The sequence below is a fragment of the Streptomyces sp. NPDC094032 genome, from assembly GCF_040303965.1.
Lineage (GTDB): Bacteria > Actinomycetota > Actinomycetes > Streptomycetales > Streptomycetaceae > Streptomyces.
In genome coordinates this window covers 1-54,393 of sequence record NZ_JBEOUE010000032.1, presented here as the reverse complement: position 1 = coordinate 54,393, position 54,393 = coordinate 1, and the positions used below count along the sequence as shown (strand labels likewise).

Genomic DNA, 54,393 nt, shown 5'->3' with positions numbered 1-54,393 from the left:
CGGCCTGCGGATGGGACTGGCGGGCGGTGTCCAGGCGGAAGTCGTGGGGGGCGTGGTTGAGGCACATGCCGGAGCCGATGCAGACGGTGCGGTCGACCTCGACGTGCCAGCGGTCGCCCATCACGCCTCGTAACCGGCGGGCAGGTGGATCATCTTGTGCTCCAGGTACTCCCCCAGGCCCTCGGGGCCGAACTCGCGGCCGACGCCGGAGTTCTTGTAGCCGCCGAAGGGGCCGAGCATGTCGAGGCTGAAGGTGTTGACGTTGAAGGTGCCGGTGCGGACCCGGCGGGCGAAGTCGATGCCGTGCTCGACGTCGCCGGTCCACACGCTGCCGCTGAGGCCGTAGTCGGAGTCGTTCGCGACCCGCAGGGCCTCGTCCTCGTCCCCGTACGGCAGAAGGCAGATGACCGGGCCGAAGATCTCCTCGCGGGCGATCCGCATGGAGTTGTCGACGTCGCCGAAGAGGGTCGGCTCGACGTACCAGCCACGCTCCAGACCGGCCGGACGGCCGCCGCCGGTAAGGACCTTGGCGCCCTCCGCCTGACCGATGGAGATGTAGTCGAGCGAGCGCTGCTGCTGGCGCCGGGCGACGAGCGGGCCGACCTGGGTGGCCGGGTCCAGCGGGTCGCCGACCACGAGCGCGCCGGCCGCCGCGGCGAAGGCCTCGGCGATCTCCTCGTAGCGGGAGCGCGGGGCGAGGATGCGGGTCTGGGCCACGCAGGCCTGCCCGTTGTTCATCCAGGCCGCCGGGACGATCCCGGCCACGGCCGCGTCGAGGTCCGCGTCGGGCAGGATCACGGCGGCGGACTTCCCGCCGAGTTCGAGGGTGACGCGGGTGAGGTTGCGCGAGGCGACCTCCATCACGCGCTTGCCGGCCGCGACGGAGCCGGTGAAGGAGACCTTGTCGACGCCGGGGTGCGCCACCAGGTACTCGCTGACCTCGCGGTCCGCCGGCAGGATCGAGAGGACCCCCTCCGGCAGGCCCGCCTCGGCCGCGATCTCGCCGAGGATGTACGCGTCGAGGGGCGACTCCGGCGAGGGCTTGAGGATCACGGTGCAGCCCGCGAGCAGCGCGGGCCCCAGCTTGGCGGCGGCGGTGAACTGCGGCACGTTCCACGGCACGACCGCCGCCACCACCCCGACCGGCTCGCGCCGCACCAGGAGCGGGCCGAGGACACCGGCGCGCCGCTCCTCGTAGGCGTACGAGCGGGCCACGGTGATCGCCGAGTCCCACACCAGCATCGCGCCGAGCGCCTGGGCGAGGACGGACCAGGAGTACGGGGAGCCGTTCTGCGAGCTGATCGAGCGGGCGATCTCCTCGTGCCGTACCGCGATGGCGTCCTTGATCCGCCCGACGACCTCGATCCGCTCCTCCAGGGTCATCCGCGGCCACGGGCCTTCGTCGAAGGCCCGGCGGGCGGCGGCGACGGCCCGGTCCACGTCGGCCTCGGCGGCGTGCGGGACGCGGCCGATGACCTCCTCGGTGTGGGGCGAGATCACCTCGATGACCTCGCTGCCGAGCGGGTCGGTCAACTCGCCGCCGATGAACAGTTTTCCGTGCTCCACAAGCTCGGTCATGACCGACTGCCTCCCGGATCTGACTGTGTCTCAGAACTGATACCAGTTCTAGTTCTGCTTGGCCAGACTCGGGACGGCGGGCGTGACCGAGGCCGCTGCCCTAGACTTTGAGGAGGAGCGGAAGACCCGCGGCCCGCGCGCGCAGTCCCGGCCGCCGGTGTCACCGCCGCCACGCCCTGGGGAGCCCACCTCCTGAGGAGCACGCCATGCGTATCCCCATGCGCTCGCATCCGCACCACCCGCACCGGGGTCGGCGCCTGACGGCCGTCGCCGTCTCGTCCGTCGCCGCGGTCGCCCTGCTCGCACCGGCCGCCGCCGCGGCGCCCGCGCCGGCCACGGCCCCCGCCGCCACGAGCGCCTCCGTCACGATGAAGGCGCCCGACCCCTTCCTCTTCCAGTACACCTTCAACGGGCACCTGAAGATCGGCGGCGGCAACTTCACCGTCGGCGGCCAGGTCACCCTCCTCGTCAAGCTCAACAACGGCACGGTCATGTTCCGCCAGACGGTCACCGCGCAGACCCACCCGATCACCCCGGGCGGCGCCATCTACGTGGAGACCACGATCAGTTCGCCCTGCGCCCCCGGCAACAACGGCTACGCCCGCGCCTTCGACCACACCACCCAGACGTGGTCGCCACGGCTGCCCGTGCCGGTCTGCCAGCGCATCGACTGACCACCCGCCTCCCCCACTACTTCTGACGCTGCGTCAGTTCTCGTTATAGTGCTGCGACAGCCGTACCGGCACGCGCAGAGACGAGGGCGCTCATGACGCAGGCGACCGACCAGGTGACCGAGCACGGCGGAGGCGTCTGGTCGCTGCGGGTGCCCATCCCGGACAACCCCCTGGGCCACACCCTGGTCCACGTCCTCGACACCGACCGCGGCCCCGTCCTCGTCGACACCGGCTGGGACGACCCCGCGTCCTGGAGCGAACTCACCGGCGGGCTCGGCGTCCTGGGCATCGGCGTCCAGGACGTGCACGGGGTCGTCGTCACCCACCACCACCCCGACCACCACGGCCTGTCCGGCCGGGTCCGGGAGGAGTCCGGGGCGTGGATCGCCATGCACGCCGCCGACATCGCCGTCGTCCGCCGCACCGCCGACTCCGAACCGGGCCGGTGGCTCGACTACCTGGCCCGCAAGCTGGCCGCCGTCGGCGCCCCCGAGGAGCACACCGCCCCGCTGCTCGCCGCCCGCCGGGCCGGCGGCCGGATGCGGACCCTGCCAGGACTCGGCTCGGCCCTGCCCGACCGGGAGATCGTCCCCGGCAAGCTGCTCGACCTGGCCGGGCGCCGCCTGCGCGCGGTCTGGACCCCCGGCCACACCCCCGGCCACGTCTGCCTCCACCTGGAGGAGGCCCACCCGGCGGGGCTGCCCGGCCACGGCCGGCTCTTCTCCGGCGACCACCTGCTGCCCGGGATCAGCCCGCACATCGGCCTGTACGAGGACCCCGACGACGCCACCGGCCCGTCCGGCGACCCCCTCGGCGACTACCTCGACTCCCTCGAACGCATCGGCCGGCTCGGCGTCGCCGAGGTGCTCCCGGCGCACCAGTACGCCTTCACCGACGCAGCCGGCCGGGTCCGCGAGCTCCTCGACCACCACGAGGAACGCCTCGCCGGACTGCTCGCCCTGCTCGCCGTCCCGCTCACCCCCTGGCAGCTCGCCGAACGCATGGAGTGGAACCGCCCCTGGGCACAGATCCCGCACGGCTCCCGCAACATCGCCGTCAGCGAGGCCGAGGCCCACCTCCGCCGCCTGGTGAAACTCGGCCGCGCGGAAGCCGTGCCGGGGACGGAGCCGGTCGCGTACGTGGCGGTGTGACCCGGCACCGGTGTGACGCACGGCGCCCCGGGCCGGTGGGGCGCGGCCGGTAGAGTGGGCGGTCGTCGTCATGCCCGTACAGGGGGAAGCCGGTGGGAATCCGGCACTGACCCGCAGCCGTGAGCCGCCCGTAAAGGCGGCGAGTCGGAATGCCCGGTACGGGACGTGAGCGCCGGCATCGTCGAGGAATACGGTGCCGGAGGCCGGCTCCCCGGGTGCCTGGTGTCCGGTGCCCGCAGGAGAGGGACCCATGATCAGCGTTCGCCGTGTCGCCGCCGCACTCGCGGCCGGTGCCGTGCTCAGCACCACCGCCGCCGGAGTGGCCGCCGCCGCACCGTCGCCGACGCCCTCCCCCGTGAAGATCCCGGCCGGTCTGTACGGCACGGGCGACCCGACCTACGACGGCGTCTGGCGCCAGTCGCTCGCCTTCCTCGCCCAGCGCACCTCCGGCATCCAGCCCGCCGACCAGGCCGTGGACTGGCTGCTCGGCCAGCAGTGCGACTCCGGCGCCTTCGCCTCGTACCGCCCCGACCCGGCGAAGCCCTGCGACGCCAAGACCATGCTCGACAGCAACGCCACCGCCGCCGCCGTGCAGGCGCTCGCCGCGGTCAAGCGCCAGTCCGCCACCCCGGAGAAGGCCGACAAGGCCGCCAAGGCGGGCGCGGCCTGGCTCAAGAGCGTGCAGAACAAGGACGGCGGCTGGAGCTTCACGCCCGGCGGCCCCAGCGACGCCAACTCCACCTCCATCGCCGTCAGCGCCTTCATCGCCGCGGGCGAGCACCCCGGCGGGGTGAAGTCCGCCGACGGCAAGAGCCCGTACGACGCGCTCCTCACCTTCGCGCTGCCCTGCACGGACAAGGACGGCGCGGGCGCCTTCGCGTACCAGCCCGACAAGACCGGCAAGCTGTTCGCCAACGCGGACGCCACCGCCGCCGCCACCCTCGGCGGGCTCGGCAAGGGCATCACCGCCCGCGGCACCCAGCCCGAGCAGCCCCCGGTCTGCACGGACCTGCCGAAGCCGACCGTCGACCGGGCCGCCCTCAACGGCGCCTCCTACCTCGCCGCCCAGCTCGCCAAGACCGGCCACCTCACCGCCCCGCCGATGCCCGGCGCCGCCGAGACCGCCGAGCTCCCCGACTACGGCAACACCGCCGACGCCGTCGTCGCGCTCGCCGCGGCCGGCGCGAAGAAGGAGGCGGCCGGGGCCCTGGCCTGGCTGGAGAAGAACTCCGCCCCGTGGGCCAAGGGGAGCGGCCCCGCCGCCTACGCCCAGCTGGTCTTCGCCGCGCACGCCATGGACACCGACCCGCGCAGCTTCGGCAGCTCCGACCTCCTGGAGCAGCTGAACGCCACCGGCCCCGCCCCCAAGGCGCCCGACAACTCCCAGGCGTCCACCGCCGACGAGGAGGAGTCCGGCTTCGACATCTGGTGGATCATCGGCATCGGCACCGTCGTCGGCGTCGGCATCGGCTTCCTCCTGAGCGGCCGCAAGAAGTGAGGGCCCGCTCCGGGCTGGCCGGCGCCGCCGCCGGCCTCCTGATGCTGCTCGCCGCCGCGCCCGCGCAGGCCGCCGGCTACCGCTACTGGTCCTTCTGGGAGGGCGGCGGGAAGAGCGGCGGCTGGGCGTACGCCACGCAGGGCCCGGCGACCGCCCGGCCCGCCGACGGCGATGTCGTCGGCTTCCGCTTCGCCGTCAGCAACGACTCCGCCGACGCCTCGAAGCCCTCCGCCGCCCCCGACTTCGGTGTCGTCTGCGAGGGCGTGGCGAAGAAGGACGGCAGCAAGCGGGTCGCGGTCGTCATCGACTTCGGCGGCCCCGAGGACGCCCCGCCCGGCGAGACCCCGCCCGCGAAGACGCTCAAGGTCGGCTGCCCGGAGATCCGCGAGGACGCCACCGCCGCCGAGGCGCTGGCGGCGGTCGCGAAGCCGCTGCGGTACGACACCAACGCGATGCTGTGCGGGATCGCGGGCTATCCGGCGAAGGGCTGCGGCGAGCAGGTGGAGTCGACGGGCACGTCCGGCACGTCCGGCACGTCCGGCACGCCCGCCTCGAAGCCCGCGGCCTCGGCGCCCGCCGCCGCCCCCGCGCCCGCGCACTCCGGTGGTCCGTCGTTCGGGCTCGTCGCGGGCGGTGCCGCCGTGCTGCTCCTCGGCGTCGCCGGCGTCTGGCAGGCCCGCCGCCGCCGCGGATGACCCGCACCGGACGGCTGCGGGCCCCCGAGGCGAACCGCTCGAACGCCCTGCACCCGGGAGCCTGGTGGCTCTGGGCGCTGGGCCTCGCCGTGGCCGCCTCCCGCACCACCAACCCACTGCTGCTCGGGCTGCTCGTCGGCGTCGCGGGCTATGTCGTCGCGGCCCGCCGCACCGACGCGCCCTGGGCCCGCTCGTACGGCGCGTTCGTGAAGCTGGGCCTGTTCGTCGTCGCCCTGCGGGTGGTGTTCTCGCTGGTCCTTGGCTCGCCGATCCCCGGCGAGCGGCTGCTGTTCACGCTGCCCGAGGTGCCGCTGCCCGACTGGGCGCAGGGCGTGCGGATCGGCGGCCGGGTCACCGCCGAGCAGCTCGTCTTCGCCCTGTACGACGGGCTGAAGCTGGCGACCCTGCTGATCTGCGTGGGCGCGGCGAACGCGCTGGCCAATCCGGCGCGGCTGCTCAAGTCGCTGCCGGGGGCGCTGTACGAGGTGGGGGTCGCCGTCGTCGTCGCGATGACCTTCGCGCCGAACATGGTCGCCGACGTCGTCCGGCTGCGCACCGCGCGGCGGCTGCGCGGGCGTCCCACGGGCGGGGTGCGGGCGCTGCTCCAGATCGGGCTTCCGGTCCTGGAGGGCGCCCTGGAACGCTCGGTGGCGGTGGCCGCCTCCATGGACGCGCGGGGCTACGGCCGGACGGCCCAGGTGCCGCGCGCGGTGCGGCGCACCACCGCCGTGCTGACGGTCGGCGGGCTCCTCGGGGTGTGCGCCGGTTCGTACGGGCTGCTCGCCGCGCAGGGCGCCGGGTACGGCCTTCCGCTGCTGGCGGCCGGGCTCCTGGCGGCCGTCGCGGGGCTGCGGCTCGGTGGGCGGCGGGCGGTCAGGACCCGTTACCGCCCCGACCGCTGGGGCGTCCGGGCCTGGCTGGTCGCCGCCTCGGGCGTCGCGGTGGCCGTCGCCATGATCGCTGCCGCGTCGCTGGCTCCGGAGGCGCTGCGGCCCGGCGTCGTCCCGCTCCAGGCGCCCGAGCTGCCGCTGTGGCCTGCGGCGTCCGTGCTGCTCGGGCTGCTTCCCGCCTTCGTGGCGCCCGTTCCGAAGGAGAGCCCCCGATGATCCGCTTCGAGAACGTCTCGGTGACGTACGACGGCGCGGCCGCGCCCAGTCTGAGCGGCCTCGACCTGACCGTCCCCGAGGGTGAGCTGGTCCTGCTCGTCGGCCCGTCCGGCGTCGGCAAGTCGACCCTCCTGAACGCGGTGTCCGGCCTCGTCCCCCACTTCACCGGCGGCACCCTGCGCGGCCGGGTCACCGTCGACGGCCGCGACACGCGAACGCACCCGCCCCGGGAGCTCGCCGACCTGGTCGGGACGGTGGGCCAGGATCCCCTGGCCCATTTCGTCACCGACACGGTCGAGGACGAGCTGGCGTACGGCATGGAGTCCCTGGGCCTGGCCCCCGCCGTGATGCGGCGCCGTGTCGAGGAGACGCTGGACCTGCTGGGCCTGGCCGAACTGCGCGACCGGCCGATCGCGACGCTCTCCGGGGGGCAGCAGCAGCGGGTCGCGATCGGCTCGGTCCTGACCCCGCATCCCAAGGTCCTCGTCCTGGACGAGCCGACGTCGGCGCTCGATCCGTCGGCGGCGGAGGACGTCCTGGCGGTGCTCCAGCGCCTCGTCCACGACCTCGGTACGACGGTGTTGATGGCGGAGCATCGGCTGGAGCGGGTCGTGCAGTACGCGGACCAGGTTCTGCTGCTGCCGGAGGGGGTGCTGGGCGCGCCCGCCGATGTCATGGCCGTCTCCCCCGTTCACCCGCCGGTGGTGGCCCTCGGCCGGCTCGCGGGCTGGGAGCCGCTGCCGCTGTCCGTGCGGGATGCGCGGCGGGCGGCGGGGCCACTGCGGGAGCGGCTGGCGGGGCGGGAACCGGCACCTGCGGCGGGCCTTCTTCCCCACCCCGCCCCTTCCCGAAACCGGGGCGCTGCCCCGGACCCCGCGCCTCAAACGCCGGCGGGGCTGGATTCCCCACAGGCAAATCCAGCCGCACGGGCAATTCCAGCCCCGCCGGCGTTTGAGGCGCGGGGGTCCGGGGGCGGAGCCCCCGGTTTCGGGAAGGGGCGGGGTGGGGGAATCTTCCTCTTCCGGCGCCGCACCCGGACCGGCACCCGCACCAACGGCCCCACCACCCCCCTCGTCACCATCGACCGCCTCGCCGTCCGCCGAGCCCGCATCGAAGCCCTCCGCCAAATCACCCTCCAGGTCACCGCAGGCGAGACCATCGCACTCATGGGCCGCAACGGCGCCGGAAAGTCGACCCTTCTCGGCACCCTCGTCGGCATGATCACCCCCACGTCCGGCACCGTCCGCGTCGCCGGCCTCACCCCGCACGCCACCGACCCGAGATCCCTGATCCGCCACGTAGGGCTGGTCCCGCAGGAGCCGCGGGACCTGCTGTACGCGGACACGGTGGCCGCCGAGTGCGCCGCCGCCGACGCCGACGCGGGCGCCGCGCCCGGGAGCTGCCGGGCGCTGGTGGAGGAGCTGCTGCCGGGGGTCGCGGACGAGACGCATCCGCGGGACCTCTCGGAGGGGCAGCGGCTGACGCTCGCGCTCTCCGTCGTGCTGACGGCCCGGCCCCCGCTGCTGCTGCTCGACGAGCCGACCCGCGGCCTGGACTACGCGGCGAAGGCCCGCCTGGTGACCCGCCTGCGCGGCCTCGCGGCCGAGGGGCACGCGATCGTGCTGGCCACGCACGACGTGGAGCTGGCGGCGGAGCTCGCGCACCGTGTGGTGATCGTGGCGGGCGGTGAGGTGGTGGCGGACGGGCCGACGGCCGAGGTCGTCGTGTCCTCGCCCGCGTTCTCGCCGCAGGTCGCGAAGGTCCTCGCGCCCCAGCACTGGCTCACCGTCGAGCAGGTCGAGGGGGCGCTGTGAGCACGCGCGCCGCCCGCCCGATCCGCCTCGGCCCCCGCTCGGTCACCGCCCTCGTCCTGGTCTCCGTCGTCGGGCTGATCGCGGTCGGCTGGCCGCTCTTCGCCGACAAGGGCTCGGCGCTGACCGACCACGCCGCCGACGCCCCCTGGTTCTTCGCCCTGCTCCTCCCCCTCCTCATCGCGGTCGTCGTGGCGACCATCGCGGACTGCGGGATGGACGCGAAGGCGGTGGCGATGCTGGGGGTCCTCGCCGCCGTGGGGGCGGCGCTGCGGCCCCTGGGGGCGGGGACGGCCGGCCTGGAGCCGATGTTCTTCCTGATGGTGCTGAGCGGCCGGGTCCTGGGGCCGGGCTTCGGTTTCGTCCTGGGCGCGGTGACGATGTTCGCGTCCGCGCTGCTCACGGGCGGCGTGGGGCCCTGGATGCCGACCCAGATGCTGGCGATGGGCTGGTTCGCGATGGGCGCGGGCCTGCTGCCGGAGCGGGCGCGGGGCCGGGGGGAGCTGTGGATGCTCTCCGCGTACGGCTTCCTGGCGGCCTTCGCGTACGGCACGGTCACCAATCTCTACGGCTGGGTGACGGTCGGCGGCCTGGGGCACGGGGTCTCGTTCCAGGCCGGGGATCCGGTCCAGGAGAACCTGGTCCGCTTCCTGGCGTACGTGGCCGCCACCTCCCTCGGCTGGGACCTCGGCCGGGCCGTGCTGACGGTGGTGCTCACCCTGACCGTCGGCGGCGCGCTCCTGAAGGCGCTGCGGCGGGCCACCCGGCGGGCGAACTTCGAGGCCCAGGTCACATTCGAGGCCCCTGAGAAGGCCCTCGCGGGTGAGGCGCCTCATAGGACCCACGTCACGTACGACGAGAAGTAGTAGACCGGGGCGAGTAGGACAAATACCCCCATAGACCGTCTTGAGCTGCGGAAACGGGGCGGCGGACAGAGCGGGACCTGTGGCGCGGGTCCGAACCTTCCTCGTACTGGGGGTGATTGCGCCGCCGCCCGGGGTTTGTTTCTCTGGTGGACGTCGCCAGGCAGCCGGTGCTCACCGCAACGGCACGGCCGGCCGGTTCCCCCCAGTACCCGGGTCTCCCGGGCCCTGGTTCCGGCATGCCGGAACACCTGGCGCGACCCCAGTCCCCGACGTTAGGTACACGTTTTGTTCCGCTCGATCGCCACTCGCGCCAACTCCCGCAAGAAGTCCTTCGCCGTGACCGCAGCGGTGCTGCTCGGCGCCTCGGGTGCGGTGCTCGGCACGACGGGTACGGCCTCGGCCGCCACCCCCCAGGAGATCGCTCGACAGATCGTCCCGCCGGCCCAGTACGCGTCCTTCAGCAAGATCGTCGAGCACGAGTCCGGCTGGAACCACACCGCCACCAACTCGTCCAGCGGCGCCTACGGCCTGGTCCAGGCCCTGCCCGGTTCGAAGATGTCCTCGGCCGGTTCCGACTGGAAGACCAACCCCGCCACGCAGATCAAGTGGGGTCTGGACTACATGAACGAGCGCTACGGCTCCCCGAACGGCGCCTGGAACTTCTGGCAGTCGCACGGCTGGTACTAAGAGTCACCACGCCGCACCGCCGCGACGCGCACCCGCAAGGCCCCGCCCTCCGCATGGAGGGGCGGGGCCTGCGGCGTTTCCGGAGAGCGTTTCCGGGGGGGCGTACGCGCCCGGGGTCAGAGCCGCTGGATGATCGTGCCCGTCGCCAGCGCGCCGCCCGCGCACATGGTGATCAGCGCGAATTCCTTGTCCGTCCGCTCCAGCTCGTGCAGCGCGGTGGCGATGAGCCTCGCCCCGGTGGCGCCGACGGGGTGGCCGAGGGCGATGGCGCCGCCGTTGACGTTGACCTTCTCCAGGTCCTGGTCGAAGACCTGCGCCCAGGAGAGCACGACGGAGGCGAAGGCCTCGTTGATCTCGACCAGGTCGATGTCCTTGAGGGACATCCCGGCCTTGCCGAGCACCGCCCGGGTCGCGTCGACCGGCCCGTCGAGGTGGTAGTGGGGGTCGGCGCCGACCAGGGCCTGGGCGACGATCCGGGCGCGCGGGCGCAGCTTGAGGGCGCGGGCCATGCGCTTGGAGGCCCACATGATCGCGGAGGCGCCGTCGGAGATCTGGGAGGAGTTGCCGGCGGTGTGGATCGCGGTCGGCATGACGGGCTTGAGCCGGCCGAGGCCCTCCATGCTGGTGTCGCGCAGGCCCTCGTCGCGGTCGACCAGCCGCCACATGCCGTGACCGGCCGCCTGCTCCTCCTCGGTGGTGGGGACCTGGACGGCGAAGGTCTCGCGCTTGAACCGCTCCTCGGCCCAGGCGACGGCGGCCCGCTCCTGGGAGAGCAGCCCGAGGGAGTCGACGCGCTCGCGGGTGAGGCCGCGGCGGCGGGCGATGCGCTCGGCGGCCTCGAACTGGTTGGGCAGGTCGACGTTCCACTCGTCCGGCCAGGGCTTGCCGGGGCCGTGCTTGGAGCCGGAGCCGAGCGGGACGCGGGACATCGCCTCGACGCCGCAGCTGATGCCGATGTCGATGACGCCGGCCGCGACCATGTTGGCGACCATGTGGCTGGCCTGCTGCGAGGAGCCGCACTGGCAGTCGACGGTGGTGGCGGCCGTCTCGTACGGGAGGCCCATGGTGAGCCAGGCGGTGCGGGCGGGGTTCATGGACTGTTCGCCGGCGTGGGTGACCGTACCGCCGACGATCTGCTCGACGCAGTCGGCGTGGATGCCGGTCCGGCCGAGGAGCTCGCGGTAGGTCTCGCCGAGGAGGTAGGCGGGGTGGAGGTTGGCGAGCGCGCCTCCGCGCTTGCCGATGGGGGTGCGTACGGCTTCGACGATGACGGGTTCCGCGGCCATGAGCTCGTCCTCTCCTCGCCCGCCCGGGGTGTCCCGGCACTCCGGTGCGGGCTCACATCCGGAACTGGTACGCGTTCTAGTTCTGGGTGCAGTCTTATGACTGCTACCGCGGGTACGCAAGGGTCCGGAACGCAACAGTTCCCGTGTCATGCCTTGCCTCTTGCAGAACTCGTTACTACCTTTCCCGGCAACTTCTGATGGGTCGTCAGACAACGGATCCGGCCACGGATCCGACAGGATCAGACAAGGACGTGTTGCCGATGCCCTGCCCGCATCTCTCCGAAGGCTTCGACGCCACCGACCCCGATCTGCTCCAGGACCGGATCCCCCATCCGGAGTTCACCCAGCTGCGGCAGACCGCGCCCGTCTGGTGGTGCGCCCAGGCCCCCGGCGTCACCGGCTTCGCCGACGAGGGCTACTGGGCCGTGACCCGGCACGCCGACGTCAAGTACGTCTCCACCCACCCCGAGCTGTTCTCCTCGAACGAGAACACCGCCGTCATCCGCTTCAACGAGCACATCTCCCCGGACCAGATCGAGGTCCAGAAGCTGATCATGCTCAACATGGACCCGCCCGAGCACACCCGGGTCCGCCAGATCGTCCAGCGCGGCTTCACCCCGCGCGCCATCCGGAGCCTGGAGACCGCGCTGCGCGACCGGGCCCGCGCCATCGTCGAGGAGGCGAAGGCCGCGGCCGGCGAGGGCGGCACCTTCGACTTCGTCACCAAGGTCGCCGTCGAGCTGCCGCTCCAGGCCATCGCCGAACTCATCGGCGTACCGCAGGAGGACCGGGCCCGGATCTTCGACTGGTCGAACAAGATGGTCGCGTACGACGACCCCGAGTACGCCATCACCGAGGAGATCGGCGCCGAGGCCGCGATGGAGCTCATCGGCTACTCGATGAACCTCGCCGCCAGCCGCAAGGAGTGCCCCGCCAAGGACATCGTGAGCCAGCTGGTGGCCGCCGAGGGGCAGGGCAACCTCTCCTCCGACGAGTTCGGCTTCTTCGTGCTGCTGCTCGCCGTCGCCGGCAACGAGACCACCCGCAACGCGATCAGCCACGGCATGCACGCCTTCCTCACCCACCCCGACCAGTGGGAGCTCTACAAGCGCGAGCGGCCCGCGACCGCCGCCGAGGAGATCGTGCGCTGGGCGACCCCGGTCGTCTCCTTCCAGCGGACCGCCACCCAGGACACCGAGCTCGGCGGGCAGTTGATCCGCAAGGGCGACCGGGTCGGCGTCTTCTACTCCTCCGCCAACAACGACCCCGAGGTCTTCGAGAACCCCGAGCTCTTCGACATCACCCGCGACCCCAACCCGCACCTCGGCTTCGGCGGCGGCGGGCCGCACTTCTGCCTCGGCAAGTCCCTCGCCATCAAGGAGATCGAGCTGATCTTCGAGGCGCTCGCCGACGAACTGCCCGATCTCACCCTCGCGGGCGACCCGCGCCGGCTGCGGGCGGCGTGGCTCAACGGCATCAAGGAGCTCCAGGTCAGGGTGGCCTGAAGCCCGGGGAGGCGGGGCTCCACCCCCACGCCGACAGCCCCGCCTCCCGTACGGAATGGACCCGACGGCACGTCACGAGCGGTGTACGTTCGGCCGCATGAGCAACGACCAGGACCGATGGACCGCCGTCGACCACTACTTCACCGAGCTCCTCGCCCCGGCGGACGAGGCGCTCGACGCCGCGCTCGCCGACTCCACGGCCGCCGGGCTTCCGGAGATCGCCGTCGCCCCCAACCAGGGCAAGCTGCTGAACCTCCTCGTCCACGCGCAGGGCGCGCGGAACGTCCTGGAGATCGGCACCCTCGGCGGCTACAGCACCATCTGGCTGGCCCGCGCGCTGCCCGCCGACGGGCGGCTGATCAGCCTGGAGTACTCCCCCGTCCACGCGGACGTGGCCCGCGCCAACCTCGCCCGCGCGGGCCTCGACAAGACCGTCGAGGTCCGCACGGGCGCGGCCCTGGACACGCTGCCGCTCCTCGCGGAGGAGGGCGCGGGGCCCTTCGACTTCGTCTTCATCGACGCCGACAAGGTCAACAACCCGCACTACGTCTCCTGGGCCCTGAAGCTGTCCCGCCCCGGCACCCTGATCGTCGTCGACAACGTGGTGCGCGGCGGAAAGGTCGCCACCGCCCACCCGGACGACCCGGCGATCACCGGCACCCGCGCCATGTTCGACCTGGTCTCCCGCGAGCCCCGGCTCGACGCCACCGCCTTCCAGACGGTGGGCACGAAGGGGCACGACGGGCTGCTGATCGCCCGCGTGCTGGCCTGACCGCGAACCGGTCATATCCTGCCCTTCATGAGCATCGTGAAGATCAACGTACTGACCGTCCCGACAGAACAGCGCGAGGTCCTGGAACAGCGCTTCGCCTCGCGCGCCGGGGCCGTCGAGGGCTCGGACGGCTTCGAGTGGTTCGAGCTGCTGCGCCCGATGGAGGGCACCGACTCCTACCTCGTCTACACCCGCTGGCGCAGCGAGGAGGACTTCCAGAACTGGATGAACGGCTCCATGAAGGCCGCCCACCAGGGCACCACGGGCGGCGAGACCGGGACCGAACGCCCGAAGCCCGCGGCGTCCGGCTCCACCCTGTGGTCCTTCGAGGTCGTCCAGCAGGCGGCACCGAAGGGCTGAGCCGGGGGAGCGAGCCGGAGAGCTCGTACGGTGCGGAGCTCCTACCACCGCGTCCCGGACACCCCTAGGGGGCGTGGTGGTCGCCCGGTGGCTCCGGTGTGCGGGGGCGTTCGGCGTCCGAGCCGCCTAGTTCGGCCGTCAGCTCCTCGACCAGCTGGACCAGGTCGGTCGGGCGGTCCGGGCCCCACCAATCGCCGAGCAGGTCGGACAGGGAGTCCTCGCGCGCCTTGGCGAGCCGTACGGCCGTCTGGGCTCCGTCCTCGGTGAGCACGAGCTGGACGCCCTCCCTGGCCACCAGGCGCCGTTCCTCCAGCTGCCGGGCGCCTTCGGTGATCACCCGTAGGGGTACGGGGGTGGTGTCGGCGAGCAGGGAGGGCTCCACGGTGCCGTGCCTGCGTACCCGGAGGAGCAGCCAGCTCGCGGCCGGCAGCAGGTCGAGCCCGGCGCGCGCGGTGATCTTCTCGTACACCTGCTTGCGGCCCGCGCGGGAGCCGAGCAGGGACAGCGCGCGGGCGCACTCGTCGTGGGAGGAGCGCTCGACGGGGTTGGAGGCGAGGGTCTGGCTGGTGTCGGGCGCGGTGACCGCGCCGCGCAGCGGGTCCTCCTTCAGGAAGCAGGCGACGACGAAGCCGACCATGACGACCGGCGCCGCGTACAGGAACACGTCGGTGATGGACGTGGCGTACGCGTGCAGCACCGGGGGCCGCAGCTCCGGCGGGAGGGCGCCGATGGCCCGGGGGTCGGCGGCGATCTGCGCGGCTCCGGTGCCGGGCGGCAGCGGCTGCCCGGCGAGCGCGTCCGCCAGCTTGTCGGTGAGGCGGCTGGTGAAGACGGTGCCGAAGATGGCGACGCCGAAGGAGGCGCCGATGGAGCGGAAGAAGGTGGCTCCGGAGGTGGCGACGCCCAGGTCCTGGTAGGAGACGGCGTTCTGCACGACGAGGACCAGGACCTGCATGACGAGGCCGAGTCCCGCGCCGAAGACGAAGAAGTAGGCGCTCATCTCCGCGGTGGAGCTGTTCTCCGTCAGCCGGTGCAGAAGGAGCAGGCCGAGGGCGGTGACGCCGGTCCCGGCGATCGGGAAGACCTTCCAGCGGCCGGTGCGGGAGACGATCTGGCCGGACGCGGTCGAGGTGAGGAGCATGCCGAGGACCATGGGCAGCATGTGGACGCCGGACATGGTGGGGGTGACGCCCTGCACGACCTGGAGGAAGGTCGGCAGATAGGTCATCGCGCCGAACATCGCGAAGCCGACGATGAAGCTGATGACGGAGACCAGGCTGAAGGTCCGGATCCGGAACAGCTTGAGCGGCAGCACGGGTTCGGCCGCCCGCCGCTCCACGTACACGAACCACACCAGCAGGACGGCGCCGAGGACGGCGAACCCGATGATCTGAGGCGAGCCCCAGGCCCAGGTGGTGCCGCCGAGGGAGGCGACCAGGACCAGGCAGGTGGCGACCGAGGCGATGAGGAAGGTGCCGAGGTAGTCGATGGTGTGGCGGGTGCCGCCGACCGGGATGTGCAGCACGGCGGCGATGACGAAGAGGGCGACGATGCCGACGGGCAGGTTGATGTAGAACACCCAGCGCCAGGAGAGGTGTTCGGTGAACAGACCGCCCAACAGCGGCCCGAGCACGCTGGTCGTGCCGAACACCGCGCCGAACAGGCCCTGGTAGCGGCCGCGTTCGCGGGGCGGGACGAGGTCGCCGACGATCGCCATCGACAGCACCATGAGCCCGCCGCCGCCCAGGCCCTGGAGGGCGCGGAAGCCGATGAGCTGCGGCATGTTCTGGGCGATGCCGCAGAGCATGGAGCCGATGAGGAAGAGGACGATGGCGCCCTGGAACAGCTTCTTGCGCCCGTACTGGTCGCCCAGCTTGCCCCACAGGGGTGTGGCGGCGGTCGACGCCAGCATGTAGGCGGTGACGACCCAGGAGAGGTGCTCCATGCCGCCGAGATCGCTGACGATGGTCGGCAGGGCGGTGGAGACGATGGTCTGATCGAGCGCGGCGAGCAGCATGCCGAGCAGCAGTGCGCCGATCGCGACGTTGACGGTGCGGCGGTTCTGGCCCTCCCCGGGCGCGGGGTCGCCGCCGGCGCGCGGCGCGCGTACTTCCTGGGCCATGGGCGTCTCCTCCGGCCGGGCCGCTGGGGTTCATCCCCCTCCGTCCCTCCCCATCCTGGTGGGTTTGCCCCGCTATGGCCCGTGGAGGGCCCCCAAGAGGCCTCCAGAAGGGCACGGCTGTTCACTCCACCGGGGCAGGCGGGCTGCATAATCGCTCGCAGTTGAACCGGGGAGGGACCCAACGATGTCCGGACACGTCTGTCCTGAATGCGGTGTACACAGACCGGGCTGCGCCTGCGCCCGCGCGGAGGCGCAGGCCGTGGAGGTGGCCGCGGCGGAGGACTTCGATCCGCTGCGCATCCGGCCGTATGTGACGCTGAGCTCGACGGAGGACGCGACGGCGATGCTTCCGGGGGTTCCGGGGGCGGGGGCGGGGGCGCCGCCCGGGCCGCTTCCCGGGCCGCTTCCGGCCGAGGTGCCCGCGCCGCGATCGGCCGGGGATCCGTCCCAGACGATGCCGCTGTTCCTGCCCGGCGTGGCGGAGCGGGCGTCGGCGTACGGGGAGGGGCACGCGCCGGCACATTCGCCCGCCCCCGGGTACGCCCCCGACGCCACCGCTACCCCCGGGTACGAGCCCTCGCCCGACCCCTACGAGTCCGCGCACACCCTCGCGTACGCCCCCGAAGGGCGCGGGCGCTCCGGGCGGGGCCGGACCCTGGTGGTCGCGGGCGTGGTCGCGGCCGCCGTCGTGGGCACGGCGGTGATGGCGGCCGCGATGATCGGCGGGGACGGCACGGACGACCGGGCCGCCGTCCCCGAGGTCACGACCAGCGCGTCCGAGAACATCGCCGTCTCCGAGGAGCCGAGCACCGCGCCGACCCCGACCGAGACGGCCTCCCCCTCCGCCCGGACCGCCTCGGCGGCCCCCACGGCCTCCGCCTCCCCGAAGACCGTCCGGACCTCGGCGGCCGCCACCACGGCGGCACCGGCCACGGCACCCCCGAAGACCGCGCCGTCGAGCGCGCCCGAGGCGGTCCCGAGCGCCACCGAGGACCAGGGCGGGCCGACCCTGAGCCTGGGCTCCACCGGCGACGAGGTGGCGGAGCTCCAGCGGCGCCTGAAGGAGCTGTGGCTGTACAACGGGCCGGAGGACGGGACCTTCTCGAAGAAGGTGGAGCGCGCGGTCAAGGTCTACCAGTCGTACAAGTACGTCGGCGGCGACCCCGAGGGCGTCTACGGGCCGAGCACGCGCCGCGCGCTGGAGGCCGACACGACGGGCTGAGGGGGCGGCGGCGGGGTCCCGCGATACGGACGGAGTGGCGCGAAGGCCACCCGTTTTTGTATCGTGGAGAAACAAAGTGGCCCCGCCCGCACTCCCTGACCGGTGGGCGGGACCGCTCTGTCTCCGACCACCCCTCCTGGAGATCCCTGATGACTGCCACCACCCCGGCGTCGTTCACCGCACGTGCCCTCCTGCTCGACATGGACGGCACGCTCGTCAACTCCGACGCCGTCGTGGAGCGCTGCTGGCGGCGCTGGGCGGAGCGCCAGGGACTCGACCCGGTCGAGACCCTGAAGGTGGTGCACGGCCGTCAGGGGTACGCCACGATGGCGGTCCTGCTGCCGGAGCGCCCGATGGAGGAGAACTACGCCGACAACCGGGTCATGCTCGCCGAGGAGACCGCCGACCTCGACGGGGTCGTGCCGGTGCCGGGCGCGCCCGCGTTCATGGCCGCCCTCGCGACCCTGCCGCACGCCCTGGTGACCTCCGCCGACGAGGCGCTGGCCCAGGCGCGGATGGGCGCGGCGGAGCTGCCGATGCCGGCGACCCGGGTGACCGCCGAGGGCGTGAGCGCGAGCAAGCCGGACCCGGAGGGCTTCCTGAAGGGCGCGGCGGAGCTGGGCTTCGCCCCCGAGGACTGCGTCGTCTTCGAGGACTCCGAGGCGGGCATCCAGGCGGGCCGCGCGGCCGGCATGCGCGTGGTGGGCGTCGGCCCCCGCGCCGCCGCCTTCGCCCCGGACGTCCACGTCCAGGACCTGACCCGACTCCGCGTCGAGCCGGGCACGAACGGCACGATCACCCTGACCTTCGTCTGAGCACCCCCGCCGTCCAGGACCGCCCTATGCGGTGCGCCAGTGGACGAAGGACGCCTCGCCCGGCAGGGTGACGCTGATCGTTCCCCGGCGAAACGCCTCGTCCCCGAGGAGTCGGCGGAGGAACTCGGCCATCCCCAGGTGGTGCAGCTGCATCTCGGGGTGGGTGTGCCTGCCGCAGATCAGGAGGGGCCATCGGTCCGGGTCGTCGCCCTCGGTCACCCAGCAGTAGATGTCCGCGCCCGAGGTGACGCCCCACGCCACGATCGATGCGGGGTCGACGTCGAAATCGGCTCCGCCGCCGCACATCTCCCAGGTCTCGCGGGCGTTCTCCGTCTCGGGCCCGAGGCCGGGGCCCTCCGCGTAGGGGTATCCCTCGGCGTGGAGTGCGGGCAGCAGGACGCTGATCCCGTCGCTGATCACCCCCGACCCGTACACCTCCATGAAACGGACGTAGTCCGAGGGGAAGCGGGTCCCCCAGGCAGCCTCCACCTCGGCCCAGTCGACCTGGTCGCCCGCCGCCGCCGGCACCGGGAGGAACGCCTCCAGTGCCGCCACGGCATCGGTACCCGCCGGCCCGCTCATCCCGTCCCCCACTCGCCTTCTGTGATGTCAGCTGTCAGCGGGTCCCAACCTACGACGCCCGGTCGCCGTGGTGAGAGGTGGCCCGGTCGGCCCGGACCAGCCGCCCCCGCGCCACCAGCTCCAGCGTCACCGCGACCGCCACCGCCTGGACCAGCAGCAGTGCGACCAGGACGAAGAGCTGGACCGCGCCCGCGTGCAGGGGTGACGCGCCGCCCAGGAGCATGCCGACGAACGCGCCCGGGAGGGTGACGAGCCCGACCGTCCGGGTCTGGTCCATGCCGGGCAGCAGCGCGTCGGAGGCGGCCTCGCGGGCCACCTCCAGGCGCGCCTCCCGTTCGGGCAGGCCGATCGCGAGGCCCGCCTCGACCTCCCCCCATCTCCCCCGGATCTCGTCGAGGGCGCGCCGCCCGGCGAGGACGGTGGCCGTGAGCGCGCCGCCGATGAGGATCCCGGTCACCGGGATGAGCGTGATGCCGCGCGGCGGTACGAGACCGGTGAGGACCAGCGCCGACACGACCGGGACCACGCCCGCCGCGATCGGCACGGCGGCCCACCGCCAGGCCCGGCCGGGCGCGGGCACGATCCGCCGCCCGGCCGTCCGTACCGCCACCGCGTACATCAGCAGCAGGAAGCAGACCAGCAGCGGCGTCGAGCGGACCACCCACCCGATCACCAGGGACACCGCCACGAGCTGGACGGCCGCGCGGGCTCCCGCGACGAGCGTGTCGCGGGCGCGGCCGAGGCGGGCCAGCGCGACGACCCCGGCGGCGAGGACGAGCAGAACGGCGAGAACCGCCCCGAAAGTCACATTCACGTCCACGAGCACGCGCCAACCCTAGGACCCCGCACGGGAGCTGTCGGCACGTCACACCCCTTGATGTGACGTGCCCATGTCGCCACCCTGTTACCTGGCGCACCCCTCACGGAAACCCGGCGACGTCACGATGACCGGGCCGCCCGGCGCCCATCCGCACCCACGCGGGGGCCGGCCACGGCCACGGTCCCCCCACCTCAAGGGAGTTCGCATGTCCGTCGTCAGCGTCTACGCGCGTCGAATAGGCGTCGCCGCCGCCTCCGCCGCCCTCGCCGCCACCGGTCTGCTCGCCACCGCCCCGGCCGCCCAGGCCGCGCCGCCCACCCCGGTCAGCGCCGCCACGGCCCGCACCTACCTCGCCGCCCTGACGGTCCAGGCGGCCGGCTCCACCACGGGGTACAGCCGGGACCTCTTCCCGCACTGGATCACCCAGTCCGGCACCTGCAACACCCGCGAGACGGTCCTCAAGCGGGACGGCGTGAACGTCGTGACGGACGCCGCCTGCGCCTCGGTCAGCGGCAGTTGGTACTCGGAGTACGACGGCGCCACCTGGACCGCCGCCTCCGACCTGGACATCGACCACGTCGTCCCGCTCGCCGAGGCCTGGCGTTCGGGCGCCAACACCTGGACGACCAGCCAGCGGCAGTCCTTCGCCAACGACCTGACCCGCCCCCAGCTCATCGCGGTCACGGACAACGTCAACCAGGCCAAGGGCGACAAGGACCCGGCGCAGTGGATGCCCTCGCGCACGGCGTACCAGTGCACCTACGCCCGCATGTGGGTGCACGTGAAGTACTACTGGAACCTCAGCGTCGACCCGGCGGAGAAGAGCGCGCTCCAGGCGACCCTCGACGGCTGCTGATTCCCCCTCGGTCCCGAAAGAAGCGGAATGTTGAAGTTGCAAGTACTAGTGAGGGGTGCCTAACCTAAGGGCTTCGGCGAAACCGAAGGAGCCCCCCACATGAACACGCTCGCCCCGCGCCTGAATCAGGCGCAGCCCTACGCCCTCGGCCTGTTCCGGATCGTCATCGGCCTGCTCTTCGCCTGCCACGGCGCCGCCTCGCTCTTCGGAGTGCTCGGCGGCGCCAACGGCGGCGGCACGGTGCCGACCGGTTCCTGGCCCGGCTGGTACGCGGCCGTCATCCAACTCGTCGCCGGTGCCCTCGTCCTGCTGGGCGTGGGCACCCGCAGCGCCGCGTTCATAGCCTCCGGCTCGATGGCGTACGCGTACTTCGACGTCCACCAGGCCGAGGGCCTGTTCCCGCTGCAGAACGGCGGCGAGACCGCGGCCCTGTTCTGCTGGGCCTTCCTGCTGCTCGTCTTCACCGGGCCGGGCGCCCTGGCACTCGACCGCGTCTTCGGCGCGCGCGGCCAGGCCGCCGGGGCGGCGGCCGAGGCGAAGCGCCCGACGGTCGCGGCGTAACCCCGCCGGACCACCCGCGCCACCCGCGCCACCCGGGGCCGGAAGCCGCCGTCGCGGTTTCCGGCCCCGGTCGGTCCCGCCGCGACCGCCCCCACGTAGGCTCTGGCCCTGTGAACGTGCTCGACGGCACGGGGTGGTCACTGCAGGCGCTGACCTCGGGCCCGTGGATCTACGCGGCGGTGATGACGTCGATCCTGCTCGACGTCCTGCTGCCCGTGCTGCCGAGCGGCATCCTGGTGGTCACGGCCGCCACCGCCTCCTCCGCCGCGTCCGTGGCCGCCGCCCCGGGAACGGCGACGGCCGGCGCGTACGCCCCCTCCCTGCTCCCCCTTCTGCTCTGCGCGGCCACCGCCTCGGTGCTCGGCGACCTCCTCGCGTACCGCCTGGCCAGAAGCGGCGGGACCAGGCTGGCCCGAGCCGTCGCCCGCTCGCGCCGCCTGGCCTCGGCGCAGGAACGTCTCGGCGAGACCCTCGCGCGCGGCGGCGGCCTGCTCGTCGTCCTCGCGCGCTTCGCCCCGGCCGGGCGCTCGGTGGTCTCCCTCGGCGCCGGCGCGACGGGCCGCCGCCTCCAGGACTTCCTGCCCTGGTCCGCCCTGGCGGCCGCGGCCTGGGCCACGTACAGCGTCGGGCTCGGCTGGCTGAGCGGCCGCTGGCTGGGCGCGACCTGGCTCGGCGCCTGCGTCCCGGTGCTCGCCCTGTTCCTGGCGGGCGGGGTCGCCGCCTACGTCATACGGCGTCCGGCTGCGGCTCCCGCGACGGCGGGCTGACGGCCGGACGGGCCGGATGCGAGTGGGCCGCATGCGGATGGGCCGGATGCGGATGGGCCGGATGCGGATGGGCCGGATGCGGATGGCTCCCCCGTATCTCCAGGCCGTCCAGGAGACGCGCGGTCGCCTCCGCGATCTCCTCCACGGCCCGGTCGAACACCTCGCGGTTGTGCGCGGCGGGCGCCCGGAAGCCGGAGACCTTGCGGACGTACTGGAGGGCGGCGGCGCGGATGTCGTCCTCGGTGGCCTCCTCGGGGAGGGCCGGCGGTCGGAGAGTCTTGATGCTGCGGCACATGCCTCCAGTGTGACGCGCCCCACTGACAACGCCAGCCGCCGACGTCAGCCGCCGAGGCTCCGTCTGCTGCGCGCGTTGATCTCGGCGGCGCGGGCCCGCAGCTCCCGCATGGGCGTGGCGAGCTGCACGTCGGCGGGCTCGGCCTCCCACTCGTGGCCGCCGTTGACGGGCCGGATGAGGAACACGCCGGAGACGCTGTCGACGTAGAAGCCGACCCGCCCGGTGGCGGTATCACGGACGAGGTCACCGACCTCGGGCACGGGTTGCACGCGTTCCCTCCGTCCCGGTTCGCAGAGATCAGATAGATACACCCAGAGAAGCCCTGAGACCCACCCCTGTCAACGCATCTCTAGAGATGTCCCCCGAAGGATGGATCGGCGGCGCGGGACGGCGCACAGGTGTACACCACCCCGCAGAACCGGGCCGTAGGGTGTCCCGCAGACGGAAGGGAGTGGTCCACCCATGACTGACCAGGACAGCGGTCGTCGGCCCAAGTACCAGCGCATCGCCGACGAGTTGAGAACCGCGATCCAGTCGGGTGACTTCGCGCCGGGCGACCGCCTCCCCGGCGAGAACGATCTGATGGCCACCTACGACGTGGCCCGGATGACCGCCCGCCAGGCCCTGTCCGTCCTGCGCAACGAGGGCCTGGCGGAGGCCCGCAAGGGGGCCGGGGTCTTCGTCCGCACGTTCCGCCCGCTGCGCCGCCGGGGCATCCCGCGGCTCGCCCACGCCCACTGGGGCGCGGGCCGTTCGGTCTGGTCGGCGGACATCGGGGACCGGTCCCTCCTGGTGGACCGGATCGAGGTCCGGGCCACCGCGCCCGCGGGGGCGCGGGTGGCCAGAGTGCTCGGCCTCGCCTCGCCGGACGCGGCGGTCTGCGTGCGCAGCCGGCGCTTCGTGCTGGACGACAAGCCGGTGCTGTTCTCCGTCTCGTACCTCCCCGCGACGCTCGCCGAGGGCACGGCGATCACGGAGCAGGACACCGGCCCCGGCGGCACCTACGCCCGGCTGACGGAGCTGGGCCACCAGCCGGTGCACTTCCGCGAGGAGATCCGCTGCCGGATGCCGACGGCCGAGGAATCGGCGCTCCTGGCGCTGGAGTTCGGCACGCCGGTGATCCTGATCAGCCGGACCGCCCTGACCGAGGCGGGAGTTCCGGTCGAGCTCAACGAGATGACGCTGGACTCGGCTTCGTACGTCCTGGAGTACGACTTCGACGCGTGACGGCGAGGAGCGGTTTCCGGCCTTCCCGGCCTCCCCCGGCCATTTCCGGAACGCCGTGCGGAAGTTGTGAAGACCGTGCGTATTCTGTGTCCGCGCCGGGTACCCGTCGGGGCGCGCCCGGCCCGGCACCACCACATCCGCCCCACCACGCACGCCCAAGGGACACCCATGCTCCGTACGCGCACCGTCGCGGCCGCCGCCGCTGCCGCCGCAGCCGGCCTGCTCCTGCTGCCCTCGCCCGCTCAGGCGGCCGGCTCCGTCCACCTGTACAAGATCTACTACGACAGCCCGGGCAAGGACACCCGCAGCAACGCCAGCCTCAACGCCGAGTACGTGCAGATACGCAACACCACCGGCGCGGCGGTCAACCTGCGGGGCTGGACGCTGACGGACGCGTCGAACCACAAGTACACCTTCGGCAACTTCACCCTCGGCAAGGGCAAGACGGTCACCGTCCGCACCGGCCGGGGCACGAACACGGCCGCCAACCTCTACCAGGGCCGCGGCGCGTACGTCTGGAACAACGACCGGGACACGGCCACGCTGCGCAAGTCCAACGGCGCGCGGATCGACACCTGCTCGTACAACTCGACCCGGGTCGACTCCGTCATGTGCTGACGGCCGGACCGGCAGCCTTGTCCGGGCTCTCCTCGCGCTGCGGGGGGAGCCCGTACTGCTGCAACTCGCTGTTGACCTGCCCCCCGAGGGTCATGACATTGAGCGTGGCCGAGTTCTCGCTGGCGATGGCCTTCTCGACTCGCGCGACGAACGTCGTGAACGAGTCCCGGTCCGAGAGCCGGTCGTAGGGCCCGACGCGCGCGGCGAAGTAGACCCGCTCGTGCCCCAGGAGCTGCTCGGTCGAGCGGTAGTTCTTCCACTGCTCCCGATAGCGGTAGACGCTCTCCAGCGAGACGGACGCCACCACGACGAGGCTGAGCACGGTCGCGGTCATGCGCGCGAACGCCAGGTCGAGGTTGACGAGGACGGGCACCAGAGCGCCCCCGACCACCGAGACGGTACGCATCCGCAGATGCATCGCCTTCATCTTCGTGGCCTTGCGGTCGTACCACTCCTGGTACTGCGCGAGCCGGGTCTCCAGATACGCCTGCGGCGTCATCTCACCGCGCTGCGAGCCGACTTCCGGCGCGTCCCCCACCTGATCCATGCGGGGAGTACACCGCCGCCCCCGCCCACCCGTCAACCCGGTTCGGAACCGCTCCCGGAACAACTCCACGGGCGCAGCTTCTCCGGATTCCGCACCACCCAGATCCGCCGCACCCGCCCGTCGTCCTCCCCGAGGTCGAAGGCGGCGACGGTCACGGTGACACCACCGACCTGGGCGACAAGCCCGGGACGCCCACTGACCGACCGTTCCAGGAGCCGCAGTCCGGGAGCCTTGCCCGCGATGAACAGCAGATAGTCGGCGATACGCGCGCCGCCCTCGACCGGCCGCAGGACGGTGCCGACGAGCCCGCCGCCGTCGGCGGTCATGACGGCGTCGGGATCGAGCAGCCCGACGAGCGCCTCGATGTCCTTGGCCTCCCAGGCCTCCTTGAACTCCCGCACCACACCGGCCTGCCCGGCCACGGCGGGCCCGGCGGAAGCCTTGGCGGCCCCGATCCGCCGACGCGCGGAGGAGGCCAACTGCCGACAGGCCGCGGGACTCCGTCCGACGACCCCGGCCACTTCGCCGAAGGGAAAGGCAAAAACATCATGCAGAACAAACGCGACCCGCTCGGCGGGCGTCATCGATTCGAGGATGACGAGGAAAGCCATGTGAACGGACTCGTCCAGGGTCACCCGGTCCGCCGGATCGACGGCCGCCCCGCCGCCCCACTCCGTACGGTCGGGCAACGGCTCCGGCAGCCAGGCCCCCACATACCGCTCCCGCCGCACCCGCGCCGACCCGAGCTGATCGAGACAGACCCGCCCCGCCACGGTGGTCAGCCAGGCCCCCGGCACCCGCACGGCCGCCCGCCGCTCCGGCGCCATCGCGTACCAGCGCGCGTACGTCTCCTGGACGGCGTCCTCGGCCTCGGCGACCGACCCGAGCAGCCGGTACGCGAGATCGGTGAGCCGCCGCCGCTCCGCGAGAAGCACGCAGTCGACACCCCCGTACACCCCACTCATACGCCCCCCGCCTCACATTCCCCACGCCTACGTCGTCGAACTACCGAGAAGGTACCGACCCCCCGCGAAACGACAGAACAGAGGCCCAAGAATGCCCACGAGAACCCCGGCAGCCACCACCACCACGTTCCTCCGCGTCACGGCGGCCCTCCAGACCCTCACCCTCTTCTTCCAGGCGACGACGGCAGGCATCCTCCTGACCTCTTCGCACGGCGAGCTGCTGCACGGCATAGGCGCCCGCGTGATGTACGGCGCGTCGATGCTCTACCTCCTGGCGGCAATCCTGTCCTGGCGCCCCGGCGGCAACCCCCCACGCCCCATCCTCTACGCCACCACCTTCCTCCTCCTCGCCTCGGCCCAGGTCATCCTGGGCATCGCCCACGTCCCGTCGGTCCATGTCCCGCTCGGCGTCCTGATGTTCGGCCTCAGCGTCCTGGCCCTGGCGGCCCACGGAGCACGGAGAAGCCCCCGACCGTGACCGGTCGGGGGCTTCTCGTCATGGTGGGCGCGGACGGTTTCGAACCGCCGACATCTGCTTTGTAAGAGCAGCGCTCTACCCCTGAGCTACGCACCCGTGGAGTGAACCCACAGGGTACATGGCGGACGGGTGGGCATCGCAAACCGAATAGGGAGGGGGGTGGGCGAACTGTGGGGGTCGTGTCTTCGTCAGTAGGGGGTGGGAGAATGTAGCGGACCGGGCAGGGCGGACACAGCACGGGAGAGGGAACGTGGCGGCGACCGAGGACAGGGGCGGGGCGACGCCCGGGATCACCAGTGCGGTTCGGCTGGGGCTGGTGCTGCCGCTGCTTGTCGTCGCGCTGCTGCCGCAGGCCTTCGCCGGGGGTGGGACGCGGCGGTGGTTCGGCGGGCGGGACGAGAGCCGGCGGGCCGAGGCGCAGGCCGCGAAGGACGCCGCCGCTGCGGCCTTCTACGAGCTGGACACCGCGCAGCGCGGGCTGCGGATCTCCATCGAGACGATCACCGCCGCCGACGACTCGGCGGACGCCGGGCGGGCCGTGGAGGGGTTCGCCGCGCTCGGGCGGCGGATCGACGAGGTCAGTCATGTCTATATCGGTGCAGTTGATGGGCATGATCTCGATCGGGATGAGCTCGATGCCGGGGCCGCCGGGAGGGCCAAGGCCGAGTTGGAGCGGGCGCGTGACGAGCTCGTGCGGGTCAAGGGCGAGCTCGACCGGTTCGAGCAGGGGCTCGCGCCGCTGCTCGACCGGGCGGAGACCCAGCTGGCCCGGCTCGCCCCCGCTGTGGAGCGGGCGCGGCAGGCGCTGCGGGGCGCCGCCGTCGCGCTCGACGGCACGCGGGAGCAGGGGTTCCGGGCGGACGATCTGGCGCGGCGGCTCGCGCTGCTCGGGCCCGAGCTGACCCGGCTCAACGAGGGTGCCGGGCGGCACGGCGTGGCCGAGACGCTCCAGCGGGCCGACCGGGTGCTCCGGGAGGCCGAGGCGGTGCGGGCCGAGGCGACCCGGGTGCCCGAGCGGGCCGCCGAGATCGACAAGCGGCTCGTCTCGCTGCGGACCCGCGCCCAGGCCCTCGCCACCCGCGCCGACGGCGTCGAGCCGGTCCTGTCCGAGCTGCGCCGCCGGTTCTCGGCCGCCTGCTGGCAGGACCTCCAGCACGTGCCCGAGCAGGCCACCGCCGCCGCCCGGCAGGCCGAGGAGCGGCTGGCCGAGGCCGCCAAGGCGCGCGACGAGCAGCGCTGGCCCGACGCGACCTCGCTGCTGGCCACCGCCCGCGCCCTGCTCAACCCCGCCGACGAGGGCGTCGCCGCCGCCGGGGAGCGGCTGCGCCGTCTGAACGCCGTCGCCAAGGACCCGCAGGCCGAGATCGACCGCACCCGCTTCGCCGTACGGGACGCCCAGCGGCTCGCCATGGAGGGGCGCACCACGCCCGACCCCCGGCACGCCGCGCCCCTCGACGAGGCCGTGGCCCGGATCGACCGGGCCGTGGCGACCCTGGGCGACGGGCGCCACCCCGACTACTGGGCCTTCCTCAACGAGCTGGAGGCGATCCGGGCCGGGGCCGGGCAGGTCGTCGAGCGGATCCGGGAGGAGCGGGGGAAGGCGTAGGGGTACGCCGTGCGCCGTGCGCCGTAACCTGTGTCCATGCCTCGTTACGAGTACCGCTGCCGCACCTGCGGCGACACCTTCGAGCTCAGCCGTCCCATGGCCGAGTCCTCCGCCCCCGCCGCCTGCCCCGCCGGGCACGACGACACCGTCAAGCTGCTCTCCGCCGTCGCGGTCGGGGGGACGAAGGGCTCCGCCCCCGCGCCCAGCGGCGGCGGAGGCGGGTGCTGCGGCGGGGGCTGCTGCGGGTAGAGAAGCAGCAGGCCTGGCCGGGACTGATCCGGCCGGCAGGTCTAACTGTCCAGGTAGCGCAGGACCGCCAGCACTCGCTTGCTGTAGCCCTCGCTGCGGCCGGTGAGCTCCAGCTTGTCGAAGATCGCGTTGATGTGCTTCTCCACCGCGCTCAGCGACACATGCAGCCGTGCCGCCACGGTCGCGTTCGTGTGGCCCTGCGCCATCGCCGCGAGGACCTCGCTCTCCCGTGGCGTCAGGCGGGCCAGCGGGTCGGTGTGCGAGGAGTGGACGAGGAGGCGCCGGACGACCTCCGGGTCGAAGGCGGTGCGGCCCTCCCCCACCCGGTCCAGCGCCTCCAGGAACTCGTCGACCTGCGCCACCCGGTCCTTCAGCAGATAGCCGACCCCGGCCCCGGCCGCGTCCGCCGCCCCGGTCAGCAGTTCCGTCGCGTACCGCTTCTCCACGTACTGCGACAGCACCAGCACGCCCACCTCCGGCAGCGTGCCGCGGATCTCCAGGGCGGCGCGCAGGCCCTCGTCGGTGTGGGTGGGCGGCATCCGGACGTCGACGACGACCACGTCCGGAGGGTCGGCCCGGACCGCGACCAGGAGTTCCACGGCCGTGCCCACGGCGGCCCGTACCTCGTGGCCCTCCTCGGCGAGCAGCCGTACCAGCCCCTCCCTCAGCAGGGTCGAGTCCTCGGCCAGCATCACGCGCACGGCAGCTCGGCCCCGATCACCGTCGGGCCGCCCGCCGGGCTGTGCACGCTCAGGCGCCCGTCCAGCGCCGCCACCCGGCTCGCCAGACCGGCGAGGCCACTGCCCGCCGGGTCCGCGCCGCCGCGGCCGTCGTCCCGTACCCGTACCTCCAACGTCCCGTCCTTCCCTGTGACCTGTACGTCCACGGCGCTCGCGCCCGCGTGCTTGACCACGTTCGTCACCGCTTCCGCGACCACGAAGTACGCGGCCGTCTCCACCGGCTTCGACACGGGCCGGGGCACCGCGAACGCGAGCCGCACCGGCACCGGGCTGCGCTCGGCGACCGCTTCCAGGGCGTGCCGGAGGCCCGCCTCGTCCAGCACCGCGGGGTGCACCCGCCAGGCCACCTCGCGCAGTTCGGCGAGGGCCCGGCGGCTCTCCTCGTGGGCCTGGCGCAGCAGTTCGGCGGTGCGCTCGGGGTCCTGGCCGCGGCGGGCCCGGCCGATGAGCATGCCGAGCGCGACCAGGCGCTGCTGCACCCCGTCGTGGAGGTCGCGCTCGATGCGGCGGCGTTCCTCGTGGACGACGTCCATGACCTCGGCGCGGCTCGCGGCGAGTTCGGCGATCCTGGCCTCCAGCGCGTCGGCCTGGCTCGGCCCCAGCATCCGCACGGCCAACTCCGCCTCCATACGGGCGACTTGACCGATGCCCTGGGCCGAGAGGTAGAGCAGGAGGAGTCCGCCCGCGCCGCCGAGGGCGACCATGAGCGGCTGCCGGACGTCGACCAGGAGCCAGCCGGCCAGCGCGAAGCCCGCGTACGCGAGGCCGGTCGCCGCGCAGGCGAGGACCACTCCGCCCAACAGGCCGACCGGGCAGCGCGCGGCCAGGTACGGGAGGGTGCGCTCCGGCCCGTACGGCGGGAGCCGCACGCCCAGCAGACGGTCGAGCCGCCACCGTTCCGCCCGCACGACCCGTCCCGCCGCCCGCGCCACGGCCCGCCGCCCGCGCGGCGACACCATGAGGGGCAGCAGGAGCAGCGCGGCCACGCCCTCAAGGACCGCCCCGACGGCACCGAGCGCGAGCCCCGCGACGGTGCGGGCGGCCCGGGCGGCCCAGGCGGCCCGGCCTGCCCCACCCACCGCGCCGGTCCCGCCGGCCCCACCGGTCCCACCGGTCCCCTCCGAGGTCCTCATGATCGTCCACGCTAGCGCGCCCCCGCCTCCCGCACCCTGCGGAAAACCGCACCCCTTCCGTACGGGCGCCCCCAGTCCCCCGCGCCCCCGGAATTCCTAGCGTCGACGGCATGGAGCAATGGATGGCGCAATGGATCAACACGCTGATGGACACGCTCGGCGCCCCCGGCGCGGGCCTCGCCGTCGCCCTGGAGAACCTCTTCCCACCGATCCCGAGCGAGGTGATCCTGCCGCTGGCGGGGTTCGCCGCCTCCTCGGGGCGGATGGATCTGATCGCCGCCCTGCTGTGGACGACCGCGGGTTCGGTCGTCGGCGCGCTCGCCCTGTACGCCCTGGGAGCGCTGTTCGGACGGGAGCGGGTGATCGCGGTGGCCGCGCGACTGCCGCTGGTGAAGGTGGCGGACATCGAGCGGACGGAGGCGTGGTTCGCGCGGCACGGCGCCAAGGCGGTGCTGCTCGGCCGGATGGTGCCGATCTTCCGCAGCCTGATCTCGGTGCCGGCCGGGGTGGAGCGGATGCCGCTCCCGCTCTTCCTGGCGCTCACCACCCTCGGCAGCGCACTGTGGAACACCGCCTTCGTCCTCGCCGGCTACCTCCTCGGCGAGAACTGGGAGCAGGTCACCGGCTATGTGTCGGTCTACTCGAAGGCGGTGCTCGGTGTGGCGCTGGCCGCGGTGGTCTGCTTCGTCGCCGTGCGGGTCGTACGGGCGGTCAGGCCGGGTCCGGGAGTGCGGCGGGCGCGCCGTTGAGGCGGGGGCTCGTGTGGGCTGCGGCCGCTGCGCGGAAGCGGCGCAGGATCTCCTCGCCCGCTGCCACGCCTCGCTCGGCCAGGGCCTCCACGTGGGGTGCCGTCCAGTCGGCGTCGGCGAGTTCGCCGTGGCCCGGGCGCCAGGCCCGGTCGGCGGCGAGGAGCAGGTCGGCGTCGAGGAGGGAGTCGCCGGCGGCGAGGGTGAGGGTGGCGCCGGTGCGGCGGGCGACTTCGCGTACGGCCGCGCTCTTGGTGAGCGGTTTCGGCACGGCGTACACCTTGCGGCCCTGGAGGGAGACCGTCCAGCCGCGCTCGCCCGCCCACTCGGTGAAGCGCGCGAGCCACTCCTCGGGCAGCCGCTCCCGTTCGACGACCAGGTAGGCGAACAGGTCCTCGGCGACGCGGTGCTTGCGCACCCAGGACAGGTCGGTGGTGGCGGTGAAGTAGGCCCGGACCTCGGCGAGCGGGGCGCAGGACTCGGCGACCCGGCGGAGCACCTCGGCGTGCCAGTCGGGGTCGGAGACGCCGTCGACGAGCAGGTGCCCGCCGTTGGCGCAGATCGCGTACTTCGGCGGGGTGTCGCCGGGCAGCCGGATGCGCTGGTACTGCTTGCGGGTGCGGGTGGTGGTCGGGACGAAGACCGTCTCGGCGGCCAGCGCCCGCAGTTCGCCGGCGGCCTTCTCCGTCACGTACGAGAGCGGCTTGGACTCGTGGACCTCGACGCACAGCAGCCGGGGCGCCTGCGCGTCGGGCATGCCGAGGGAGAGGGCGGCCGTGGAGTAGATGAGGGTGCGGTCGAGGTCGCTGGCGACCAGGACGGTGGGCTTCGGGATCGCGCTCATCGGGACATCACCGCCGTGCCGTCGGCGCCGGTCGCGCCGCGCGTGTAGCGGGGGTGGATCAGTCCGACGCAGCTGTACGGCAGGTCGTCGACCTCCTCGACCGGTACGCCCCGCTGTTCGGCGAGCAGCCGTACGTGGGCCAGGTCGGCGCCCGCGCCCCGCTTGGCCAGGATCTTCCAGGGGACCCGGCGCAGCAGCACCCGGGTGGTCTCGCCGACGCCGGGCTTGACCAGGTTGACGTCGTGGATGCCGTACTCCTCGCTGATCCGCTCGACGGCGCTCCAGCCCTCCCAGGTGGGGGTGCGGTCGGTGGCGAGGAGCCGGGTGACGTCCGCCTCGACGTCGGCGGCGACCTCGTCGAAGCGGGCGGCGACGGCGTCGAGGAAGGCCTCGGAGACGTCCGCGCCGGTCAGCTCCCGGTAGAACTTGGCGCCGTGGAAGTCGTGCGGGCCGACCAGGTCGGAGCGCAGGACCGTGCGCGAGATCAGGCCGGAGACGGTGGAGTTGAGGCAGGCGGACGGGATGAGGAAGTCCTCGCGGGTGCCGTAGACGCGGACGCAGGAACCGGGGTCGGCGAGCACCGCGACCTCCGGGTCGAAGCCGTCGAACTCCTTGAGCGCCTCGGCCAGTTCGCGGGTGATGGCGCCCTTCCCGGTCCAGCCGTCGACGAAGACGACGTCGGCCGGGTCGTGGTGGGCGGCGAGCCAGCGCAGCGCGTTGGCGTCGATGCCGCGCCCGCGCACGATGGAGACGGCGTAATGCGGCAGCTCCAGGCCGTGCCGGTGGAGCGCCCAGCGGCGCATCAGGACGCCGACGGGGGTGCCGGCCCGGGCCAGGGAGACCAGGACGGGGTGCTTGCCGCGCTCGGCGAGGACGGTCTCGGTGACGGTGCCGACGGCCCGGGCGATCCGGGCGGCGGAGCCGTCCAGGGCGGCCTGGAACAGCTTCTGGTAGTGCTCGTCCGGCTGGTACTCGACCGGCAGCGACTCGGCGTAGTGCGCGCCGCCGCTCTGGATGGCCTCCTCGCGCTCCTCGGTCGGGGCTTCGAGCTCGACGTCCGAGAGGTCCTGGAGCAGCCAGCCGACCTCCTCGGGCGCGTACGAGGAGAAGGCGGGGCCGCGGAGGGGCTCGGGCAGCATGGAGCTCCTTTCGGGAGCTTCGGTGACCTGGGGGACGTACGAGGGGACGACGGCCAGCACGACCCGCGGTATGTGGGCGGCGAGCTGGGCGAGCAGCCCGTCCGGCGCGTGCAGCTCCGGGGTGTCGGCGACCGAGTCGACGACGGCGACGACCGCGTCGAAGCCGCCGCCGGCCACGTTGTACGCGTACCGCTCGCCGGGCCCGTCGGCGGGGGCGTCGTGCGCGGGGAAGACCAGCCGGGTGCGTATGGCGTAGCCGGGGTCGTCGACGGCGAGGACGGGCGAGCGGGTGGTGGTGGAGTAGCGCACCTCGGCGGCGCCGGTCCGCTCCAGCTCGCCGGCCAGGCGCAGCGGCGCGTACATGAGCTCCTCGAAGCCGAGGACGAGGACGCGTGCGGGCCGCCCGGCGGGCGCGTCGGGCAGCTCTCCCGCTATCCGTGCCGCCATCCCGGGCAGGGCCGCCTCCAGGTGCTCCCGGTGCTCGGGCGTGAAGCCGTGCCGACCGCCGTCGGGGACGCCGGACGGCCAGTCGAGGCGGACCCGGGCCGGGGCGGGGCGCGGGGCGCGCGGGGCGGGGACGGCGGGGGCCTCGGCCTCGTGGCGGGCGACGAGCTCCTGGCCCTTGGCGAGGACGCCGTCGGGGAGGTCCACGGTGCCCGCCGCGAGGGTGATCAGGTCGACGCGGGCGCCGAGGGCGTCGGCGAAGGCGGTGAGCCTGGCCCGGTCGGCGGGGGTGCGCATGTCGACGAGGGCGACGACCACGTAGCGGTCGCGCGGGTGGCGTTCGTGCAGGTCACGGATAGTGTTGAGGACCGTGTTGCCGGTGGAGAACTCGTCGTCGACGAGGACCAGCGGGCCGTCTCCGGCGAGCAGCTTCGGGTCCTCGGGGAGCAGCAGGTGGGAGGTGGCGTGGGAGTGGGACTCCTCGAAGCCGCCCGCGGTGGCGACGCCGTCGACGGGGCGCCGGGTGGAGTGCAGGTACGGGGCGACGGCGAGGCCGTCGGCGACGCTGTGGCCGAGGCCGGTGGCAGTCTCGGCGTACCCGAGGACGACGGCGCGGGCCGCCTCCTCGTCGCCGAGCAGCCGCCGTACCCGTACGCCCAGGTCGTAACCGGCGTCCCGGACGACCGAGGGGCGCTGGGGCACGTGTTTGCCGAGCACGTTGGAGACGAGCAGGTGCGCCCGCTTGGGGTTGCGGCGCAGGGCGAGTCCCAGCAGGCCCGGCAGCTTCTCGTCGCCGATCAGTTCGACGCCCAGTCGCTCCGCGACCCAGGTTCCCGACCACACCGATTCCATCAGGTCCATCGGTTCCATCGGTTCCATCGGTTCCATCGGAGTCAGACAGCCTTCCGTCAGCCGGCCAGGCCGGCGGTGAGCAGCTCCACGAAGCCGACGTCCTCGCGCGCGACGCCGAAGACCTCGGCGCGCAGCAGGGTCCGTTCGGCCCACGCGCGGTGCGGCTTCACCTCGTTCATCTTGTTGGTGTACGCGGAGCGGAGCACCCCGCCACCGCCGCGTTCCGGCCGCAGGATGTCCTGGGCGTCGCCGAACTCCTCGTGGCTGACCACGGAGAGGGCGTGCACCGGCCAGACGTGGGTGGGGTGGATGCAGGTCTTGCCGAGCAGGCCGTTGGCCCGGTCGAGTTCGATCTCGCGCAGCAGCCCGTCGAGGTCGTGCTCGATGAGCGCGGTCCGCAGGTCCTCGGCGCGGCCCTCCAGGAAGGGGCTGCGGCGCAGCTGGGGCTTGAACATGCGCTCGCCGGGGCGGAAGTACTCCCAGACGGGGCCGGTGATCGTGAAGCCGGTGCCGTCGGAGCGGCCGAGGACATTGACGACGTCGGCGATGACGTTGGCGACCAGCTTGACGTCGTACGCGGTCATGTCGGGCGAGCGGCGCAGGCCGTAGTTCGAGCAGAAGTCGGTGACGCCGAGGCGCAGGGCGAGGACGCGGTCGCGGTACTCGCCGGTGATCGAGGCGATGCCGGCCAGGGTCTCGGCCCGGGTCTCCAGGTGGAGGAGCTCGGGGGACTCCAGGACGGGCATGGCGAAGAGCCGGCGGCCGCAGTCGCGCTCGGCGACGGCGAGCGCTTCGAGGAAGGCGCGGCCGCGGGCCTCGGTGAATTTGGGCAGTACGAATCCGGACAGCAGGCGGACGGTCTCGCCGAGGCGCTCGACGAGGTCGGTGATCTGCCGGGGTTCGCGGACCCGTATGAAGAGCAGGGGCACGTCGGCGCCGTCGGGACCGCTGCCGGCGGCGAGGTCGGCGAGCTGCCGGACCAGGTTGTCCTCGCCCGCCTCCACCTCGGCGTCGCTGATGGAGTCCTCCAGGCAGAGCACCATGGAGGCCACTCCCCGGGCGGCCTGTTTGCGCACATCGTCGGCGAGCCGGGGCCGGGTGGCCGGGCTGTAGAGCGTGGCGCCCAGGGCCACGGCGAGCGTGCGCGCGGGAGAGCCGCCCGTGAACTCGGCCGGCTCCTGGTGGAACAGCCGGGCCCGCGCTGCGGCCGGGATGTGCCCGAAATGACGCATGTATCTCCCCCGACTGGCCTGGGAGGCCCTGATGACATGTGGCCGGTAATAGTACGTAGACGAGGGTGTCCGGAGTTCCCCACGTGCGTGAAGTTCAGGTAACTCGTCCACATCCGGCCCCCCACGTTGTCCGGAAGGTGTCCGGGCAGGAATGATGCAGGGCATGACGCACGCGATGCTGAAGGGCTCCAACGTCCCTCTCGACACCGCGGCCGTACGGGCCGTGCTCCGCTGGACTCCGGGCCCCGGGGTGCCCGACGTGGACGCCTCGGCGCTGCTGCTCGGCGTGGACGGGCGGGTGCGGTCCGACGAGGACTTCGTCTTCTACAACCAGCCCCGGCACCCCTCGGGCCTGGTCCGCAGGCTGCCGCACAAGAAGCGGGTGCCGGAGGGGCTCACGGACACGGTGGAGGCCGACCTGGGCGTGCTCGACGCCTCGGTCGACCGGGTGGTGCTGGCGGCCTCGTCGGACGGTGACACCTTCCGTTCGGTCTCCGACCTGCGGATCCTGGTGTTCGACGCGACGGTCGGCGGCGCGGACCTGGGCCCCCTGGCGGTCTTCGACGTGTCGGCGGAGACCGGCGAGGAGACCGCGATCATCTGCGGTGAGCTGTACCGGCGCGGCGAGGGTTGGAAGTTCCGGGCGGTGGGCCAGGGCTATCCGACGGGCCTGGTGGGTCTCGCGACGGACTTCGGGGTCTCGGTCGACGATTCCGTCGACTCCGGGGCCGAGGACGACGGGCCCCGGGACGCCCCGGTGCCCGGCCACGACCCGGACGCGACGATGGTGCGGCCGGTGGAGGCCGGACCGGCTCCGGTGGGCCCGCCGCCGGTCCCGGCGGTGCCGCCGCAGCCGACGGCTCCCCCGCTTCCGGTGACGGCCCCGGCCCCCGGCCCCGTCCCTGCCGGGGCGCCCGGGTACGGCTATCCGCAGCCGGTCCGCGAGTTCCGGATGCCTCCGATGGGCCCGCAGTTCGTCCGGTGACCCCGGTGACCCCGGTGACCCCGGGCGTCGGCGGGAGCCGGCGCGGGCCGGGCGGGCCGTACGGGCGTCAGGTCTTCGACTTGTAGCCGCGGCCCCACTGGAGGCCCCAGCCGTACAGCCGGTCCAGCTCGGCCTGGAAGCCGTACACGAACCGCACCTCGCGGCGGACGGTCAGCTCGCCCTTGACGTTCTCGACGCTGAAGACGGCGCAGGAGCGGGCCTGCGGGGCGTGCTCGTCCAGCTCGATCTCGATCCGCGGGCCGTTGCTCGGGTAGAGCGTGACCATGGCGTGGGTGCGGTCGAAGGCCGGCGTCTGGTCGTAGATGTAGACGAAGAAGAGCAGCCGCTTGATCGCGTCGACGTGGTCGAGGTTGACGAAGATCGTCTCGCCGGAGGGCGCCCCGAAGCGGTCGTCGCCGCTCAGCCGCACGTACGGCGGCTCGTTCAGCTCGCCCATGAAGCCGCCGAGCGGCTGCACCACGCCCTTGCTGCCGTCGGCCAGCTCGTAGAGGCAGCCGAGGTCCAGGTCGACGTTGACGACGCCCTGGGTGTGCGCCATGACCTCCTCGGGCTTGAAGAGCCGCGAGGGGTGGCGCAGCAGGCCGCCGGAGCGGCGGGCGCGGCCCTCGATGTCGGAGGTGCGCATGCGCCAGGAGAGGTTGACCCGGAGGTTGCCGGTGGCGGCGCCCTGTTTGGTGAGGGAGATCGTGGGGCGGCGTCTGGTCAGGTCGACGGAGTGGGACGCGTGGCCCGTGTCGAAGTCCTCCGCCCTGCCCGGAAACAGGTTGTCCCAGAAGGCCATGGCCTCCACCCCCCACTCGTCGCCCACCCCTGACACACGCCGCGGGGCGGCCGGGTGCACCGGCCGCCCCGCAGTGAAGCGTTCCTCATTGTCGGGGGTGTCACACCCCGGACGGCACCTCGGTCTTGTCGTCCGAGGGGTCGGACTTCCCCCCGGCCGCGGCGAGGGCCTTGTTGCGCCGTACGGAGGACCAGAAGGACCAGCCGATGAGGACGACGCCGATGAGGCCGGTGACGATCTCGGGGATCTCGTACTGGATGGTGACCAGCAGGATCACGGCCAGGGCGCCGATGGCGTAGTGGGCGCCGTGCTCCAGGTAGACGTAGTCGTCGAGGGTGCCCTGCTTGACCAGGTAGACCGTGAGGGACCGGACGTACATGGCGCCGACGCCGAGGCCGAGGGCCATCAGGACGATGTCGTTGGTGATGGCGAAGGCGCCGATGACGCCGTCGAAGGAGAAGGAGGCGTCGAGGACCTCCAGGTAGAGGAACATGAAGAAGGCGGCCTTGCCGGCGAGCTGGACCGCGGAGGCCTTCTTGCCGCTGCGCTTGGCCTCTTCCTCGGCCTCGTGCTCGCGCTCCTCTTCCTCCTCCAGCTTGTTCTCGAAGTAGCCGGAGAGACCGCCGACGACGAGGTACGTGATGAGGCCGGCGACGCCGGAGATCAGCACCGTCTGGGCCTTGTCGACGTGCATGCCGCCGTGCTGGTGGGCCTGGGTCGCGAAGGTCATGGCGCTGATGAGCAGGACGATCAGGGCGATGCAGACCGACAGCATGTCGACCTTGCCCAGCTTGGCCAGCGGGCGCTCGATCCAGCGCAGCCACTGGATGTCACGCTCCTCGAAGATGAAGTCGAGGAAGATCATCAGCAGGAACATGCCACCGAAGGCGGCGATCGACGGGTGCGCGTCGGTGACCAGTTCCTGGTACCGGTCGGCGTCGTTGAGCGCCAGGTTGACGGCCTCGATGGGGCCGATCTTGGCGCTGATGGCGACGATCACGACGGGGAAGACGAGCCGCATGCCGAAGACGGCGATGAGCACGCCGATCGTGAGGAAGATCTTCTGCCAGAAGGCGTTCATCTTCTTCAGGATTCCGGCGTTGACGACCGCGTTGTCGAAGGAGAGCGAGATCTCCAGGATGCAGAGGATCGCGACGACTCCGAAGGCCTCCCACCCCCCGTAGACCACGGCGGCGGCCAGGCCGAGCGCAGTGATCGCGAACGACCAGCCGAAGGTTTTCAGAACCACTGTCTACCCCATCGTGTAATAACGCGGCTTTACGAAACGTTGACCCCGAAGTCTAGAGCGATGCCCCGGAGGCCGGACGCGTACCCCTGGCCGACCGCCCGGAACTTCCATTCGCCGTTGTAACGGTAGAGCTCGCCGAAGATCATCGCGGTCTCCGTGGAGGCGTCCTCGGAGAGGTCGTAGCGGGCGAGTTCCTGACCGTCCGTCTGGTTCACGACGCGGATGAACGCGTTCGCCACCTGGCCGAACGACTGGCCGCGGTTGTCGGCGTCGTGGATCGAGACGGGGAAGATGATCTTGTCGCAGTGGGCCGGGACCTTGCCGAGGTCCACGATGAGCGACTCGTCGTCGCCCTCACCCTCACCGGTGAGGTTGTCGCCAGTGTGTTCGACGGAGCCCTCGGGGCTCTTGAGGTTGTTGTAGAAGACGAAGTACTCGTCGCCGAGCACCCGCCCCGACTGGCACAGCAGGGCGCTGGCGTCGAGGTCGAAGGGGGCTCCGGTGGTGGAGCGCGCGTCCCAGCCGAGTCCCACCAGCACCTGGGTGAGGTTGGGTGCGGCCTTGGAGAGGGAGACATTGCCTCCCTTGGCGAGCGTGACGCCCATGACGGTGGTTCCTCCCCGCTGATGACTGCTGATGACTGCCGACGACCGCTGCTGACGGCTCTGGCTGCCGCTGAGGCGCGTACGGCGCCGCACGGAGGGTGCGGCGCCGTACGGATGCGTGGCGTCGGTCAGACGTTGACGCCGAAGTCCTGCGCGATGCCGCGCAGACCCGAGGCGTAGCCCTGGCCGACGGCGCGGAACTTCCACTCCGCACCGTTGCGGTACAGCTCGCCGAAGACCATGGCGGTCTCGGTCGAGGCGTCCTCCGACAGGTCGTAGCGCGCGATCTCGGCGCCGCCGGCCTGGTTCACGACGCGGATGAACGCGTTGCGGACCTGGCCGAAGGACTGCTGACGGTTGTCGGCGTCGTAGATCGAGACCGGGAAGACGATCTTGGTGACATCGGCCGGAACGCCGGCCAGGTTGACCTTGACCTGCTCGTCGTCGCCCTCGCCCTCGCCGGTGAGGTTGTCACCGGTGTGCTCGACGGAGCCGTCGGCGCTCTTCAGGTTGTTGAAGAACACGAAGTCCTGGTCGTTGCGGACCTTGCCCTCCGCGTTCACCAGGATGGCGCTGGCGTCGAGGTCGAAGTCCGTACCGGTGGTGGTGCGGACGTCCCAGCCCAGACCGACGGTGACGGCGGTCAGGCCAGGGGCCTCCTTGGTCAGCGAGACGTTGCCGCCCTTGCTGAGGCTGACTCCCACGAGTCCCTCCATTGTTTTCCAGGGGCAGCGCCCCCAGTCGTGCGTTGGCATCGGATCAACGTCTGGATCCTAGTGACGGGTTCCCCGCACAAACAGACGTTTCGCCCGAGTGTTGGACCGGGAGCCCCCGGCCGGAGTCCCGTGGGGCCCTCAGAGGGCCGCGAGGGCCTTGACGTACTCGTCCAGGTCCCGGGCGTCCGGGAGGGCGTTGACGACCGACCAGCGGACCGTCCCGGCCCGGTCGATGACGAAGGTGCCGCGCACGGCGCAGCCCTTGTCCTCGTCGAGCACGCCGTAGGCGCGGGAGGCCGCGCCGTGCGGCCAGAAGTCGGAGAGCAGCGGGAACTCCAGGCCCTCCTGCTCGCCGAAGACGCGCAGGGTGTGCATCGAGTCGGCGGAGACGGCGAGCAGCTGGGTGTCGTCGTTGACGAAGGTGTCCAGGTGGTCGCGGAGCTCGCGCAGCTCGCCGGTGCAGACGCCGGTGAAGGCGAAGGGGTAGAAGAACAGCACCACGTTGCGGCTGTCCGGGGAGTCCCCGAAGAAGTCGGAGAGCCGCACGGTGCGCCCGTGGTTGTCCTTCAGCTCGAAGTCCGGGGCCTGGGCGCCGATCTCGATCGCCATCGCGTACGCATCCCTTCGCCCGGCGGTCCAGCTCTTGGACCGATCCGGTGAAACCCACCCTAATGGGCGCCCGGTACGCGCGGAGCCCCCGCCGGTCGTGACCGGCGGGGGCTCCGTGCAGCGTATGGGGTCAGCGCTTGGGGCTGGCGAGGCGGGTGCCCACCCAGTCCTTAGCGACGCTGATGCTCTTGGTCTGGGAGAGACCTGCGGTCTGCGCGGCATCGCTGATGTCGCTCGGCTCGATGTAGCCGTCGCGACCGGTCTTCGGGGTCAGCAGCCAGATGTTGCCGCCTTCCTCCAGAAAACCGATGGCATCCACCAGGCCGTCGGTGAGATCACCGTCCTCGTCACGGAACCACAGCAGCACGACGTCGGCGACGTCGTCGTAGTCCTCGTCCACGAGGTCCTGGGCGATGAGGGATTCGATGCCTTCACGGAGATCGTGGTCGACGTCGTCGTCGTAGCCGATCTCCTGGACCACCTGTCCGGGCTCGAACCCCAGCCTCGCTGCCGGGTTGGTCCGCTCCTCCGCGTGGTCCGCGGTCGCGCTCACGGCTTGCCTCCTGATCGTGTTTGGAAAAGTGCTTCGACCGCGCGCGTACGCGCGGCGCTGGCCGTAGTCCACACGGGCCGGGGCGGATCGCGCAAGTACCCGGCCGTGGAGACCGCCGAAACGGTGACGTTTGGGGCCGTCTCGCCGCAACCTCCGGCGAGCGACCGTCGCGCTCCGTGACGATACGTGCACGCTTCGCCCCGTATTGCGGGACTCTGCGGCTTCAGTCTGCCGAACGCGCTGACGAAACGCATGCGCGGGATGGGCGTAAGGTTGCGATTTGACCGAACAAGGCACCTCGGGAGGGTTACCCCACGGTAAAGATGACGTTTGCCGTCGGCGGGGTACACGATGGTCATCCCGGCCTCCGCGGGTCCCTCCCCGTGGGCTCCACCGACCAGCGAAGGAACAGCGTGGCTTCCGCATCCGATCGCAACCCGATCATCATTGGCGGCCTTCCCAGCCAGGTCCCGGACTTCGATCCGGAAGAGACCCAGGAATGGCTCGACTCCCTGGACGCCGCCGTCGACGAGCGGGGCCGGGAGCGGGCTCGCTACCTCATGCTGCGGCTGATCGAGCGGGCGCGCGAGAAGCGGGTCGCCGTGCCCGAGATGCGCAGCACGGACTACGTCAACACCATCGCGACCAAGGACGAGCCGTTCTTCCCCGGCAACGAGGAGATCGAGCGCAGGGTCCTCAACGCGACCCGCTGGAACGCGGCCGTGATGGTCTCGCGCGCGCAGCGCCCCGGCATCGGCGTCGGCGGCCACATCGCGACCTTCGCGTCCTCCGCCTCGCTGTACGACGTGGGCTTCAACCACTTCTTCCGGGGCAAGGACGAGGGCGACGGCGGCGACCAGATCTTCTTCCAGGGGCACGCCTCCCCCGGCATCTACGCCCGCGCCTTCCTGCTCGACCGGCTGAACGAGACCCAGCTCGACGCCTTCCGCCAGGAGAAGTCGAAGTACCCGAACGGGCTTTCCTCGTACCCGCACCCGCGGCTGATGCCGGACTTCTGGGAGTTCCCGACCGTCTCGATGGGCCTCGGCCCGCTCGGCGCGATCTACCAGGCCCGGATGAACCGCTACATGGAGGCGCGCGGCATCGCCGACACCTCCAAGTCGCATGTGTGGGCCTTCCTCGGCGACGGCGAGATGGACGAGCCGGAGTCGCTCGGCCAGCTGACCATCGCGGCCCGGGAGAACCTGGACAACCTCACCTTCGTCGTCAACTGCAACCTCCAGCGCCTCGACGGCCCGGTGCGCGGCAACGGCAAGGTCATCCAGGAGCTGGAGTCGGTCTTCCGCGGCGCCGGCTGGAACGTCATCAAGCTGGTCTGGGACCGCTCCTGGGACCCGCTGCTCGCGCAGGACCGCGACGGCGTGCTCGTCAACCGGATGAACACCACGCCGGACGGCCAGTACCAGACGTACGCGACGGAGACCGGCGCCTACATCCGCGACCACTTCTTCGGCGACGACCAGCGGCTGCGGGCCATGGTCGAGAACATGACCGACGACCAGATCCTGCACCTGGGCCGCGGCGGTCACGACCACAAGAAGATCTTCGCCGCGTTCTCGGCGGCCAAGGCCCACAAGGGCCAGCCGACGGTGATCCTGGCCAAGACGGTCAAGGGCTGGACGCTGGGCCCCAACTTCGAGGGCCGCAACGCCACCCACCAGATGAAGAAGCTGACGGTCGACGACCTCAAGCGCTTCCGCGACCGGCTGCACATCCCGGTCACGGACAAGCAGCTGGAGGACGGCCTGCCGCCGTACTACCACCCGGGCCGGAACTCCGAGGAGATCCAGTACATGCACGACCGCCGCAAGGCGCTCGGCGGGTACGTCCCGACGCGGGTGGTCCGCGCCAAGCCGCTGGTCCTGCCCGAGGACAAGACCTACGCCGCGGTGAAGAAGGGCTCCGGCCAGCAGTCGATCGCCACCACGATGGCCTTCGTCCGGCTGCTCAAGGACCTGATGCGGGACAAGGAGATCGGCAGGCGCTTCGTGCTGATCGCGCCCGACGAGTACCGCACCTTCGGCATGGACTCGTTCTTCCCGAGCGCCAAGATCTACAACCCGCTCGGGCAGCAGTACGAGGCCGTGGACCGCGAACTGCTGCTGGCCTACAAGGAGTCCCCGACCGGCCAGATGCTGCACGACGGCATCTCGGAGGCCGGCTGCACGGCCTCGCTGATCGCCGCCGGCTCGGCCTACGCGACGCACGGCGAGCCGCTCATCCCGGTCTACGTCTTCTACTCGATGTTCGGCTTCCAGCGGACCGGCGACCAGTTCTGGCAGATGGCCGACCAGCTCGCGCGCGGCTTCGTGCTCGGCGCCACCGCCGGCCGCACGACGCTGACCGGCGAGGGCCTCCAGCACGCCGACGGCCACTCGCACCTGCTGGCCTCGACCAACCCGGGCTGTGTCGCCTACGACCCCGCCTTCGGCTTCGAGATCGCGCACATCGTGCAGGACGGTCTGCGGCGGATGTACGGCCCCCAGGCCGAGGACGTCTTCTACTACCTGACGGTCTACAACGAGCCGATCCAGCACCCGGCCGAGCCCGAGAACGTGGACGCCGAGGGCATCCTCAAGGGCATCCACCGCTACCGGGCCGGAGAGTCCGGGGCCATCCCCGCGCAGATCATGGCTTCCGGCGTCGCCGTGCCGTGGGCCCTTGAGGCCCAGCGGATCCTGGCCGAGGAGTGGAACGTGCGCGCCGACGTCTGGTCGGCCACGTCCTGGAACGAACTGCGCCGCGAGGCCGTGGACGTGGAGCAGCACAACCTGCTCCACCCGGACGAGGAGCAGCGCGTCCCGTACGTGACCCGCAAGCTGCAGTCGGCCCAGGGCCCGTTCGTGGCCGTCTCCGACTGGATGCGCTCGGTGCCGGACCAGATCTCCCGCTGGGTGCCGGGCCGTTACACCTCGCTGGGCGCGGACGGCTTCGGCTTCGCGGACACCCGGGGCGCGGCCCGCCGCTTCTTCCACATCGACGCCCAGTCGATCGTGCTGGCGGTCCTGACCGAGCTGGCCCACGAGGGCAAGATCGACCGGTCGGCCCTGAAGCAGGCCGTGGACCGCTACCAGCTGCTCGACGTGGCGGCGGCGGACCCGGGCGCCGCGGGCGGCGACGCGTAGCACATATCCGCTGGTGAGGGCGGTGGGGCCGGGCGGTCCCGCCGCCCTTCCGCGTTCCCTACGATGCCGGGCATGAAGGATCGTCCGGATCACCCGTCATGAAGGACCGCCGGGACCTCTGGGAAGCACGCACCCAGACGCCGCTGCTCGTGCTGGCCGTGGCCTTCGGCCTCGCCTACGCCGTGCCGATCGTGGCGCCCGGCGCCGACCCGTGGGTGCACCGGCTGTGCACCCATGTGGAGTGGGCGGTGTGGGCCGCGTTCGCCCTGGACTACCTGGTGCGCCTCGCGCTCGCCCCGGCCAAGTGGGCGTTCGTGCGGGGGCATCCGCTGGATCTGCTCGCGGTGATACTGCCGATGGTGCAGCCGCTGCGGCTGCTGCGGGTGGTGTCGACGCTCCTCCTGGTGGGTCGGCGGGCCCGGATGGCCCCGCAGATAACGCTCACCACCTATGTGGCGGGCGCGGTGGTCGGGCTGATGATGTTCGGCTCGCTGGCCGTGCTCCATGTGGAGCGGGACGCGCCGAACGGCAACATCAAGACGCTGGGGGACGCGGTCTGGTGGTCCTTCACCACGATGACCACCGTCGGCTACGGCGACCACGCCCCGACCACGGGCCTGGGCCGGGTGCTCGCGGTGGGCCTGATGCTGTCGGGCATCGCCCTGCTCGGTGTGGTGACCGCCAACATCGCCGCCTGGTTCATCGCACGCTTCGAGCGGGACGACGAGACCGAGCGCCGACAGCTGGCGCTCCTGGAGGCGCTGACCGTCGAGGTGCGGGAGCTGCGGGCCGAGGTCGCGCGCCTCTCGGTCCCGCCGCCCGGCACCCCGGACGTCCCGGCGCCGGCCCCTACCTCTCCCAGATCTTGAAGGCCCGGATCTGGTAGGGCGTCTGGGGCACCCAGGTCCCGCGCCCCGGATAGGTCTCGAACTCGCCGGTCTCCGCGCACTCGGCGGACTGGTAGGTGGTGACCGGCCGCCCGGTCCGGTTGGCGAGGGCCTGGGCGCTCGTCCCCGGTGGCAGGGCGACGCAGCTCTCGATGTCGACCGAGGACAGCTCGTGGCTCTGCGCCCGGCCCTTGAAGTCGGCCTTCGGCCACAGGCACAGCTGCCCCGGCCCGCAGGGCCCCAAGGCGGTGCCGCTCAGTGCCGCCCGGCTCAGCGCGGTGCCGCTCGGGGCCGACGCGACGGCCGGGACGGCGAGGACGCCCAGGACGCCCATGAGGAGGACCAGGGCCGCTCCGGCGGCAGGCATCGTCTTCGTATACATGCAGGTGAACCCCCGTTTCGTAACTCTCTGTAATCACGAGCATGGCGGAGGTCGGCCAGGAACGGAAGAGGGGCCGCCCCCGTTCACGCGAACGGGTGACGGCCCCTCGGGACTGCCTGGTCAGATGTGGCCCACGCCCGCGCCCGCCTCCGCGTTGGCGCCGCGCTTGGTGAGCGTGGCGACCAGGGCGGCGACGACGGCCACGACACCGGCGACGGTGAAGGCGAGGCCCATGCCGTCCATGAACGTGTCGTGGATGACCTTGCCGATCACCTGGACCATGTCGGGCGTCATGCCGGGGGCCTTGGCGAGCTCCGGCGGCACCATGCCGAACTCGGCGGCCTGCTCCAGGCGCGGGTCCGCCGGGAGCGGCAGCCCGGACGCGACCCAGTTCCCCTCGAAGGCGCTGGACACCTTGGAGGACATCACCGCGCCCAGCACGGCCGTGCCGAGGGCGCCGCCGACCTGCATCGCGGCCTGCTGGAGACCGCCGGCCACGCCGGAGAGCTCCAGCGGCGCGTTGCCGACGATGACCTCGGTGGCGCCGACCATGACCGGGGCCAGGCCCAGACCGAGCAGCCCGAACCAGAGGGACATCGCGAAGGTGCCCGTACCGGAGGTGAGGGTGATCATGCCGAACATCGCGACGGCGGTGCAGACCATGCCGCCGACCAGCGGGACGCGCGGGCCGAACTTGGTGATCAGCGCGCCGGCCAGCGGCGAGGAGACGATCATCATGCCGGTCAGCGGCAGCAGGTGCATGCCACTGTCGACCGGGCTGAGCCCCTTCACGCCCTGGAGGTAGAAGGTGACGAAGAAGAGGCCGCCCATGAAGGCGAAGGCCATCAGGACCATCAGCACCACACCGGCCGAGAGCGGCACGGAGCGGAACATGCCCAGCGGGATGAGCGGCTCCTTGACCCGGGTCTCCCAGAAGGCGAAGAGGCCGAAGAGCACCAGCGCGCCGATCAGGCAGCCCCAGGTGTTGAGGCTGGACCAGCCCCAGGACTCACCGGCCTTGATGATGCCCCAGATGAGGGAGGCCATGGCGCCGGAGAGCAGCAGGATGCCGAGGACGTCGAAGGAGCGCGGGGCGTTCTCGGCGCGGTGGTCCTTGAGGATCACCAGGCCGAGGACGAGCGCGAGGACGCCGACCGGCACGTTGATGAAGAAGACGGACTGCCAGCTGACGTGCTCGACGAGCAGACCGCCGACGATCGGGCCGCCCGCGGTCGAGGCGCCGATGACCATGCCCCAGATGCCGATGGCCATGTTGAGCTTCTCGGCCGGGAAGGTCGCGCGCAGCAGGCCGAGCGCGGCCGGCATGAGCAGGGCGCCGAAGAGGCCCTGGAGGACGCGGAAGCCGACCACGAGCCCGATCGAGCTCGACAGGCCGATCGCGCCGGAGGAGGCGGCGAAGCCCGCGATGCCGATGATGAAGGTCTGGCGGTGCCCGAAGCGGTCGCCCAGCTTGCCGGCGGTGATCAGGGCGACGGCCAGCGCGAGGAGGTAGCCGTTGGTGATCCACTGGACCTCGGCGAGCGAGGCCTGGAGGTCGTCCTTGATGGCGGGGTTGGCGATGGCGACGATCGTGCCGTCGAGCGCCACCATCATCACGCCGACCGCGACGGCGAACAGCGTCAACCAGGGATGACCGCGCAGCCCCTTCGGCTGATCCGGGGCCGGAGTCGCGTCGGGCGTCCGGCCACCCCCCTGCCCCTGCGGGGTCTTTTCCACGGTGGTCTGACTAGTCATGCCGTGAGGCTAATGTCAGTCACTGACAATTGACTAATCAGTTCACGCGACGGTAACTGTCATGTTGCTCACAGGTACGCTGAGCTGGACGAAGCGGCCGAAATCGAGACGGCCGAGACGGCGGAGACGACGGAAGGGGGCACGGCGGTGACGGTTCCCGGTCTGCGCGAGCGGAAGAAGCAGCGCACCCGCGACGCGCTGATCCGAGTGGCCCTGGAGCTCTTCACCACCCAGGGGTACGAGGGGACGACCGTCGACGAGATCGCCGACGCGGTCGAGGTCTCCCAGCGCACGTTCTTCCGCTACTTCGCCTCCAAGGAGGACGTGGCCTTCGCCGTCCAGCAGATGGTGGAGGAGCGGTTCATGCGCGCGCTGACCGAGCGGCCCCCCGAGGAGGGCCCGTTCGACGCGATGCGCAACGCGGTGCTCAGCGCCTGGGACACCATCGGCGAGGCCATCGCCGAGGTCGTCCCCGTCGAGCTCTATCTCCGCAGCTTCCAGGTCATCGAGTCCACGCCCGCCCTGCTCGCGGTCCATCTGCGCCGCTCCACGGAGATGGAGGAGTCCATCGCCCGGGTGATCGCCGACCGCGAGGGCCTCGACGTGGACGCGGATCCGCGCCCCCGGATCGCCGTGGCGGCGTTCAGCGGCGTGATGCGGGTGACCGGCCAGCTGTGGGGGCGGGGCGGGGACCCGACCCTGGAGGCGATCCGCGCGCTCACCGAGCGGTATCTGGACCACCTGGGCCCGGCTCTCGCGCCGCGCTGGAGGACCTGACCCGACGCACCGGCGGACCTGACCCGACGCACCGGCGGCCGTGACCGAACACGCCGGACGCGAGCTCCGCGTACGCCCCCGCACGCCCCGGCGCCCCTCACCGCGCGAGCTCCGCGTACGCCCCCGCGCACGCAACGTCACCGCGCGCCGCCTGTCGCGTGATCCCCGTCACTCACCCGCCCGGCGGTACGACCACGCCCCCTAGGGTGGCTCGCGATGCCTCCCCTCGACACCTCCCCCTCCCTCTCCGTCTGGCGCATGCTGCTCGCGCTGGCCGTGGTGTTCGTCTTCCTCGCGACCACCGGGTGGACCACGATCCGGCATCAGAGCACGCCGGGAGAGACCCGCGAGAGCACGCTCGCCGCGTGGGCCCACGGCCGGGTCGGGCACCGCCCGCTGCCCGACGCGACGGCCCCGGCCCGTACGATCGCGGCCTTCTTCGCCTCCCTCTCCCCCGCGCAGCGCATCCGCCTCGCCGACCGCTACCCGCTCGTCGTCGGCAACCTCAACGGCGTCCCTGTCACCCTCCGCTACCACGCGAACCATGTGTCGCTCGCCCACGCGCTCGACGCCGAGCGGGGCCGGGTCGACGACCCCCGGCTCAACGCCGACGGACTGCACGAGGCCCGCCGCCGGGTGGACCGCTTCCGGTCGCTGATGCGCCCGGGGCGCCAGATCCTCGCCTTCGACCCGACCGGTACGGGACGGACCGCGGAGGTCCTCGGCGATCTGGAGCGGACCCGGCGGGTGTCGGTGATCGTGCCGGGTGTCGACACCAATCTGCTCACCTTCCAGAAGACCGCCCGGATGTACTCGGCCCCGGCCGGCATGGCCACCTCCCTCTACGCCGCCGAGCACCGCGCCGACCCGGGCGCCAGGACCGCCGTCATCGCCTGGGCCGACTACACCGCCCCGGTCGGCGTCGGGATCGACGCGGCCATCGGGCGGCTCGCCGAGAACGGCGCCGTACGGCTCGTCGACCTGACCGGCGCGCTGCCCGGCGACGCGCCGGTGAGCCTGTTCTGCCACAGCTACGGCTCCGTGCTCTGCGGGGTCGCCGCCTCCCGGCTGCCCGCGCGGGTGACGGACGTCGTGGTCGCGGGCAGCCCCGGCATGCGCGCCGAGCGCGCCGCCGACCTCGCCACCCCGGCCCGTATCTGGGCGATGCGGGACTCCGGCGACTGGATCGCCGACGTCCCGCACGTGGAGGTCGGCGGGGTGGGCCACGGGGCCGACCCGGTGGCCCCCGAGTTCGGCGCGCGGCTGCTCTCGGCGGCCGGGGCGAGCGGCCACGCCGGATACTTCGAGCCCGGCACCGGGAGCCTCGCGAACTTCGCGGCGATAGGCGTCGGCGCGTACGGCGAGCTGACCTGCGCCGCCGCGGACAGCGCCTGCCGCAGGGGAATCTCCGGTGCGGAAGCCGCCTGACGCGCGTAGATCACGGTGGATTTCGGGCGTTCCCGCAGGGGCGACGCCGGGGCATACGCCGCATACGATGAGCCGTATGGGTGATGTGCTGGCCGGAATTCATGCCACCTGGCAGTTCGAGAGCGACGCCATCGTCATCCGTTTCGAACGGGGGATCCGCACGCCGAGGCTCTTCGGCACGCTGCGCGAACGGCGCATCCCGCACGAGGCGCTGGCGTCCGTGACGCTCGCCCCGGGCAAGCGGGGCACCGTGGTGCTGCACGCCGTGCCGAGAGCCGGGGCCGATCCGCTGGTCGAGGCGGCGGCGGGGCAGCTGAAGGAGGGGGGCGACCCCTACCGGCTCGTGCTGCCCGCCGAGCGCGAGGCCCCCGCCGCGTACTACCGCGACGAACTCCTCGGGCTGCTCCCCCCGGACGCGGCGGAGCCCGCGGACTGCTTCCTGGTCGCGGCGCCGCAGGGACCGCAGTCCTTCAAGGCGTACGACGGTAAGGCCAGCTTCGACGGGTCCGCCGAGGTCGCCTTCCGCTGGTCCCGCACGGGGGCGTCCTCGGAGAAGTGGCGAGCGGGCGACCAGATCTTCGCGATACGGGAGCTCAACGGGGTCGAGTGGCACTCGCCCGAGTCCCCGGACGGCTGCCTGCGGCTGCTGGCGCGCCCCGACGCGTGCGGCTCGCCCCGTCCGGCCCACCCGGAGCACGACCCGGCCTCGGTGGTCTTCGGGCTCGGCTACGGGCCGGTGCACGAGTCGCTGCCCTTCGCCGCCGCCGTGCTCGCCGCGATCCGCGGCTCCGCGCGGGTCCCCGCCATCCCCGGGGCGTCCCGGCCCTACGACCCCGCGGGAGTTGCGGAAAGGATTCGGCGCCTCGGGGAGCTGCACCAGGCGGGCCTCGTGACCGACGAGGAGTTCTCCTCAAGGAAGGCCGAGTTGCTGGCCGAGCTGTAGGGCCTCGCCCGGACGCGCCCCAGCCCCGGCTCCCGACTCGTGCCCGGCCCGGAACCGGCCCCCACCCCGTACCCCGGTATGAGCACACGGCCCCACCCCGGTATGACGTCCGCCGCCACCGGGCCCGCCTACCCTGGGCGGGCCATGAAGGAAGAACAGCGGCGTCGGCCGCACATGCCACCGGTGGGCGTCCGCGTCCGCGACGGGTTCCGCAGCCTCGGGACCCGGGCGGCCGGGCCGCTGCGCGCCACCGGCGTCCGGGTGAACGGGCTGCTGCGCGCCTTCGGGCTCGCGCTCGCCACGCCCACCGCCTCCGGTGAGGCGCTGCTCGCCCGGGCCTCCTCGCCCTGGGTGCGGCTGCTGCCGTACGGGGTCGCGCTGGCGTTCGTCGCCGCGCTGCTGCCCGTCACGGTCAATGTCCTCGTCAACGACTACGGGGGCAACGGCGCCCTCGCCGGGGCGCTCGCCACCGCGCAGACCGCGCCCCTGCTGCTCGCCGTCACCCGGCCCCTCCAGGCCTGGTGGGTGATCTTCACGGCGGACGTCGCCGGCGGCTTCGTGCTGCTCGCCTCCGACGGGGTCGACGGGCGGCCCTGGCCGTGGACGCCGATGATCGTGGTCGGCTATCTGGCGCTGATGCTCGCCCTCGGTCTGCGCGAGTCCCGGCGCGCCCTCATCGGGGTGTGGCTGGTGACCGGCGCCGCCGGAGCCGTCTTCGACATCTTCTCGCCGCACCGGCCCGGCGGCATCACCCTGCTCCTCTTCGTGCTCAGCGGCGTCGTCCTGCTGATCACCGCGACCCTGCGGGGCCGCGGCGACGTCGAGCGGCGACTCGTCGAGCAGGAGACCATCAGCGAGGCCGAGCGGGCCCGCCGCACCCTCCTGGAGGAGCGGGCCCGGATCGCCCGCGAGCTGCACGACGTGGTCGCGCACCACATGTCGGTGATCACCGTGCAGGCGGACTCCGCCCCGTACCGCATCCCCGGACTGCCGGACGCGGCCCGCGAGGAGTTCGCCTCGATCGCGGCGGGCGCCCGCGAGTCGCTCGCCGAGATGCGGCGGCTGCTCGTGGTGCTGCGCAGCGAGGGCACGGAGGGCGAGCGGGCCCCGCAGCCCGGGCTCGACCGGGTGCAGCAGCTGGTCGAGGCGACGGTACGGGCCGGGGTACCGGCCGAGCTGTCCCTCGCCGCCGAGCTGGGCGACGTACCGCAGGCGGTGGACCTCTCGGCGTACCGGATCGTGCAGGAGGCCCTCGCCAACGTCGTCCGGCACGCGCCGGGCGCCGCCACCCGGGTGTCGGTGCGCCCGGACGGCGAGGGCTGGCTGAACGTCCTGGTCGTCAACGGGCCCGCCGAGGGGCGCGGTTCGCCGGTCGAGGGCGGCTCGGGGACCGGTCACGGGCTCGTCGGGATGCGCGAGCGCGTACGGTTGACGGGCGGCTCGCTCGACACCGGGCCGCTGCCGGACGGGGGCTTCCGGGTCGCCGCCCGGCTGCCGCTGGGGACCACCGACAGCTGAGGAAGCCCGTGACCATCCGTGTGATCATCGTCGACGACCAGGCCATGGTGCGGGCGGGGTTCGCCGCGCTGCTCGCCGCGCAGGCCGACATCGACGTGGTGGGCGAGGCGCCGGACGGGCGGCAGGGCGTGGAGGTGGCCCGCGCCACCCGCCCGGACGTGGTCCTCATGGACGTACGGATGCCGGAGCTGGACGGGCTCGCGGCGGCGCGGGAGATCCTGAACCCGCCGCCGGGCGTGGTGCACCGCCCCAAGGTGCTGATGCTCACCACCTTCGACGTGGACGACTACGTGTACGAGGCGCTGCGCGCCGGAGCCTCCGGCTTCCTCCTGAAGGACGCGCCCCCGGCCGACCTGATCGCGGCGGTCCGGGTGGTGGCGGCCGGCGAGGCGCTGCTCGCGCCCTCCGTGACCCGCCGGCTGATCGCCGACTTCACCGCGTCGAGGCCCGCGCCCCGCGCCGACCGGGCGGCGCTGCGTCTCAACGGGCTGACCCCGCGCGAGACGGAGGTCCTGGAGCTGATCGCCCGGGGCCTGTCGAACCAGGAGATCGCCGACCACCTGGTACTGGCCGAGCAGACCGTGAAGACCCACATCGGGCGGGTGCTGGCCAAGCTGGACGTGCGCGACCGGGCGCAGGCGGTGGTCTTCGCGTACGAATCCGGCCTGGTGACGCCGGGTCAGGGGCGCTAGCCCCGGGGTCGCCCCCGGGGTTAGCCCCCGGGGGCTAACCCCACCCCCGGCCTGGGGCGGGCCGGTCGTCCTCCCCCTACCCGGGTATCGGTTCACGGTTGGCGCTCCGGTGTGACGCCCGGCCACCCGTCCCCTTCCTACCTTCCTCTCGCCAACGTCGAGAGAGAGGAAGGGCCGCCCCATGCGCCGCTTCACGAGGACCCTGGTCGCCGCCGCGCTCGCCGCGACCGTGGTGGCCGGGACCGCAGGCTGGGCGTCCGGCAGCAGCCAGCAGCCCGTGACGGGCGCGCCGGTCGGGACGGACGCGTGGCGGGCCGCCGGGCTGCCGGACCCGGAGCGGATGACGTCCGGTCAGACCGCCGCGTACTTCCGGTCCCTGAGCCCGCAGCGGCAGCGCGAGCTGGCCGCCGCCCACCCCACCGTCGTGGGCAACCTCGACGGCGCCCCGCTCGCGCTGCGCTACGCGGCCAACGCCCGGTCCGCCGGGGCCCGGTTCGCCGGGCAGCAGGTCCTCGCGTACGACCCCCGGGGGCGGGGCCAGGCGGTGCTGGTCTTCGGGGATCTGGCGCGGGCCGCGCACGTGGCCGTGATCGTGCCCGGGTCCGACATCGACGCGGGGAACCTCGGGCCGCTCAGCCGCAAGGCCGACGCCCTGCTCGCGGCCACCGGCGGCCGGACCGCCGTCGTCGCCTGGGCCGGCTACACCACCCCCGTCGGGGTCGGTCTGGACGCCGCCACCGGGGACCTGGCCGAGGCCGGGGCGGCCCGGCTGACCCGCTTCACCGAGGGGCTCACCGCCGTCGGCGCCGCCGAGCCCTCGGTCTTCTGCCACAGCTACGGCTCCGTCGTGTGCGGGCTCGCCGCGCGCGGGCTGAAGGCCAAGGACCTCGTCGTCCTCGGCTCCCCCGGGATGCGCGCCGACAACGCCGCCGCGCTCGGCACCTCGGCCCGGGTGTGGGCCGCCAAGGACCCCACCGACTGGATCGACCGGGTCCCCTTCGTCGAGGTGGCCGGTCTCGGGCACGGCACCGACCCGACCGCCCCGGAGTTCGGCGCCCGCGTGATCGACGCCGGTGACGCCCTCGGCCACGACGGCTACTTCGCGCCCGGCACCACCTCCCTCCGTACCTTCGCCGCCATCACCGAGGGAGTCGCCCGATGAGCTCGCCCCAGACCCTGGTCCGACGCATCGAGGCCCGCACCCCGGCCCACCGTGACCGTGCGATCGACGGGCTGCGCGCGCTCGCGCTGCTCGCCGTGCCCACCGGGCACTGGCTGCTCGGCGGGTTCACGCTCTCCGCCGACGGCGCGATCCACAACGCCAGCCCGCTCTCCGCCTTCGGCGGCCTCGCCCCGGTGAGCTGGATCCTCCAGATGCTGGGCATCTTCTTCCTCGTCGGCGGGTACGCGTCGGTGCTGTCCTTCCGGCGCCACGAGGGCCCGGTCCGGGACTGGCTCAAGGCCCGGCTCGCGCGGCTCGGGCGTCCCGTGCTCGGGGTCACCGCCGTGTGGGCGGGGCTGCTGCCGCTGCTGCACTTCGGGGTGGGCGTGCCCGTCGACACGCTGCGGACGGCGTCCACGCTGGTGATCCAGCCGCTGTGGTTCGTGGGCGTCTACACGGTCGTCACCGCGCTCACCCCGTACTGCGTCCGGGCCGCCCGGCGGCTGGGTGTGTGGGCGGCGGCCCCGCTGCTCGGGTCGGTCGCCGTCGTCGATCTGCTGCGGTACGGGCCGTACGCCGACGCCGTGCCGTCGTGGCTGAGCGTGCTCAACATCCTGCCGGGGTGGCTCTTCGCGTATCAGCTCGGTGTCTCGTGGGGTGTGGGGCGGGTCAGCCGGCGGCATGCCTGGGGGCTGCTGATCGGGGGCGTCGCGCTCTTCGGCGCGCTGCTCGTCTGGTTCGGTTACCCCGCGTCGATGGTCGGTGTGCCCGGTGAGGCCCGTACCAATTCGCATCCGCCGTCGCTGCTCGTGCTTGCGCTGGCTGCCGGGCAGAGTGGTGCGGCGATTCTGCTGCGGGAGCGGATCGGGAAGCTGTTGCGGAGGCCTGCGGTGTGGGCGCCGGTGGTTGTGATCAATCTGTCGGCTATGACGATTCTTTGCTGGCATCAGACGGCGATGCTGGCTGCGGCGATTCCCGCGTCGTACGTGGGGGAGGTCGGCGGGCTGGTCGGGGCGCCCGACTCGGTCAGCTGGATTTTTGCCCGGCTGGCCTGGATGCCGGTCTTTGCCGGGCTGCTTGTCCTGATCGGGCGATACGCGCGGGGGTTCGAGTCCCCGTGGGCGCGGACCGGCAACGCCATGCGGGCGCTTGCGGGGGTTCTGGCGGCCGGGTTCGCGGTGTTCGCGCTTGGGTTGGCGTGAGGGGGGCGGGTGCGGGTTCAAGCGACTGGAGCGGAGGCGCCCGCATAGGGCGCCGTCCCGTTGTGCCCACCCGTCCCGCCCCAGCGGGACGATTGCCCACAACGGGGGGGGCGGGGGGGCGGGACGATTCACA

54 protein-coding genes, 1 tRNA gene, 1 pseudogene and 1 riboswitch (1 of these 57 only partly in view) are annotated in these 54,393 nt (G+C 72.6%); of the genes and pseudogenes, 32 read left to right on the top strand and 24 right to left on the bottom strand.

Translation table 11 applies throughout. The features are described from left to right. On the bottom strand, positions 1–121 hold the 5' portion of the coding sequence (locus tag ABTZ54_RS31530; protein ID WP_351669761.1) for a ferredoxin. 113 nt of this gene lie to the left of the window's left edge; the window shows 121 of its 234 coding nt (coding positions 1–121); it begins with the start codon at positions 119–121; the stop codon falls past the left edge of the window. After that, positions 121–1,578 carry an aldehyde dehydrogenase gene (locus tag ABTZ54_RS31525; protein ID WP_351669758.1) on the bottom strand — a complete coding sequence of 486 codons (1,458 nt, stop codon included), beginning with the start codon at positions 1,576–1,578 and terminating at the stop codon, positions 121–123. Before ABTZ54_RS31525 ends, ABTZ54_RS31530 begins: the two co-directional genes overlap by 1 nt. Positions 1,579–1,784: 206 nt before the next feature. Here ABTZ54_RS31525 and ABTZ54_RS31520 point away from each other — a divergent pair, with 206 nt between their 5' ends. The 8 genes from ABTZ54_RS31520 (at position 1,785) to ABTZ54_RS31485 (ending at position 10,066) form a co-directional block, all read left to right on the top strand. Beyond that, the gene (locus tag ABTZ54_RS31520) at positions 1,785–2,252 is read left to right on the top strand and encodes a hypothetical protein (protein WP_351669755.1); all 468 of its coding nucleotides are present in this window, start codon (positions 1,785–1,787) and stop codon (positions 2,250–2,252) included. Positions 2,253–2,344: 92 nt separating this feature from the next. Then, the gene (locus ABTZ54_RS31515) at positions 2,345–3,403 is read left to right on the top strand and encodes a Strvi_7410 family MBL fold metallo-hydrolase (protein ID WP_351669752.1); all 1,059 of its coding nucleotides are present in this window, start codon (positions 2,345–2,347) and stop codon (positions 3,401–3,403) included. 82 nt (positions 3,404–3,485) lie between these two features. Further along, positions 3,486–3,558, top strand: a riboswitch (cobalamin riboswitch). Positions 3,559–3,656: 98 nt separating this feature from the next. After that, positions 3,657–4,901 carry an SCO2321 family membrane protein gene (locus ABTZ54_RS31510; protein WP_502997346.1) on the top strand — a complete coding sequence of 415 codons (1,245 nt, stop codon included), beginning with the start codon at positions 3,657–3,659 and terminating at the stop codon, positions 4,899–4,901. 41 nt (positions 4,902–4,942) lie between these two features. Continuing rightward, positions 4,943–5,596, top strand: coding sequence for an SCO2322 family protein (locus ABTZ54_RS31505; protein ID WP_351669850.1), 654 nt, complete (start codon positions 4,943–4,945; stop codon positions 5,594–5,596). Then, positions 5,593–6,702: an energy-coupling factor transporter transmembrane component T gene (locus ABTZ54_RS31500; RefSeq protein ID WP_351669746.1), complete on the top strand. Its 1,110-nt coding sequence runs from the start codon at positions 5,593–5,595 to the stop codon at positions 6,700–6,702. Before ABTZ54_RS31505 ends, ABTZ54_RS31500 begins: the two co-directional genes overlap by 4 nt. Next, on the top strand, positions 6,699–8,516 hold the full coding sequence (locus ABTZ54_RS31495) for an ABC transporter ATP-binding protein (RefSeq protein ID WP_351669743.1): 1,818 nt from the start codon (positions 6,699–6,701) through the stop codon (positions 8,514–8,516). Before ABTZ54_RS31500 ends, ABTZ54_RS31495 begins: the two co-directional genes overlap by 4 nt. Then, positions 8,513–9,379 carry an ECF transporter S component gene (locus ABTZ54_RS31490; protein WP_351669740.1) on the top strand — a complete coding sequence of 289 codons (867 nt, stop codon included), beginning with the start codon at positions 8,513–8,515 and terminating at the stop codon, positions 9,377–9,379. The genes ABTZ54_RS31495 and ABTZ54_RS31490 overlap by 4 nt, the downstream gene beginning before the upstream one ends. A 285-nt stretch (positions 9,380–9,664) precedes the next feature. Then, positions 9,665–10,066 (top strand): aggregation-promoting factor C-terminal-like domain-containing protein, encoded by a 402-nt coding sequence (locus ABTZ54_RS31485; RefSeq protein WP_351669737.1) that lies wholly within the window; start codon positions 9,665–9,667, stop codon positions 10,064–10,066. Between the two features lie 116 nt (positions 10,067–10,182). On the opposite strand, the gene ABTZ54_RS31480 is transcribed toward ABTZ54_RS31485, so the two are convergent. After that, positions 10,183–11,352, bottom strand: a complete 1,170-nt coding sequence (locus tag ABTZ54_RS31480; RefSeq protein ID WP_351669734.1) for a steroid 3-ketoacyl-CoA thiolase — start codon at positions 11,350–11,352, stop codon at positions 10,183–10,185. Between the two features lie 260 nt (positions 11,353–11,612). On the opposite strand from ABTZ54_RS31480, the gene ABTZ54_RS31475 reads away from it, so the two are divergent. The 3 genes from ABTZ54_RS31475 to ABTZ54_RS31465 all read left to right on the top strand — a co-directional run bounded on the left by ABTZ54_RS31475 (position 11,613) and on the right by ABTZ54_RS31465 (position 13,989). Continuing rightward, positions 11,613–12,857, top strand: a complete 1,245-nt coding sequence (locus ABTZ54_RS31475; RefSeq protein WP_351669731.1) for a cytochrome P450 — start codon at positions 11,613–11,615, stop codon at positions 12,855–12,857. A gap of 97 nt (positions 12,858–12,954) precedes the next feature. Beyond that, on the top strand, positions 12,955–13,629 hold the full coding sequence (locus ABTZ54_RS31470) for an O-methyltransferase (RefSeq protein ID WP_351669729.1): 675 nt from the start codon (positions 12,955–12,957) through the stop codon (positions 13,627–13,629). 27 nt (positions 13,630–13,656) lie between these two features. Further along, entirely contained in the window at positions 13,657–13,989 is a 333-nt protein-coding gene (locus ABTZ54_RS31465) for an antibiotic biosynthesis monooxygenase family protein (RefSeq protein WP_351669726.1), read from the top strand. 64 nt (positions 13,990–14,053) lie between these two features. On the opposite strand, the gene ABTZ54_RS31460 is transcribed toward ABTZ54_RS31465, so the two are convergent. Next, a complete protein-coding gene (locus tag ABTZ54_RS31460; protein WP_351669724.1) occupies positions 14,054–16,111 on the bottom strand; it encodes an MDR family MFS transporter in 2,058 nt (685 codons plus the stop codon). 259 nt (positions 16,112–16,370) lie between these two features. On the opposite strand from ABTZ54_RS31460, the gene ABTZ54_RS31455 reads away from it, so the two are divergent. Together ABTZ54_RS31455 and ABTZ54_RS31450 are read left to right on the top strand one after the other, a co-directional pair. Then, positions 16,371–17,333, top strand: a complete 963-nt coding sequence (locus ABTZ54_RS31455) for a peptidoglycan-binding domain-containing protein (protein ID WP_351669721.1) — start codon at positions 16,371–16,373, stop codon at positions 17,331–17,333. 149 nt (positions 17,334–17,482) lie between these two features. Next, on the top strand, positions 17,483–18,148 hold the full coding sequence (locus ABTZ54_RS31450) for an HAD-IA family hydrolase (protein WP_351669718.1): 666 nt from the start codon (positions 17,483–17,485) through the stop codon (positions 18,146–18,148). 24 nt (positions 18,149–18,172) lie between these two features. Here ABTZ54_RS31450 and ABTZ54_RS31445 read toward each other — a convergent pair whose 3' ends face one another. Both ABTZ54_RS31445 and ABTZ54_RS31440 read right to left on the bottom strand, forming a co-directional pair. Next, on the bottom strand, positions 18,173–18,703 hold the full coding sequence (locus ABTZ54_RS31445; RefSeq protein WP_351669715.1) for an SMI1/KNR4 family protein: 531 nt from the start codon (positions 18,701–18,703) through the stop codon (positions 18,173–18,175). A 76-nt stretch (positions 18,704–18,779) separates the two neighbouring features. Beyond that, on the bottom strand, positions 18,780–19,556 hold the full coding sequence (locus tag ABTZ54_RS31440; protein WP_351669712.1) for an ABC transporter permease: 777 nt from the start codon (positions 19,554–19,556) through the stop codon (positions 18,780–18,782). A 199-nt stretch (positions 19,557–19,755) separates the two neighbouring features. Here ABTZ54_RS31440 and ABTZ54_RS31435 point away from each other — a divergent pair, with 199 nt between their 5' ends. From ABTZ54_RS31435 to ABTZ54_RS31425, 3 genes are all read left to right on the top strand, one after another. Then, complete coding sequence (locus ABTZ54_RS31435) at positions 19,756–20,406, top strand: HNH endonuclease family protein (protein ID WP_351669709.1); 651 nt, start codon at positions 19,756–19,758, stop codon at positions 20,404–20,406. A 99-nt stretch (positions 20,407–20,505) separates the two neighbouring features. Further along, positions 20,506–20,967 carry a DoxX family protein gene (locus ABTZ54_RS31430; protein ID WP_351669706.1) on the top strand — a complete coding sequence of 154 codons (462 nt, stop codon included), beginning with the start codon at positions 20,506–20,508 and terminating at the stop codon, positions 20,965–20,967. Positions 20,968–21,149: 182 nt separating this feature from the next. Continuing rightward, a complete protein-coding gene (locus tag ABTZ54_RS31425) occupies positions 21,150–21,734 on the top strand; it encodes a DedA family protein (protein WP_351669847.1) in 585 nt (194 codons plus the stop codon). A gap of 88 nt (positions 21,735–21,822) precedes the next feature. Here ABTZ54_RS31425 and ABTZ54_RS31420 read toward each other — a convergent pair. After that, positions 21,823–22,029: pseudogene (locus ABTZ54_RS31420) on the bottom strand (DUF2277 domain-containing protein); the annotation flags it as partial. 44 nt (positions 22,030–22,073) lie between these two features. After that, positions 22,074–22,298: a hypothetical protein gene (locus tag ABTZ54_RS31415; RefSeq protein WP_351669703.1), complete on the bottom strand. Its 225-nt coding sequence runs from the start codon at positions 22,296–22,298 to the stop codon at positions 22,074–22,076. Positions 22,299–22,491: 193 nt separating this feature from the next. On the opposite strand from ABTZ54_RS31415, the gene ABTZ54_RS31410 reads away from it, so the two are divergent. Further along, positions 22,492–23,256 carry a GntR family transcriptional regulator gene (locus tag ABTZ54_RS31410; RefSeq protein WP_351669700.1) on the top strand — a complete coding sequence of 255 codons (765 nt, stop codon included), beginning with the start codon at positions 22,492–22,494 and terminating at the stop codon, positions 23,254–23,256. Between the two features lie 168 nt (positions 23,257–23,424). Next, on the top strand, positions 23,425–23,874 hold the full coding sequence (locus tag ABTZ54_RS31405) for a lamin tail domain-containing protein (protein ID WP_351669697.1): 450 nt from the start codon (positions 23,425–23,427) through the stop codon (positions 23,872–23,874). Here the strand turns inward: ABTZ54_RS31405 and ABTZ54_RS31400 are convergent. Next, a complete protein-coding gene (locus ABTZ54_RS31400) occupies positions 23,864–24,421 on the bottom strand; it encodes a DUF4231 domain-containing protein (RefSeq protein WP_351669694.1) in 558 nt (185 codons plus the stop codon). The genes ABTZ54_RS31405 and ABTZ54_RS31400 overlap by 11 nt on opposite strands. Positions 24,422–24,453: 32 nt before the next feature. After that, entirely contained in the window at positions 24,454–25,386 is a 933-nt protein-coding gene (gene sigJ, locus ABTZ54_RS31395; RefSeq protein ID WP_351669691.1) for an RNA polymerase sigma factor SigJ, read from the bottom strand. Positions 25,387–25,477: 91 nt separating this feature from the next. Between sigJ and ABTZ54_RS31390 the strand changes: the two genes are divergently transcribed. Continuing rightward, positions 25,478–25,864, top strand: coding sequence for a hypothetical protein (locus ABTZ54_RS31390; RefSeq protein ID WP_351669688.1), 387 nt, complete (start codon positions 25,478–25,480; stop codon positions 25,862–25,864). 21 nt (positions 25,865–25,885) lie between these two features. Here ABTZ54_RS31390 and ABTZ54_RS31385 read toward each other — a convergent pair. Then, a tRNA-Val gene (locus tag ABTZ54_RS31385) sits at positions 25,886–25,960 on the bottom strand. A 154-nt stretch (positions 25,961–26,114) separates the two neighbouring features. On the opposite strand from ABTZ54_RS31385, the gene ABTZ54_RS31380 reads away from it, so the two are divergent. Both ABTZ54_RS31380 and ABTZ54_RS31375 read left to right on the top strand, forming a co-directional pair. Then, positions 26,115–27,470, top strand: coding sequence for a hypothetical protein (locus ABTZ54_RS31380; protein ID WP_502997345.1), 1,356 nt, complete (start codon positions 26,115–26,117; stop codon positions 27,468–27,470). 36 nt (positions 27,471–27,506) lie between these two features. Then, entirely contained in the window at positions 27,507–27,719 is a 213-nt protein-coding gene (locus ABTZ54_RS31375; protein ID WP_351669686.1) for an FmdB family zinc ribbon protein, read from the top strand. A 41-nt stretch (positions 27,720–27,760) separates the two neighbouring features. Here the strand turns inward: ABTZ54_RS31375 and ABTZ54_RS31370 are convergent, their stop codons facing one another. Together ABTZ54_RS31370 and ABTZ54_RS31365 are read right to left on the bottom strand one after the other, a co-directional pair. Continuing rightward, complete coding sequence (locus ABTZ54_RS31370) at positions 27,761–28,411, bottom strand: response regulator transcription factor (protein WP_351669841.1); 651 nt, start codon at positions 28,409–28,411, stop codon at positions 27,761–27,763. Continuing rightward, on the bottom strand, positions 28,411–29,592 hold the full coding sequence (locus tag ABTZ54_RS31365; protein ID WP_351669684.1) for a sensor histidine kinase: 1,182 nt from the start codon (positions 29,590–29,592) through the stop codon (positions 28,411–28,413). Before ABTZ54_RS31365 ends, ABTZ54_RS31370 begins: the two co-directional genes overlap by 1 nt. A 122-nt stretch (positions 29,593–29,714) precedes the next feature. Here ABTZ54_RS31365 and ABTZ54_RS31360 point away from each other — a divergent pair, with 122 nt between their 5' ends. Then, complete coding sequence (locus ABTZ54_RS31360; RefSeq protein ID WP_351669682.1) at positions 29,715–30,341, top strand: DedA family protein; 627 nt, start codon at positions 29,715–29,717, stop codon at positions 30,339–30,341. Here the strand turns inward: ABTZ54_RS31360 and ABTZ54_RS31355 are convergent. The 3 genes from ABTZ54_RS31355 to ABTZ54_RS31345 are packed head-to-tail and all read right to left on the bottom strand — an operon-like array spanning position 30,304 to position 34,849. Further along, complete coding sequence (locus ABTZ54_RS31355) at positions 30,304–31,182, bottom strand: HAD family hydrolase (protein ID WP_351669680.1); 879 nt, start codon at positions 31,180–31,182, stop codon at positions 30,304–30,306. The genes ABTZ54_RS31360 and ABTZ54_RS31355 overlap by 38 nt on opposite strands. After that, positions 31,179–33,617, bottom strand: a complete 2,439-nt coding sequence (locus tag ABTZ54_RS31350; protein ID WP_351669838.1) for a phosphoribosyltransferase — start codon at positions 33,615–33,617, stop codon at positions 31,179–31,181. Before ABTZ54_RS31350 ends, ABTZ54_RS31355 begins: the two co-directional genes overlap by 4 nt. Before the next feature lie 56 nt (positions 33,618–33,673). Then, on the bottom strand, positions 33,674–34,849 hold the full coding sequence (locus ABTZ54_RS31345) for an HpcH/HpaI aldolase/citrate lyase family protein (protein WP_351669678.1): 1,176 nt from the start codon (positions 34,847–34,849) through the stop codon (positions 33,674–33,676). Positions 34,850–35,003: 154 nt separating this feature from the next. Between ABTZ54_RS31345 and ABTZ54_RS31340 the strand changes: the two genes are divergently transcribed. Continuing rightward, on the top strand, positions 35,004–35,834 hold the full coding sequence (locus ABTZ54_RS31340) for a TerD family protein (protein WP_351669835.1): 831 nt from the start codon (positions 35,004–35,006) through the stop codon (positions 35,832–35,834). Between the two features lie 67 nt (positions 35,835–35,901). Here the strand turns inward: ABTZ54_RS31340 and ABTZ54_RS31335 are convergent, their stop codons facing one another. From ABTZ54_RS31335 to ABTZ54_RS31310, 6 genes are all read right to left on the bottom strand, one after another. Then, positions 35,902–36,636 (bottom strand): TerD family protein, encoded by a 735-nt coding sequence (locus ABTZ54_RS31335; RefSeq protein WP_351669676.1) that lies wholly within the window; start codon positions 36,634–36,636, stop codon positions 35,902–35,904. A 100-nt stretch (positions 36,637–36,736) separates the two neighbouring features. Continuing rightward, positions 36,737–37,885, bottom strand: a complete 1,149-nt coding sequence (locus ABTZ54_RS31330; RefSeq protein ID WP_351669674.1) for a DUF475 domain-containing protein — start codon at positions 37,883–37,885, stop codon at positions 36,737–36,739. A gap of 29 nt (positions 37,886–37,914) precedes the next feature. Further along, positions 37,915–38,490 carry a TerD family protein gene (locus tag ABTZ54_RS31325; protein ID WP_351669672.1) on the bottom strand — a complete coding sequence of 192 codons (576 nt, stop codon included), beginning with the start codon at positions 38,488–38,490 and terminating at the stop codon, positions 37,915–37,917. A gap of 128 nt (positions 38,491–38,618) precedes the next feature. Beyond that, entirely contained in the window at positions 38,619–39,194 is a 576-nt protein-coding gene (locus ABTZ54_RS31320; protein ID WP_351669670.1) for a TerD family protein, read from the bottom strand. A 150-nt stretch (positions 39,195–39,344) separates the two neighbouring features. Then, complete coding sequence (locus tag ABTZ54_RS31315) at positions 39,345–39,815, bottom strand: peroxiredoxin (RefSeq protein WP_351669668.1); 471 nt, start codon at positions 39,813–39,815, stop codon at positions 39,345–39,347. Positions 39,816–39,945: 130 nt separating this feature from the next. Next, on the bottom strand, positions 39,946–40,368 hold the full coding sequence (locus tag ABTZ54_RS31310; protein ID WP_351669666.1) for a DUF3052 domain-containing protein: 423 nt from the start codon (positions 40,366–40,368) through the stop codon (positions 39,946–39,948). 413 nt (positions 40,369–40,781) lie between these two features. Here ABTZ54_RS31310 and aceE point away from each other — a divergent pair, with 413 nt between their 5' ends. Together aceE and ABTZ54_RS31300 are read left to right on the top strand one after the other, a co-directional pair. Continuing rightward, on the top strand, positions 40,782–43,514 hold the full coding sequence (gene aceE / locus ABTZ54_RS31305) for a pyruvate dehydrogenase (acetyl-transferring), homodimeric type (RefSeq protein WP_351669664.1): 2,733 nt from the start codon (positions 40,782–40,784) through the stop codon (positions 43,512–43,514). 98 nt (positions 43,515–43,612) lie between these two features. Next, a complete protein-coding gene (locus ABTZ54_RS31300; RefSeq protein WP_351669662.1) occupies positions 43,613–44,383 on the top strand; it encodes a potassium channel family protein in 771 nt (256 codons plus the stop codon). Here ABTZ54_RS31300 and ABTZ54_RS31295 read toward each other — a convergent pair. After that, a complete protein-coding gene (locus ABTZ54_RS31295) occupies positions 44,364–44,783 on the bottom strand; it encodes a peptidase inhibitor family I36 protein (protein WP_351669660.1) in 420 nt (139 codons plus the stop codon). The two genes, ABTZ54_RS31300 and ABTZ54_RS31295, sit on opposite strands and share 20 nt — an antisense overlap. A 120-nt stretch (positions 44,784–44,903) precedes the next feature. Then, positions 44,904–46,538 carry an MFS transporter gene (locus ABTZ54_RS31290; protein WP_351669658.1) on the bottom strand — a complete coding sequence of 545 codons (1,635 nt, stop codon included), beginning with the start codon at positions 46,536–46,538 and terminating at the stop codon, positions 44,904–44,906. Between the two features lie 147 nt (positions 46,539–46,685). Between ABTZ54_RS31290 and ABTZ54_RS31285 the strand changes: the two genes are divergently transcribed. The 7 genes from ABTZ54_RS31285 (at position 46,686) to ABTZ54_RS31255 (ending at position 54,260) form a co-directional block, all read left to right on the top strand. Next, positions 46,686–47,315 (top strand): TetR/AcrR family transcriptional regulator, encoded by a 630-nt coding sequence (locus ABTZ54_RS31285; protein WP_351669656.1) that lies wholly within the window; start codon positions 46,686–46,688, stop codon positions 47,313–47,315. A gap of 216 nt (positions 47,316–47,531) precedes the next feature. After that, the gene (locus ABTZ54_RS31280) at positions 47,532–48,743 is read left to right on the top strand and encodes an alpha/beta hydrolase (protein ID WP_351669654.1); all 1,212 of its coding nucleotides are present in this window, start codon (positions 47,532–47,534) and stop codon (positions 48,741–48,743) included. A gap of 76 nt (positions 48,744–48,819) precedes the next feature. Further along, positions 48,820–49,686, top strand: coding sequence for a DUF4429 domain-containing protein (locus ABTZ54_RS31275; protein WP_351669652.1), 867 nt, complete (start codon positions 48,820–48,822; stop codon positions 49,684–49,686). Between the two features lie 144 nt (positions 49,687–49,830). Continuing rightward, on the top strand, positions 49,831–51,204 hold the full coding sequence (locus tag ABTZ54_RS31270) for a sensor histidine kinase (protein WP_351669650.1): 1,374 nt from the start codon (positions 49,831–49,833) through the stop codon (positions 51,202–51,204). A gap of 8 nt (positions 51,205–51,212) precedes the next feature. Next, positions 51,213–51,896: a response regulator gene (locus ABTZ54_RS31265; protein ID WP_351669648.1), complete on the top strand. Its 684-nt coding sequence runs from the start codon at positions 51,213–51,215 to the stop codon at positions 51,894–51,896. 181 nt (positions 51,897–52,077) lie between these two features. After that, the gene (locus tag ABTZ54_RS31260) at positions 52,078–53,058 is read left to right on the top strand and encodes an alpha/beta hydrolase (protein WP_351669646.1); all 981 of its coding nucleotides are present in this window, start codon (positions 52,078–52,080) and stop codon (positions 53,056–53,058) included. Further along, positions 53,055–54,260, top strand: coding sequence for an acyltransferase family protein (locus ABTZ54_RS31255; RefSeq protein WP_351669644.1), 1,206 nt, complete (start codon positions 53,055–53,057; stop codon positions 54,258–54,260). Before ABTZ54_RS31260 ends, ABTZ54_RS31255 begins: the two co-directional genes overlap by 4 nt. Positions 54,261–54,393: the final 133 nt, after the last annotated feature.

What these genes read in the sequence shown, in the direction of transcription:
- ABTZ54_RS31260 (WP_351669646.1), top strand. Translation starts at nt 52,078, where the DNA reads ATGCGCCGCTTCACGAGGACCCTGGTCGCCGCCGCGCTCGCCGCGACC.
- ABTZ54_RS31355 (WP_351669680.1), bottom strand. Translation starts at nt 31,182, where the DNA reads ATGAGCGCGATCCCGAAGCCCACCGTCCTGGTCGCCAGCGACCTCGAC.
- ABTZ54_RS31365 (WP_351669684.1), bottom strand. Translation starts at nt 29,592, where the DNA reads ATGAGGACCTCGGAGGGGACCGGTGGGACCGGTGGGGCCGGCGGGACC.
- ABTZ54_RS31350 (WP_351669838.1), bottom strand. Translation starts at nt 33,617, where the DNA reads ATGGAATCGGTGTGGTCGGGAACCTGGGTCGCGGAGCGACTGGGCGTC.
- ABTZ54_RS31495 (WP_351669743.1), top strand. Translation starts at nt 6,699, where the DNA reads ATGATCCGCTTCGAGAACGTCTCGGTGACGTACGACGGCGCGGCCGCG.
- ABTZ54_RS31360 (WP_351669682.1), top strand. Translation starts at nt 29,715, where the DNA reads ATGGCGCAATGGATCAACACGCTGATGGACACGCTCGGCGCCCCCGGC.
- ABTZ54_RS31410 (WP_351669700.1), top strand. Translation starts at nt 22,492, where the DNA reads ATGACTGACCAGGACAGCGGTCGTCGGCCCAAGTACCAGCGCATCGCC.
- ABTZ54_RS31465 (WP_351669726.1), top strand. Translation starts at nt 13,657, where the DNA reads ATGAGCATCGTGAAGATCAACGTACTGACCGTCCCGACAGAACAGCGC.
- ABTZ54_RS31425 (WP_351669847.1), top strand. Translation starts at nt 21,150, where the DNA reads ATGACGTCGATCCTGCTCGACGTCCTGCTGCCCGTGCTGCCGAGCGGC.
- ABTZ54_RS31290 (WP_351669658.1), bottom strand. Translation starts at nt 46,538, where the DNA reads ATGACTAGTCAGACCACCGTGGAAAAGACCCCGCAGGGGCAGGGGGGT.
- ABTZ54_RS31280 (WP_351669654.1), top strand. Translation starts at nt 47,532, where the DNA reads ATGCCTCCCCTCGACACCTCCCCCTCCCTCTCCGTCTGGCGCATGCTG.
- ABTZ54_RS31325 (WP_351669672.1), bottom strand. Translation starts at nt 38,490, where the DNA reads ATGGGCGTCACGCTCGCCAAGGGAGGCAATGTCTCCCTCTCCAAGGCC.
- ABTZ54_RS31500 (WP_351669746.1), top strand. Translation starts at nt 5,593, where the DNA reads ATGACCCGCACCGGACGGCTGCGGGCCCCCGAGGCGAACCGCTCGAAC.
- ABTZ54_RS31480 (WP_351669734.1), bottom strand. Translation starts at nt 11,352, where the DNA reads ATGGCCGCGGAACCCGTCATCGTCGAAGCCGTACGCACCCCCATCGGC.
- ABTZ54_RS31295 (WP_351669660.1), bottom strand. Translation starts at nt 44,783, where the DNA reads ATGTATACGAAGACGATGCCTGCCGCCGGAGCGGCCCTGGTCCTCCTC.
- sigJ (WP_351669691.1), bottom strand. Translation starts at nt 25,386, where the DNA reads ATGAGTGGGGTGTACGGGGGTGTCGACTGCGTGCTTCTCGCGGAGCGG.
- ABTZ54_RS31435 (WP_351669709.1), top strand. Translation starts at nt 19,756, where the DNA reads ATGTCCGTCGTCAGCGTCTACGCGCGTCGAATAGGCGTCGCCGCCGCC.
- ABTZ54_RS31375 (WP_351669686.1), top strand. Translation starts at nt 27,507, where the DNA reads ATGCCTCGTTACGAGTACCGCTGCCGCACCTGCGGCGACACCTTCGAG.
- ABTZ54_RS31460 (WP_351669724.1), bottom strand. Translation starts at nt 16,111, where the DNA reads ATGGCCCAGGAAGTACGCGCGCCGCGCGCCGGCGGCGACCCCGCGCCC.
- ABTZ54_RS31345 (WP_351669678.1), bottom strand. Translation starts at nt 34,849, where the DNA reads ATGCGTCATTTCGGGCACATCCCGGCCGCAGCGCGGGCCCGGCTGTTC.
- ABTZ54_RS31520 (WP_351669755.1), top strand. Translation starts at nt 1,785, where the DNA reads ATGCGTATCCCCATGCGCTCGCATCCGCACCACCCGCACCGGGGTCGG.
- ABTZ54_RS31450 (WP_351669718.1), top strand. Translation starts at nt 17,483, where the DNA reads ATGACTGCCACCACCCCGGCGTCGTTCACCGCACGTGCCCTCCTGCTC.
- ABTZ54_RS31405 (WP_351669697.1), top strand. Translation starts at nt 23,425, where the DNA reads ATGCTCCGTACGCGCACCGTCGCGGCCGCCGCCGCTGCCGCCGCAGCC.
- ABTZ54_RS31430 (WP_351669706.1), top strand. Translation starts at nt 20,506, where the DNA reads ATGAACACGCTCGCCCCGCGCCTGAATCAGGCGCAGCCCTACGCCCTC.
- ABTZ54_RS31275 (WP_351669652.1), top strand. Translation starts at nt 48,820, where the DNA reads ATGGGTGATGTGCTGGCCGGAATTCATGCCACCTGGCAGTTCGAGAGC.
- ABTZ54_RS31470 (WP_351669729.1), top strand. Translation starts at nt 12,955, where the DNA reads ATGAGCAACGACCAGGACCGATGGACCGCCGTCGACCACTACTTCACC.
- ABTZ54_RS31505 (WP_351669850.1), top strand. Translation starts at nt 4,943, where the DNA reads ATGCTGCTCGCCGCCGCGCCCGCGCAGGCCGCCGGCTACCGCTACTGG.
- ABTZ54_RS31255 (WP_351669644.1), top strand. Translation starts at nt 53,055, where the DNA reads ATGAGCTCGCCCCAGACCCTGGTCCGACGCATCGAGGCCCGCACCCCG.
- ABTZ54_RS31370 (WP_351669841.1), bottom strand. Translation starts at nt 28,411, where the DNA reads ATGCTGGCCGAGGACTCGACCCTGCTGAGGGAGGGGCTGGTACGGCTG.
- ABTZ54_RS31400 (WP_351669694.1), bottom strand. Translation starts at nt 24,421, where the DNA reads ATGGATCAGGTGGGGGACGCGCCGGAAGTCGGCTCGCAGCGCGGTGAG.
- ABTZ54_RS31525 (WP_351669758.1), bottom strand. Translation starts at nt 1,578, where the DNA reads ATGACCGAGCTTGTGGAGCACGGAAAACTGTTCATCGGCGGCGAGTTG.
- ABTZ54_RS31515 (WP_351669752.1), top strand. Translation starts at nt 2,345, where the DNA reads ATGACGCAGGCGACCGACCAGGTGACCGAGCACGGCGGAGGCGTCTGG.
- ABTZ54_RS31390 (WP_351669688.1), top strand. Translation starts at nt 25,478, where the DNA reads ATGCCCACGAGAACCCCGGCAGCCACCACCACCACGTTCCTCCGCGTC.
- ABTZ54_RS31270 (WP_351669650.1), top strand. Translation starts at nt 49,831, where the DNA reads ATGAAGGAAGAACAGCGGCGTCGGCCGCACATGCCACCGGTGGGCGTC.
- ABTZ54_RS31340 (WP_351669835.1), top strand. Translation starts at nt 35,004, where the DNA reads ATGCAGGGCATGACGCACGCGATGCTGAAGGGCTCCAACGTCCCTCTC.
- ABTZ54_RS31475 (WP_351669731.1), top strand. Translation starts at nt 11,613, where the DNA reads ATGCCCTGCCCGCATCTCTCCGAAGGCTTCGACGCCACCGACCCCGAT.
- ABTZ54_RS31300 (WP_351669662.1), top strand. Translation starts at nt 43,613, where the DNA reads ATGAAGGACCGCCGGGACCTCTGGGAAGCACGCACCCAGACGCCGCTG.
- ABTZ54_RS31335 (WP_351669676.1), bottom strand. Translation starts at nt 36,636, where the DNA reads ATGGCCTTCTGGGACAACCTGTTTCCGGGCAGGGCGGAGGACTTCGAC.
- ABTZ54_RS31315 (WP_351669668.1), bottom strand. Translation starts at nt 39,815, where the DNA reads ATGGCGATCGAGATCGGCGCCCAGGCCCCGGACTTCGAGCTGAAGGAC.